47 protein-coding genes, 1 tRNA gene and 1 pseudogene (1 of these 49 running past the window's edge) are annotated in these 52,793 nt (G+C 42.3%); 36 read left to right on the top strand and 13 right to left on the bottom strand.

Features of this window, described 5'->3' with window-relative positions:
- Nucleotides 1-106 precede the first annotated feature (106 nt).
- The 9 genes from ACFQZX_RS15645 to ACFQZX_RS15605 form a co-directional block, all read right to left on the bottom strand.
- Nucleotides 107-535, bottom strand: coding sequence for a tail fiber domain-containing protein (locus tag ACFQZX_RS15645; protein WP_377117072.1), 429 nt, complete (start codon nucleotides 533-535; stop codon nucleotides 107-109).
- A gap of 432 nt (nucleotides 536-967) precedes the next feature.
- Nucleotides 968-1,381 (bottom strand): hypothetical protein, encoded by a 414-nt coding sequence (locus ACFQZX_RS15640; RefSeq protein WP_377117070.1) that lies wholly within the window; start codon nucleotides 1,379-1,381, stop codon nucleotides 968-970.
- A 6-nt stretch (nucleotides 1,382-1,387) separates the two neighbouring features.
- Complete coding sequence (locus ACFQZX_RS15635; protein WP_377117068.1) at nucleotides 1,388-1,801, bottom strand: VOC family protein; 414 nt, start codon at nucleotides 1,799-1,801, stop codon at nucleotides 1,388-1,390.
- A 66-nt stretch (nucleotides 1,802-1,867) separates the two neighbouring features.
- Nucleotides 1,868-3,724, bottom strand: coding sequence for a CocE/NonD family hydrolase (locus tag ACFQZX_RS15630; protein WP_377117066.1), 1,857 nt, complete (start codon nucleotides 3,722-3,724; stop codon nucleotides 1,868-1,870).
- Nucleotides 3,725-3,813: 89 nt separating this feature from the next.
- Complete coding sequence (locus ACFQZX_RS15625; RefSeq protein WP_377117064.1) at nucleotides 3,814-5,004, bottom strand: phosphoglycerate kinase; 1,191 nt, start codon at nucleotides 5,002-5,004, stop codon at nucleotides 3,814-3,816.
- 90 nt (nucleotides 5,005-5,094) lie between these two features.
- Complete coding sequence (locus ACFQZX_RS15620) at nucleotides 5,095-5,532, bottom strand: GNAT family N-acetyltransferase (RefSeq protein WP_377117062.1); 438 nt, start codon at nucleotides 5,530-5,532, stop codon at nucleotides 5,095-5,097.
- Complete coding sequence (gene gap, locus ACFQZX_RS15615; protein WP_377117060.1) at nucleotides 5,529-6,527, bottom strand: type I glyceraldehyde-3-phosphate dehydrogenase; 999 nt, start codon at nucleotides 6,525-6,527, stop codon at nucleotides 5,529-5,531. Before gap ends, ACFQZX_RS15620 begins: the two co-directional genes overlap by 4 nt.
- A gap of 53 nt (nucleotides 6,528-6,580) precedes the next feature.
- The gene (locus tag ACFQZX_RS15610) at nucleotides 6,581-7,684 is read right to left on the bottom strand and encodes an MraY family glycosyltransferase (protein ID WP_377117058.1); all 1,104 of its coding nucleotides are present in this window, start codon (nucleotides 7,682-7,684) and stop codon (nucleotides 6,581-6,583) included.
- A 57-nt stretch (nucleotides 7,685-7,741) separates the two neighbouring features.
- Nucleotides 7,742-8,488: a glycosyltransferase family 2 protein gene (locus ACFQZX_RS15605; RefSeq protein ID WP_377117056.1), complete on the bottom strand. Its 747-nt coding sequence runs from the start codon at nucleotides 8,486-8,488 to the stop codon at nucleotides 7,742-7,744.
- A gap of 88 nt (nucleotides 8,489-8,576) precedes the next feature.
- Between ACFQZX_RS15605 and ACFQZX_RS15600 the strand changes: the two genes are divergently transcribed.
- The 23 genes and pseudogenes from ACFQZX_RS15600 to ACFQZX_RS15485 all read left to right on the top strand — a co-directional run bounded on the left by ACFQZX_RS15600 (nucleotide 8,577) and on the right by ACFQZX_RS15485 (nucleotide 34,954).
- Nucleotides 8,577-9,359 (top strand): polysaccharide biosynthesis/export family protein, encoded by a 783-nt coding sequence (locus ACFQZX_RS15600; protein WP_377117054.1) that lies wholly within the window; start codon nucleotides 8,577-8,579, stop codon nucleotides 9,357-9,359.
- The gene (locus tag ACFQZX_RS15595; RefSeq protein WP_377117052.1) at nucleotides 9,359-11,782 is read left to right on the top strand and encodes a GumC family protein; all 2,424 of its coding nucleotides are present in this window, start codon (nucleotides 9,359-9,361) and stop codon (nucleotides 11,780-11,782) included. Before ACFQZX_RS15600 ends, ACFQZX_RS15595 begins: the two co-directional genes overlap by 1 nt.
- 9 nt (nucleotides 11,783-11,791) lie before the next feature.
- Nucleotides 11,792-12,307 carry a UpxY family transcription antiterminator gene (locus ACFQZX_RS15590; protein WP_377117050.1) on the top strand — a complete coding sequence of 172 codons (516 nt, stop codon included), beginning with the start codon at nucleotides 11,792-11,794 and terminating at the stop codon, nucleotides 12,305-12,307.
- Nucleotides 12,308-12,413: 106 nt separating this feature from the next.
- Nucleotides 12,414-14,192: an asparagine synthase (glutamine-hydrolyzing) gene (asnB, locus tag ACFQZX_RS15585; protein ID WP_377117048.1), complete on the top strand. Its 1,779-nt coding sequence runs from the start codon at nucleotides 12,414-12,416 to the stop codon at nucleotides 14,190-14,192.
- Nucleotides 14,193-14,247: 55 nt separating this feature from the next.
- The gene (locus ACFQZX_RS15580; protein ID WP_377117046.1) at nucleotides 14,248-15,312 is read left to right on the top strand and encodes a glycosyltransferase family 4 protein; all 1,065 of its coding nucleotides are present in this window, start codon (nucleotides 14,248-14,250) and stop codon (nucleotides 15,310-15,312) included.
- On the top strand, nucleotides 15,299-16,162 hold the full coding sequence (locus tag ACFQZX_RS15575; protein WP_377117044.1) for an ABC transporter permease: 864 nt from the start codon (nucleotides 15,299-15,301) through the stop codon (nucleotides 16,160-16,162). Before ACFQZX_RS15580 ends, ACFQZX_RS15575 begins: the two co-directional genes overlap by 14 nt.
- Nucleotides 16,162-17,406, top strand: a complete 1,245-nt coding sequence (locus ACFQZX_RS15570) for an ABC transporter ATP-binding protein (RefSeq protein ID WP_449288932.1) — start codon at nucleotides 16,162-16,164, stop codon at nucleotides 17,404-17,406. Before ACFQZX_RS15575 ends, ACFQZX_RS15570 begins: the two co-directional genes overlap by 1 nt.
- The gene (locus tag ACFQZX_RS15565) at nucleotides 17,399-18,376 is read left to right on the top strand and encodes a class I SAM-dependent methyltransferase (protein ID WP_377117042.1); all 978 of its coding nucleotides are present in this window, start codon (nucleotides 17,399-17,401) and stop codon (nucleotides 18,374-18,376) included. The genes ACFQZX_RS15570 and ACFQZX_RS15565 overlap by 8 nt, the downstream gene beginning before the upstream one ends.
- Before the next feature lie 223 nt (nucleotides 18,377-18,599).
- Complete coding sequence (locus ACFQZX_RS15560; protein ID WP_377117040.1) at nucleotides 18,600-19,928, top strand: glycosyltransferase family 4 protein; 1,329 nt, start codon at nucleotides 18,600-18,602, stop codon at nucleotides 19,926-19,928.
- A 5-nt stretch (nucleotides 19,929-19,933) separates the two neighbouring features.
- Complete coding sequence (locus tag ACFQZX_RS15555; protein ID WP_377117038.1) at nucleotides 19,934-20,623, top strand: glycosyltransferase family 25 protein; 690 nt, start codon at nucleotides 19,934-19,936, stop codon at nucleotides 20,621-20,623.
- Nucleotides 20,620-21,555: a glycosyltransferase family 2 protein gene (locus tag ACFQZX_RS15550; RefSeq protein WP_377117036.1), complete on the top strand. Its 936-nt coding sequence runs from the start codon at nucleotides 20,620-20,622 to the stop codon at nucleotides 21,553-21,555. The genes ACFQZX_RS15555 and ACFQZX_RS15550 overlap by 4 nt, the downstream gene beginning before the upstream one ends.
- Nucleotides 21,548-22,537: a glycosyltransferase family 2 protein gene (locus ACFQZX_RS15545; RefSeq protein ID WP_377117034.1), complete on the top strand. Its 990-nt coding sequence runs from the start codon at nucleotides 21,548-21,550 to the stop codon at nucleotides 22,535-22,537. Before ACFQZX_RS15550 ends, ACFQZX_RS15545 begins: the two co-directional genes overlap by 8 nt.
- Nucleotides 22,538-22,582: 45 nt before the next feature.
- Nucleotides 22,583-23,260, top strand: coding sequence for a hypothetical protein (locus ACFQZX_RS15540; RefSeq protein WP_377117032.1), 678 nt, complete (start codon nucleotides 22,583-22,585; stop codon nucleotides 23,258-23,260).
- Complete coding sequence (locus ACFQZX_RS15535; protein ID WP_377117030.1) at nucleotides 23,260-24,243, top strand: hypothetical protein; 984 nt, start codon at nucleotides 23,260-23,262, stop codon at nucleotides 24,241-24,243. The genes ACFQZX_RS15540 and ACFQZX_RS15535 overlap by 1 nt, the downstream gene beginning before the upstream one ends.
- Nucleotides 24,243-25,289, top strand: a complete 1,047-nt coding sequence (locus ACFQZX_RS15530) for a glycosyltransferase (RefSeq protein WP_377117028.1) — start codon at nucleotides 24,243-24,245, stop codon at nucleotides 25,287-25,289. Before ACFQZX_RS15535 ends, ACFQZX_RS15530 begins: the two co-directional genes overlap by 1 nt.
- A gap of 2 nt (nucleotides 25,290-25,291) precedes the next feature.
- A complete protein-coding gene (locus ACFQZX_RS15525) occupies nucleotides 25,292-26,398 on the top strand; it encodes a glycosyltransferase family 4 protein (RefSeq protein WP_377117026.1) in 1,107 nt (368 codons plus the stop codon).
- A 5-nt stretch (nucleotides 26,399-26,403) separates the two neighbouring features.
- On the top strand, nucleotides 26,404-27,687 hold the full coding sequence (locus ACFQZX_RS15520; RefSeq protein ID WP_377117024.1) for a glycosyltransferase: 1,284 nt from the start codon (nucleotides 26,404-26,406) through the stop codon (nucleotides 27,685-27,687).
- On the top strand, nucleotides 27,684-28,844 hold the full coding sequence (locus ACFQZX_RS15515) for a glycosyltransferase family 4 protein (protein WP_377117022.1): 1,161 nt from the start codon (nucleotides 27,684-27,686) through the stop codon (nucleotides 28,842-28,844). The genes ACFQZX_RS15520 and ACFQZX_RS15515 overlap by 4 nt, the downstream gene beginning before the upstream one ends.
- Before the next feature lie 29 nt (nucleotides 28,845-28,873).
- The gene (locus tag ACFQZX_RS15510) at nucleotides 28,874-30,277 is read left to right on the top strand and encodes an exosortase Y-associated Wzy-like protein (protein WP_377117020.1); all 1,404 of its coding nucleotides are present in this window, start codon (nucleotides 28,874-28,876) and stop codon (nucleotides 30,275-30,277) included.
- The gene (locus tag ACFQZX_RS15505) at nucleotides 30,274-31,416 is read left to right on the top strand and encodes an XrtY-associated glycosyltransferase XYAG1 (RefSeq protein WP_377117018.1); all 1,143 of its coding nucleotides are present in this window, start codon (nucleotides 30,274-30,276) and stop codon (nucleotides 31,414-31,416) included. The genes ACFQZX_RS15510 and ACFQZX_RS15505 overlap by 4 nt, the downstream gene beginning before the upstream one ends.
- A pseudogene (xrtY, locus tag ACFQZX_RS19515) lies at nucleotides 31,413-32,835 on the top strand (exosortase Y). Before ACFQZX_RS15505 ends, xrtY begins: the two are co-directional and overlap by 4 nt.
- Nucleotides 32,822-33,373 (top strand): WcaF family extracellular polysaccharide biosynthesis acetyltransferase, encoded by a 552-nt coding sequence (locus ACFQZX_RS15490; RefSeq protein ID WP_377117012.1) that lies wholly within the window; start codon nucleotides 32,822-32,824, stop codon nucleotides 33,371-33,373. Before xrtY ends, ACFQZX_RS15490 begins: the two are co-directional and overlap by 14 nt.
- Before the next feature lie 6 nt (nucleotides 33,374-33,379).
- Nucleotides 33,380-34,954: a hypothetical protein gene (locus ACFQZX_RS15485; protein ID WP_377117010.1), complete on the top strand. Its 1,575-nt coding sequence runs from the start codon at nucleotides 33,380-33,382 to the stop codon at nucleotides 34,952-34,954.
- A gap of 3 nt (nucleotides 34,955-34,957) precedes the next feature.
- Here the strand turns inward: ACFQZX_RS15485 and obgE are convergent, their stop codons facing one another.
- From obgE to ACFQZX_RS15465, 4 genes are all read right to left on the bottom strand, one after another.
- Nucleotides 34,958-35,956, bottom strand: coding sequence for a GTPase ObgE (gene obgE, locus ACFQZX_RS15480; protein ID WP_377117008.1), 999 nt, complete (start codon nucleotides 35,954-35,956; stop codon nucleotides 34,958-34,960).
- 112 nt (nucleotides 35,957-36,068) lie between these two features.
- The gene (locus tag ACFQZX_RS15475) at nucleotides 36,069-36,641 is read right to left on the bottom strand and encodes an adenylate kinase (RefSeq protein WP_377117006.1); all 573 of its coding nucleotides are present in this window, start codon (nucleotides 36,639-36,641) and stop codon (nucleotides 36,069-36,071) included.
- 64 nt (nucleotides 36,642-36,705) lie between these two features.
- Nucleotides 36,706-36,779 (bottom strand) — tRNA-Arg (locus ACFQZX_RS15470).
- A gap of 104 nt (nucleotides 36,780-36,883) precedes the next feature.
- A complete protein-coding gene (locus tag ACFQZX_RS15465) occupies nucleotides 36,884-37,345 on the bottom strand; it encodes a redoxin domain-containing protein (RefSeq protein WP_377117004.1) in 462 nt (153 codons plus the stop codon).
- Between the two features lie 179 nt (nucleotides 37,346-37,524).
- On the opposite strand from ACFQZX_RS15465, the gene ACFQZX_RS15460 reads away from it, so the two are divergent.
- The 13 genes from ACFQZX_RS15460 to leuB all read left to right on the top strand — a co-directional run.
- A complete protein-coding gene (locus tag ACFQZX_RS15460) occupies nucleotides 37,525-39,945 on the top strand; it encodes an ABC transporter permease (protein WP_377117002.1) in 2,421 nt (806 codons plus the stop codon).
- 51 nt (nucleotides 39,946-39,996) lie between these two features.
- Nucleotides 39,997-40,980 carry an NAD(P)H-quinone oxidoreductase gene (locus ACFQZX_RS15455; RefSeq protein WP_377117000.1) on the top strand — a complete coding sequence of 328 codons (984 nt, stop codon included), beginning with the start codon at nucleotides 39,997-39,999 and terminating at the stop codon, nucleotides 40,978-40,980.
- Nucleotides 40,981-41,149: 169 nt separating this feature from the next.
- Nucleotides 41,150-42,658 carry a F0F1 ATP synthase subunit beta gene (gene atpD / locus ACFQZX_RS15450; RefSeq protein ID WP_377116998.1) on the top strand — a complete coding sequence of 503 codons (1,509 nt, stop codon included), beginning with the start codon at nucleotides 41,150-41,152 and terminating at the stop codon, nucleotides 42,656-42,658.
- 128 nt (nucleotides 42,659-42,786) lie between these two features.
- Nucleotides 42,787-43,038 carry an ATP synthase F1 subunit epsilon gene (atpC, locus tag ACFQZX_RS15445; RefSeq protein WP_377116997.1) on the top strand — a complete coding sequence of 84 codons (252 nt, stop codon included), beginning with the start codon at nucleotides 42,787-42,789 and terminating at the stop codon, nucleotides 43,036-43,038.
- Nucleotides 43,039-43,504: 466 nt separating this feature from the next.
- Nucleotides 43,505-45,214, top strand: a complete 1,710-nt coding sequence (gene ilvD, locus ACFQZX_RS15440) for a dihydroxy-acid dehydratase (RefSeq protein WP_377116995.1) — start codon at nucleotides 43,505-43,507, stop codon at nucleotides 45,212-45,214.
- Between the two features lie 88 nt (nucleotides 45,215-45,302).
- Nucleotides 45,303-47,057 (top strand): biosynthetic-type acetolactate synthase large subunit, encoded by a 1,755-nt coding sequence (gene ilvB, locus ACFQZX_RS15435; RefSeq protein ID WP_377116993.1) that lies wholly within the window; start codon nucleotides 45,303-45,305, stop codon nucleotides 47,055-47,057.
- Nucleotides 47,058-47,081: 24 nt separating this feature from the next.
- Complete coding sequence (gene ilvN / locus ACFQZX_RS15430) at nucleotides 47,082-47,687, top strand: acetolactate synthase small subunit (RefSeq protein WP_377116991.1); 606 nt, start codon at nucleotides 47,082-47,084, stop codon at nucleotides 47,685-47,687.
- A gap of 237 nt (nucleotides 47,688-47,924) precedes the next feature.
- Entirely contained in the window at nucleotides 47,925-48,983 is a 1,059-nt protein-coding gene (ilvC, locus tag ACFQZX_RS15425) for a ketol-acid reductoisomerase (RefSeq protein ID WP_377116989.1), read from the top strand.
- Between the two features lie 142 nt (nucleotides 48,984-49,125).
- Nucleotides 49,126-50,541, top strand: coding sequence for a 3-isopropylmalate dehydratase large subunit (gene leuC, locus ACFQZX_RS15420; protein WP_377116987.1), 1,416 nt, complete (start codon nucleotides 49,126-49,128; stop codon nucleotides 50,539-50,541).
- Nucleotides 50,542-50,573: 32 nt separating this feature from the next.
- Nucleotides 50,574-50,975, top strand: coding sequence for a GxxExxY protein (locus ACFQZX_RS15415; RefSeq protein ID WP_377116985.1), 402 nt, complete (start codon nucleotides 50,574-50,576; stop codon nucleotides 50,973-50,975).
- A gap of 51 nt (nucleotides 50,976-51,026) precedes the next feature.
- Entirely contained in the window at nucleotides 51,027-51,617 is a 591-nt protein-coding gene (gene leuD, locus ACFQZX_RS15410) for a 3-isopropylmalate dehydratase small subunit (protein WP_377116983.1), read from the top strand.
- 56 nt (nucleotides 51,618-51,673) lie between these two features.
- The gene (locus ACFQZX_RS15405) at nucleotides 51,674-52,468 is read left to right on the top strand and encodes a methyltransferase domain-containing protein (RefSeq protein WP_377116981.1); all 795 of its coding nucleotides are present in this window, start codon (nucleotides 51,674-51,676) and stop codon (nucleotides 52,466-52,468) included.
- A gap of 70 nt (nucleotides 52,469-52,538) precedes the next feature.
- A protein-coding gene (gene leuB, locus ACFQZX_RS15400) for a 3-isopropylmalate dehydrogenase (protein WP_377117084.1) crosses the window boundary here: on the top strand, nucleotides 52,539-52,793 show its 5' portion. Its footprint extends 816 nt past the window's final position; the window shows 255 of its 1,071 coding nt (coding positions 1-255); its start codon is at nucleotides 52,539-52,541; its stop codon lies off the right edge, out of view.

Below are 52,793 nucleotides of genomic sequence, written 5' to 3'. Positions count from 1 at the left end.
CGAAAAGAATAAAGCAAGCTGACACGGTCCAGCCTTACTGTTAACTAACCCAATCCAAACAAAAAGAGGCCGCCTCATAATGACTTATGAGACGGCCTCTTTAAATTTACTTTGCTTTTAGCTGCTGTACTTCTGCCTTAAGCTGTTCTATTTGTGCCTGCTGCTCTTTAATAGCCCCTACCAGTAAGGGTACAAGCTTACCGGCATCAACCTCGGGCATGGCAACAGCCTTTTGGTTGCCTTTGCCTACTGTATACCAGCTGTTTTTTTCTGTAACAACTGATGGCAAAACCTGCTTCACTTTGGCGATATCAAACCCGAACTGTTTACCCGACTGCAGGTGCAGTTGTTTGAAATCGCTGCGGTTATACTCGTAACTAACCGGGGTAAGCTGCGAAATATAACTTAATGAATTGATTACCGGAGCAGTATTTATTTTAAGATCGTTATGAGTTAACGTTTGTGCAAATGCACCGAATGAAGTTGCAATAGCCGCTACAATTAACGGCACTATGATTTTAACACGAATGTTCATGGTGTGTAGAATAAATAGAATAATTAATACCTGTAATTAAAGCTTACGCTTGATATGAAGTGAAAAACAAGCGATTAGGTGGTGGTGTGGGCACCGGGGGGATCCACTGTAAGTGAAACTGATCTGCAACTGATAAATAAAGCTTATTATGATAAGCGATCTGTGGCAACAAATTGTGCGTTACCGGGATGAGAGCCCAAATTTCTTTTAAGCTGCTTTCCTCCTTCTCACGGTTTTTAGTAGTGTCGTCATCACTATCTGCTAACTTACAGTACTCTTTACAAGTAAACGACCCATTAATAAACCGGGTAAAAGATATCCCCGCGCTTTCTAACAGAGAAAACAGACAAATGAATACTACAAGTCGCTTAAACCAGGTTTTATACATAACCTATAATTACTATGCAAACATAGCAATTTTGAGAAATAATTTCAATTAACTATGATCTTTTCGGGGCCGGATAATTTGGTTACATGGCAATTACAGCCGCCTGATATCTTAAAAGTCCCTGTTACCTTTTGGCCATTGTAAACCGCGGTCACTATGATATCATCACCTTTTGTAGATAGCTCTTTCTTATTGCTATCATTAACTATGGTGTAGAATGGAGGCAAATTACCCGAAGGCAATTCGCCTTTCGGCTGTATGGTTCTATTTGTGCGCTGATTGGTTACTTTAAAATCGGTCACGGTAACAGCGTTGCCATTATTATCAACAAATTGTGTACCTACCGAGGCAAATATCTCGGTGCATATCTGGTTGACCGGGCAGCCGTTATTGAGCTTTCTTGAACATGAAGCAAACAGAACGATCAGGCAAACACCCGTCAGTAAAAATCTTTTCATACGTTGTTATAGTATCTGGTTAAATTCAAGGCGCTCACCATCAGGGCCTGTTATATTAAAATATTTACAGCCATTTTTCCAGAAATGCAGAAAAACCGGCTCAGGCTCTATCACGTTAAATCCTGCCTGCTTTGCCATGGTAAACGCTTCATCAATATCAGGCACGTTAAAGGCTACATGGTCAATATGCCCGTTTCCGCGTGAGCGTATCTCATCTAAAGCCGGTTCTGGTAACTGGTACAATTCCATGATCATATTACCGCGCTGCATCATAACACAAGCACCAGGCTTACCATTCTCTATAAAACCGCCAAGCATCACTTTTTCAAAGCCCAGGCGCTCATAAAACGTTTGCGAATCACCGATGTTTGTCACCGGTATGCCAATATGCTGTATAGCGGTAATGTTGATAGGTTGCATAATAATCTAATTTTTAAAATTGCTAATTGTTTGCACCCCGGGTTTGCCATAATGCAAGCTGAAGCTTTACATCACTCTTACCTTCAGATAACTTGGATTTGATTTTGAACTGTACACCCGGTGCGTTGCTTTTTTGAAGTCAGTGTCCTTAGCTTTCATAATATCCTGAAATTGCTGGGTATTCCTGTCAATAAGCGGGAACCAGGTGCTTTGTATCTGCACCATTATACGATGCCCTTTCTTAAAGGTATGCAGTATATCCTGTAACTCAAAATTAACAGGGGTAACCTTACCAGGTACAAAGGGCTCCGGTTTACTAAAGCTGTTGCGGTACTTGCCACGCATAGCCTCGCTGCGCACCATCTGTTCATATCCGGCCATGTTAATACCCTTGCCTGTAAACTGGTTGGCAGTAGCGGTATCAGGATAAACATCAAGTACCTTTACCACCCAATCGGCATCAGTACCTGTCGTACTTACTTTAAGGTTTGCCCAGATGTTACCTGCTATGGTAATATCCTTATCCAATACATCCGTTTGATAGGTTAATACATCCGGGCGCTTCTCGGCAAAGCGCTGGTCGGCGGTCATGTATTCGCGGGTCATGTCAAAGTCGGTACCTTCAATAAACGGTACAGGGTTCATTGGGTCTGATACAAATTCTTTGTAATCATTGTTAGTGCCGCCTGGCGCATTAAACGACAGCTTGCCACCAGGTAACAAGTACAGATTCTTTTCCTGTGCTTCTGCGGGCGGCCATTGCTTATAAGTTTTCCACTGGTTAATACCGGTTTCAAACGTATTTACTTTCGGCAGATCGAGCGGTGTACCCTTAAGGTAGTGGCTAAAGAAGGCAAACTCGATATTTTCCCGATACATAGGGCCGGTAGGGCCACCAAAGCCTACATCACCCAGATGGTCGCCTTTGCCGCGCGCCCAACCGCCATGCACCCAGGGCCCCATAGCGAAATACACAGGCGTATTAGGATTATTTTTAGCTAACACTTTATAAGTATTGATGGCGCCATACAGGTCCTCCGCATCATACCAGCCACCGGTTACCAGGGTTGGTGTTTTAATATCGTGCAGGTGGAGTAATACGTTACGGTCTTTCCAGTGCTGGTCGTAATCCGGGTGGTCCATCATTTCGTTCCACAGGCGGATGGTGTCTTTGTAGTACTTTACATTGGAGTTGCGCATGCTGCCCATATCCAGAAAGAATTTGTATCCGTCATTAGTTCCCGGATCAAAACCTTTAGCACGGCGCTGTGTGGGTTTATCATCCTGCCGGTTAGTAAAGCCGGGATAAAAACCAAAGTTAGCCACCAGCATGAAAGCGCCGTTATGAAAAGCGTCGTCGCGGTACAAATCGGCAATTGGCGCCTGCGGCGAAGCTGCTGCTAAAGCCGGGTGTCGGCTCAAGAGTGCAGTAGTAGTATAAAAACCGGGATAGGAGATGCCCCACACCCCTACCTTACCATTGTTATTGGCCAGGTTTTTTATCAGCCAGTCGATAGTATCATAAGTATCGGTACCCTCATCTACATCCTTATTGGTTTTATGCACTTCAAGCTCGGGCGCCATTTCCTCATATATACCTTCGCTCATCCACCGGCCTCGCACGTCCTGGTAAACAAATATAAAACCATCATGTACAAATTGAGACGATGGGCCAAGAGCCGCTTTGTATTTATCGGCACCATAAGGTGCAACACTGTATGGTGTGCGGTCCATCATTATAGGATACTTTTTCGATTGATCCTTAGGTACGTAAACGGATGTAAACAGTTTTTTGCCATCGCGCATAGGTATCTGATACTCGTATTTGGTATAATTTTCTTTTATATAGGCAGCATCGCTTTGCGCAAAAGAGGTTAAAGCGTAAAGCAGAAAGCTAAAAGCTATGAGGAAAGTTCTTTTCATGTTTGTGGATTGATGGCCTAAAATAAACATTAAAACAAAAAAAGGCCCCTGAAATTTCAGAGACCTTCTTATAATATTTATTTACAATATTATTCGTTGATGGCTTTAACGCCTGGCAGCTCTTTACCTTCCATATATTCAAGCAGAGCGCCGCCGCCGGTTGATACGTAGCTAACATCATTAACCATATCAAACTTGGCCACCGCAGCGGCAGAGTCGCCACCACCGATTAAAGAAAACGCGCCGTTATCGGTAGCTTTTGCAACAGCATCGGCAATCGCTTTTGTACCTACCATAAAGGTATCCATTTCAAATACGCCCATCGGTCCGTTCCAAAGTATGGTTTTTGATTCCTCAACAACCTTGCTGAACAGTTTCACAGTTTCAGGGCCGATATCCAGGCCCATCCAGTCGTCTTTTATCTCGCCGGTTTTAGCTACATCGGTTTGCGCGTCATTAGCAAACTTGTCAGCAACAACATTATCTACCGGCAATAATAAGTTAACGCCTTTTTCTTTTGCTTTTTGTACCAAACTGCGGGCAAGGTCAAGTTTATCAGCTTCTAAAAGCGAAGTACCTATGTTGCCGCCATCAGCTTTGGCAAATGTGTAGGCCATACCACCACCGATGATCAGGTTATCTACTTTATCCAACAGGCGCTCAATCAGCTGAATTTTATCTGATACTTTAGAGCCGCCCATAATAGCGGTAAACGGCTTGGCAGCACCGTTTAATATCTTTTCGGCGTTATTAAGCTCCGCAGCCATCAGGTAACCAAAAAACTTGCTCTCAGGAAAAAACTGAGCTATAACGGCAGTTGAGGCATGCGCGCGGTGAGCGGTACCAAAAGCATCGTTCACATAAATATCGCCCAGCTTTGATAGCTTTTCGGCAAACGCTACATCCCCTTTTTCTTCTTCTTTATAAAAACGAAGGTTCTCTAATAACAAAACTTCGCCGTTTTCAAGCTCTTTTGCTTTTTGAGCTGCGTCTTCGCCGATACAGTCGTCAGCAAATTCTACTTGCTGGCCCAGCAGGTCTGATAAATGGGGGACAAGATGTTTAAGGCTATATTTTTCAGTAGGGCCATCTTTTGGCCTCCCAAGGTGAGACATTAATATTACAGCACCGCCATCTTTCAATATTTTTTTGATGGTTGGCAAAGCTGCCGTCATGCGATTATCGTCGGTAATGTTATAGTTCTCGTCCAGTGGCACGTTAAAATCCACACGAATAAGAGCACGCTTACCTTTAAAACTAATTTGATCTATAGTTTTCATACTTGGTAAAATAGTTAATTGCGGCAAAATGGTTATTTTTCTTCTAATAGCCAACGCAAAGTTAAAAACCTTGTCATTTTCATTTAAATTTCATGTAATCTTAACATACATTACATGATGGGGGCCTATCCCAGATATGTTAAATTCCGGGGAAATAACCTCAAAGCCAACGCTTAAATAAAATGGCACGGCTTTTTTTCTTGCATTACACCACATGTAATTTACCTGCTGACCCCTAAGGTATGTTATAGCAAAATTGACCAGCATATTACCGTAGCCCTTGCCCCTGTAATTTTCGAGCGTAGCCATACCGCGCAATTGATAGGCCCTGCCTTTAAAGTCTTTATACCCCTGCGGATGAAATGAGGCCACTGACACCAGCTCTTCATCCACAAAAAAGCCTAAATGGAAGGCGCCTTCCTGGTCGTCGTTTTGAAAGCGGCACTCGTCAAGCGTCAGCTCACCTTCGCGTAAAACTTCGTTACGAATAGGTAGTACATCATCAGCGCTTATAAACTTTATCATCATGATGGCAGTTGGTTTATTCTTTCAACCACATCAGCCAGGCGACTGGAGTACCCCATCTCATTATCATACCACCCTACAACTTTCACCAATCCTCCTACTATCGAGGTTAACTGGGCATCAAAAATACAGCTGTGCGGGTTATCCAGAATATCGGTAGATACAATCGGGTCTTCGGTGTACTCTAATACATTTTTCATTGGGCCTTCGGCTGCAGTTTTAAAAGCCTTGTTTATTTGCTCCACAGTTGGCAGTTTGTTAAGGCTGCAGGTAAAATCGGTAAGTGAGCCGTTAAGCACAGGTACACGTATACCGGCGCCGCCAAGGCGGCCCTGTAAATGCGGAAAAATACTGGTTATAGCTTTTGCAGCACCTGTTGTGGTAGGTATAATAGAAGCCGAAGCCGCCCTTGCCCTTCTAAGATCCTTGTGCGGGGCATCGTGCAGGTTTTGATCGCCCGTCATGGAGTGCACCGTGGTGATATACCCATCATGTATGCCCCAGTTATCATCCAATATCTTCACCATGGCTGCTACATTATTGGTGGTGCAGGATGCATTAGATAATATGGGCGAATGCAGATCTATTGTGTCATCATTAACACCTAAAACAACGGTAGGTACACCTTTATCACCTGCCGGGGCCGAAATGATTACTTGTTTTGCACCGGCATCCAAATGTTTCTGCGCCCCTTGGCGCGAGGCAAATTTCCCTGTTGATTCAATTACGAGGTCGATATCAAGCTTCTCCCATGGCAACAATGCTGGGTCTGACTGTCGTAAAACTTTTATTTGTTTGTTGTTAACATACAGGTTATCCGCATCTGCAAAAACGTTTCCTTTAAAGCCCCGGTGAACAGAATCATACTTAAATAAGTGTGCGAGAGTGGCGGTATCTGCAAGATCATTTATGGCCACTACTTCGATACCTGGTTTAGCCTGAATGGTTCTTAAAAAAATACGCCCTATGCGCCCGAAGCCGTTAATTGCAATCCTCATCCCAACAATATTTAAGGCTGCAAAACTAATAAATATACTATGCTTATCCGAGGCTAAACAAACAGGTTGCGTAACGACAGGCTTTCTCGCTCTTTAGCACGCAAAAAGAAGGTAATGCCCCAGTTAAATAGTATAGATATAGCAAAGATGATAAGCATAAGCGCAAAATTGCCCAGTTCTGAAAAAACCAGTACCAGAACAATCGTCAGGATATTTAACCCGGCAAGGATACATGTAGTTTGCAGATGGGTATAACCAAGGCGTAAAATACGATGGTGTATGTGATTCCGGTCTGCCTCGAAAGGTGATTTGCCACTAAAGATTCGTAATGTAAATACCCTTAATGTATCAAATATCGGCCCGATAAGAATGGCGAATGCCAAGGCTGGCGCCGAAATGATCTCAACCGATTTGCCTTCACTGATCTTATTCAGTTCGATTAGGTTGATCGCCATAATGGCCGATATAAGGCCAATGAGCAGTGAGCAGGCATCGCCCATAAATATTTTTGCCGGAGTAATGTTATATCGCAAAAAGCCTAATACCGCACCCGAAATAGTGAGCGATATTGCAGCAAGCTCATAATGCCTGATGTAAATAAATAACACCGAAAAGGTGCCGTTAACAATAATGCATGTGGTAGCTGCCAGGCCGTCTATGCCATCCACCAGGTTAAACGCATTGATGATAAGTATAATAAACAGGATAGAAAGTACTACGCTTACAACGTACGGAATATCGTAAAAGCCCAGTATACCATACATACTGGTAAAACGGATATTGCCCGCTAATACTAAAATTGACGCTACAACAATTTGGATCAGGAGCTTTGTACTGGGATTAACGCCTGAAAGATCGTCCTTAATACCCATTATGAATAAAACTATACTTGCAGCAAGCATATAGCTTACAGGTGTGGTTTTATCAACAATACTGAATAAAAGTATAGTGATTGTGAAACTTACAAATATGGCCACGCCCCCTAAACGCGGTATACCATGATCATGCTGCTTTCGAAAATGGCCAACATCATCATACAAATGCCGTGTGCGGGCAACATGTAAAATAGAAGGGATGGCAAGTACTGTTATCGAAATAGATAACACTACCATTAATACATAATAAATAGAGTAATAAATACCTAAATACTCCGGCATCAGATAAATTAAATTAGGGGCAATTATCTGTGACGAAGATACCGTATTGTAACCGTATTAAAAAAATTGTTTTATCTTTCTTAAAGGTTTGAATAATAAGGCTATGGGAGGTAAAAAAACACCATTTTTATACATAGCTTTCAGATCGTTTTTCAACGCTTTTAACCGGTTGCTTATACTTTGATTACTTACACCGCCGGCAGCCATTTTTACCATCACCATAGGTATGTAGGCAGCCGGCAACTTATGCAGATGCATAAATCTTAACATCAGTTCGTAATCGGCAGCGGTACCATACACCAGTTGATAATTGCCCAGTTTTTCAAATAACTCAGTTTTACAGTAAAACGTTGGATGGGGCGGCATCCAGCCATAATTAAACATGCCATGTTTATATTGCCCGCTGCGCCATTTACGTATTACCCTACCGGCGCCATCAATATAATCAAGGTCGCCGTACACAATGTACGGTTCATCCTTTTTAAAGGTTTCGTGCACAACAGTTAAAATATTTTCGCCTGTTAGAAAATCATCAGCATTAAGCATCCCCGTTATTTCTCCAGACGAAAATGCAATGCCCTTATTCATTGCGTCATATATACCGTTATCCGGCTCGCTGATAAAAATGTTAATGCGATTTTTATATTTAGATATGATAGGTACAGTACCATCGGTTGAACCGCCGTCAACTATTACGTATTCTAAATTGGGGTAGTCCTGGCTTAAAACCGACTTTATACAACGTTCAATGGTTCCTTCGGCGTTAAAGCAAACAGTAACAACGGTTATTTTTGGAAAATGCAACTTTACGAATAGTGGTTTTAGTGGCAAAATATGTATTTTTGAATTTGCTGCATAATTTATATGTAATATTAGCAGTATTAACCCTGATATGCGTTTTTTACTATTAGTTTTAGTTTGCTTTACAGGTATAATGATACTTGGCAGCTCTTGCTCTTATAAACAAAACCAGCTGCTTTTTCAAAAAAGAACAGCCACGGGCACTACTACCGAACCCGCACCTGCTATAATTTACAGGATACAACCACAGGATGTATTACAAATAAGAAACCTTCAAAACATAAGATACATAGTTGACGAGGTACCGCAAACATCAATTGCGCAAAGCCAGTCTGGTAACAATATATCACAGGGCCAAACCTACCAGGTAGAAGAGGATGGTACCGTAGCTTTACCTGTTATTGGGCATATACAGGTAGCAGGCTTAACCCGCACCGAGGCAGCAAAACTTATTGAAGACCTTTACCGTAAAAAACTTTTAAAAGACCCGATAATTGAGCTTAAGGTTGTTAATTTAAAAGTGACATTACTGGGGGAAGTAAAGGCGCCGGGCAACTTTCCGCTACTAAAGGATAATACTACATTGGTTGAAGTAATTGGACAGGCCGGTGGCTTAACCCCACAGGCAAACGAAAAAAACATTCAGATTATCAGAGGTAAAGATAAATCGCAACAAGTTACAGAAATAGACCTGGGCGATTTAAGCTCAATATCAGACCCACGCACCGTTCTACAAAACGGAGATGTTATTTACATCGCCCAAAATAAACGTGCTATCCGATCGGAAAACCTTCAAAGCTTTAATACCTGGGCACAACCGGCATTACTACTTTTAAATACCGCGCTTATCATTTTTACCCTTAGCAGGCAATAATGGAAGAAACAGAAAAGTTTGTAAAAAAATTACCCAACCAGGAAATTGATTATTTTAAAATTGGCAAGATACTGGTAAGCCGCTGGTACTGGATTGCCGGCTCGTTGCTGTTGTTTGTATTAGGCTCATATATCTATCTTTGGTATACCCCAAAAATTTACGCAACATCCGGCACCATGAAGCTGGAGGAAAAAAAAACTGAAATATCAGACCTGGTCAATATCATGAGCCCGTCTGAAAGAGGGCCGTCAAAAATACAAAGTGAAACATCTGTTATACAAAGCCCTACGGTTATTTTAAGCGCTGTCAAAGACCTTAACTACCCTATAAGTTTTTATATTGAAGGTCGTGTCCGCACAAGTGAAATTTACCCGCAAAAGCCACTGGATATCCAAAAACTACAGTTCGATAGCCTTAACTTTTATAGTGATATAATAACTTTCAAAGCCAAAAGCAACAACAGTTTTACGCTTTCATACAAGGCTGGCAATAAAGAAGCTGCTAATGTGTATAATTACGATACACCAATAACTGTTGGGCCTACCACGTTTACTATTAAAAAACCGGTTTCTATAAGCAATAACACGGTATATCTGTTTAAATTTAACAGCCCTGATGAGCTGCTTAACCGGGTAAAACAAGGATTACGTACAAGCGAGGTTGTTAAAAACTCAAATGTGTTGCTATTGCAGCAAACCGATGCTAACCCCCAGTTTGCCGCTGATGCGCTGAACGCCATAATGAAAGAATATTTGGCGTATGACCGGGAGCGCAAAACACAATCGGCCACGCAGATGATCAATTTTATTGATGATCAGCTGAAGTTTTTATCGAGCGAAGTCAGCGGTTCTGAGAAATCTATTTCTGATTTTAAAAAGAAAAACAAACTGATGGAGGTCAGCGAATCGGCAGAAATGGCTTTAACAAAAGCTAAGGAACTTGAATCGCAGCAGGCATTATTGAAGTTGCAGTTACTGGCAATCGATCAGCTTAAAGATCAGATATCTAAAGAAAAAAATAATGTTACCCTTAATTTTAATATAGGCGGCGACCAGATAGACCCTGCTTTAACGGCAATAATTACCCGCTTGGATAACCTGATTAACCAGCGTTTGGAGCTATTAAAAACATATAACGCAACGTCGCAACCTATACAAGACATTAACCGCTCTATATTACAAGCAAAAAACGCGGCGCTTAATTCAGTAAATGCCACGTACACAAACGTAAAGAGAAGTTTCGATTATCTTTCTGCCCAACTGGCAGCGGTCAATAAACAAATATCCGTTTTTCCGGTAGCTGAGCGCGAACAAATATCATTAAGGCGCGATTACGAAATAAACGAAAAAGTTTACTCTTACTTATCAGAGAAAAAACTTTCGGCCCAGATAAGTCGCGCTGGCATATTACCCGGCGCTACCATTATTGAAAATGCACAGCCAAATTTCTCGCCGGTATCGCCTGATGAGCATGGCATCCGTCGTTCGGCTGTTATTTTAGGTTTGGTAGCGGGCCTTGGCCTCATCATATTAATACGTGTATTGAACCCATACATATATGATAAAGAAACCGTAGAAAGCCTCACCACCATTCCTATAATTGGAGTGATCAGGAAATTTCCGGAGCGTGTAAACGAGGATAATTCGCAGGTTTTAGCCATAAGCATGCCAAAATCAATATTTGCAGAGTCGGTAAGGTCAGTTCGTACCAATCTTAACTTCCTGGCTTCAGAAAAAGCCAGTAAAGTAATCTGCATCACTTCAGAGGTTGCCGGCGAGGGTAAATCATTTGTTGCCGTTAACCTTTCAAGCACGCTTTCGCTTATTGATAAAAGGGTTGTTTTGATCGGCGCAGATCTAAGACGCTCAAAGTTGCACCAAACATTTGATGTACCTAACGATGCGGGGTTGAGTACTTATTTGTCGCGCCAATCTGAAGTGGATGACATTATACTGAAATCTGATCAGCCAAACCTTGATTTTATTATTTCGGGGCCGGTGCCTCCAAACCCTTCAGAGCTTTTGCATAGCGAGAGGATGAAGGTTTTAATAACAGAACTAAAAGAAAGATACGACGTGATCATGATAGACACCGCACCTATCGGGCTGGTGTCAGATTCCATTCCGCTGATACGCGCCAGTGATATCAATATTTTTGTGATACGTTCGGGCAAATCAAAGTATTATGCGGCTACTATTCCACAGCGTATAGCACAGGAATATCATCTGGATAATACAGTTATAGTGCTGAATGCTTTTGAGGAGGACCTTTTGCACTCCAGGTATTATACAACCCGGCTTACCGGCGATAATTATGGCAAATATTATTACTACTCGGATTACAGTGGTTATGAAAGCTCCGGCTACTATATAGATACAGAAAAAAAGAAATGGTGGAACCTTAAGAGATGGTTTAAATCGTAAAATATATTTATGGCTTCAGCTGCGGTTAATGCAAACGTAAAGTGGTATCCTGTATACACCCATCCGAGGGCAGAAAAAAAAGCGCTTGAAGCACTGACCGCTAAAGGAATTGAAACCTACCTGCCGCTACAGCGTCGCCTTAAACAATGGAGCGACCGTAAAAAGTGGGTAGAAGAACCGCTTATTAAGTCGTATTTATTTGTACATATAACAGAGAACAACCTTGCCGAGGTATTAATGACAAAGGGGATAGCGCGATTTATTTACTTCTCTGGTAAAATTACACCTATGCCTGAGCGGCAGATAAATGAGCTTAAGCTATTAACAGCCAGCCCTTATGAACTTGAAGTTACCGAAGAAAACCTGCAACCGGGCGAAAAAATTAAAGTGAAAGCAGGCCCGCTTAAAGGTATAACAGGCGAAGTTGTTGCATACCGTTCTCAGAAACAGTTATTATTACGGTTAGAAAAGCTGGGATGTTCAATAATAGTGAATATTGCGGCACAATACATAAACAGGCTTTAACTATAAGCCGAACTAACAAATCATAGCAAAACAAAATTGCTACAAATCAATAAGTTACAAATCAAAAATGTGACTTACGGGGCGAAGCTGTGTTTATACGGGTAACATGTGCAGAATAGCGGGATTGGTATCAAACCGGTTGGATATTAATAAAACCGGGATTGTACAGATAATGTGCGATACTTTGCAGCATGGCGGGCCCGATGATGAGGGTATCTACACAGCGGCAGATAAGGTTGTTTTAGGCCACCGCAGGCTTTCGGTGATTGATCTTGAGCGCAGGGGCCGCCAGCCTATGGCAGATATTGCTCAAAGGGCGCATATTACATTTAACGGCGAGATTTACAATTACCCTGAGCTAAAAGCTGAATTATTAAAGCTTGGAGCAGTATTTATCACACAAACAGATACAGAGGTAATTATACAGGCTTACTTACACTGGGGCATAAATGCATTCGGCAGATTAAGAGGTATGTTTGCTTTTGCGTTGTATGATAATATAAATAAAAAGGTTTACCTGGTACGCGATAGCGCAGGAATTAAACCATTGTACTATAACGTAAAGGAACAGCAATTGGCATTTGCTTCTGAAGTAAAGGCTTTACAAATTGCAGGTATAGCAACTACTAAAAACCCGGATTGGCCTGTGTATTTATTGGCATTTGGCCATATACCAGAACCCTACACTACATTAAAAGATGTATACAGCCTGCCTAAAGGTCATTTTTTTTGCTGGGAACAGGATGGGAGTTATACTATAAAAGCATACCAGGTTGTTTTTGAACCCATTAACTATACAAACGATATACAAGGCGCCCGGCTTGCTTTATATGATACGTTAAAAAAGGCTGTTGGCCGTCAACTAATTGCTGATGCGCCTATCGGGGTATTTTTAAGCGGGGGGGTTGATTCCAGCCTGCTTACATTACTTGCAAACCAGGAAGAAAAACAACTGAAAACGATTTCTATATTCTTTAACGAACAGGAATATGATGAGCGTAAATATCAAAAGGCTGTATTGAACCGTGTGAATGGTGAAAGCTTTACTCATTTAGTAACACAAGCAGCTTTTGATAGCAATTTTCAGCAAATAATAGCGGCCCTGGATATGCCAACAACAGATGGCATCAACTCATGGTTCATCAGTAAATATGCAAGGGAAAGTGGCTTGAAAGCGGTAATATCCGGAATAGGTGCCGATGAAATTTTTGGAGGCTATCCCTCATTCAGGCGCATTAAATACCTTAAAACGCTGAGGTCTGTACCTGCAGCATTGTTACGGGCAGCAAACCATTGGCCGGGTGGCCGCTTCAAGCGGTTTGCATACCTTGCAAATGATCATCCTATTGCAGATTATTTATTTTTACGCGGTTTGTTTATCCCCTCAGAAATTAAGGAATTAACAGGTGCCGATAGTAAAGAAATAGACAGGATACTGTTTGATGATAAAATAGGCAATAATACCCTTAACAATGATAAACTAAAAGCATCATGGTTTGAAACCAATTTGTATATGCAAAACCAGCTGCTGCATGATACAGATGTGATGAGCATGTGCCACGGCCTTGAAGTGAGGGTACCATATTTAGACGAAGATCTGTTGCATCAGGCATCAATGATTCATCCGGACATCAGGTTTGGAGGTAAGCAAGGCAAGCAAATACTTATTGATACCTTTAAAGATATACTACCCGAGGTAGTTTGGAACAGGCCAAAAATGGGCTTTACCTTTCCATTACAGCAATGGATGAAGGAAAGTAAGCAAATCACTAATCTGGATTTATATAACAGTAAAGCTGCTAAAAGCACCATTAATAAGTTTACCGGTGGAAGACTTCATTGGTCAAGGGCCTTTGCGTTGTACCATATACAGGGACATGTATAAAAAAATATCCCTTCTTTCTTTACAAACATTCAGTTCAACGGGTGGCATTCAAAAAATGACACGCACCTTAGCCCATTCCCTGAGTACGATTTGTGCAGCAAACAACTGGGATTTTAAGTTATCATCACTGTATGATAATTCATCTCATTTGATGCCTCAATATGTCCGGGCACAAAATTTTGAAGGATACAACAAGCACAAGGTTAGGTTTCTATTAAAAAATATTTTTGCCGCTTCACATCCCAACGTCGTTATACTCACCCATATAAACCTCGCTATTATAGGTTTATGTATTAAATTACTTAAGCCAAAAACACAGGTATGGTTAATTGCACATGGCATTGAAGTATGGAGGCCACTTCGCTTTCATAAACGAAAGCTGCTGCATATGAGCACCAGGATAATATGCGTTAGCGATCATACAAAACGCATGATGCATCAATGGCACCATGCTAACCCAGCCAAATGCGTAACTTTAAACAACGCGCTCGACCCTTTTATGAAATTACCTGTCAGTTTTAATAAAACCGACAGATTAATGAAGAAGTATGATCTGACAGCAAGTAACAAGGTGTTATTCAGTTTAACAAGACTTGCATCAACAGAAGTTTACAAAGGGCATGATAAGGTGATAAAAGCAGTTGGCAGGCTTAAATTCAAATTTCCGGATATCAGATACATACTGGCCGGCCAGTACGATGATGTTGAGTATAAAAGGGTACTTAAACTGATTAATGATGCCGGGGTTAAAGATCATGTGATTTTAACCGGATTTATTGCTGAAGATGAGTTGCCTGACTACTTTTCAACTGCAGACTTATTTATACTGCCAAGTAAAAAAGAAGGCTTTGGCATTGTGTTTATAGAGGCTTTAAGCTGTGGACTGCCAGTAATATGTGGTAATGCGGATGGAAGTGTTGACGCTATACGCCATGGAGAGTTAGGAACAGCAATTGACCCTGAAGACGATATAGCTATTGAGAAAGCTATAGAACAGCAGTTACTTAATAATACTACGCCCCAATACCGCAAACGTATACAACAAAAGTGCCTGGAATATTTTGGCGAACAAACCTATATCAGCAAACTTCAAAAAATGCTTTTAAATGAACCAGCCTGATACAGAAGACTGGGACCTGGAAATAAAACCACAAGCTGGTTTATTAGATTTTAAGTTGAACGATCTTTGGCATTATCGCGACCTGCTTATTTTGCTGGTACGGCGAGATTTTGTTTCTTTTTATAAGCAAACCATACTTGGGCCTATCTGGTTCTTTGTGCAGCCGGTCATTACTATTATATTTTACACTTTTGTTTTTGGCAACCTTGCAGGCATACCTACCGATGGTATACCAAAGCCGCTCTTTTATTTAGGCGGCACAATTTTATGGAATTATTTTGCCGACTGCCTTACCAAAACATCAACCGTTTTTAAAGACAATTCCGCTTTGATGAGCAAAGTTTACTTTCCACGGTTGATTATGCCTTTAAGCGTGGTGGTATCCAACCTGGTGAGGTTTACTGTACAATTGGTATTGTTCATCGCAATCGCTGTGTTTTATTATGCAAAAGGCAGCCCTGTAACTATTAATGCCGTAGCATTGCTCTTCCCTTTTTTGTTATTACTTATTGCCGCACAGGGCCTGGGCCTGGGCATGATCATATCTGCAATAACTACCAAATATCGCGACCTGGCTTTTGTAGTGACTTTTGGCGTACCGCTTTTGATGTATGCTACAACCGTGATCTACCCTTTATCAGAAGCAGAGGCAAAATTTGGTAAATACAGCTGGCTGATAAAATTTAACCCCATGACAGGTATTATTGAAACCTTTAGGTATGGTTTTTTAGGCAGGGGAAGCTTTAGTTTTGAGTTGCTTGGCTATTGTACCACTGCAACAGCCATACTATTGCTGCTGGGCGTGGTGATATTTAATAAGGCAGAAAAAACATTTGTTGATACCGTTTAATGGCTAAGGCAATAAAAGCAGAAAACCTGTCAAAAGCCTATCAGTTAGGTGATTTTGGAACAGGCACCATCTCGCGGGATATTGAGCGCTATTGGGCAAGGTTAAGGGGGAAGGAAGACCCTTTTTTAAAGATTGGAGAAACCAACGACCGTGTAATAAAAGGGAAAAGCGATGTAGTTTGGAGCCTCAGAGATCTGGATTTTGAAATTGGACAGGGCGACGCCGTTGGTATTATTGGCCGTAACGGAGCAGGCAAAAGCACGTTGTTAAAAATCTTAAGCAGGGTAACCTCTCCTACCACGGGTTCGGTAAAAGTCAAAGGACGCATAGCCAGTTTGCTGGAGGTAGGTACAGGCTTTCATCCGGAGCTTACCGGCCGCGAGAATATATTTTTAAATGGCGCCATACTGGGCATGCGCAAGGCCGAAATAAAACGCAAGTTTGACGAAATAGTGGCGTTTGCAGGGGTTGACCGGTATGTTGATACGCCGGTAAAACGTTATTCGTCTGGAATGTATGTGAGGTTGGCGTTTGCAGTGGCGGCACACCTGGAGTCGGAGATATTGATAGTAGATGAAGTGCTGGCCGTTGGCGATGCCGAGTTTCAAAAAAAATGCCTCGGCAAAATGAGCGCTGTTAGTAAGGGCGAGGGCCGCACGGTGTTATTTGTGAGCCATAATATGGCAAGTATAAAAAACTTATGCAATACTGGCATGGTGCTTAATAATGGTTTACTACATATCATAAACCCGGTTGACAATGCCATAAAAGAGTACAACGGACTTTTAAAGAGCAGCGATATCACCCGTGTCTTTAGTGGCAATTTAAAGGACAAACTGCTCTTCAAAAAGATCAATGTAAATGGTTCATTTGATGACAACTCGATACATAACATGTCTGATGCTATCAAAATCACTATAAGTGGCGAAGCAACAGCTCAGCTTACAAAAGCTACTTTTATTATTTCAATATACAATGCTGGTGTCCGTCTTTTTACCTTAAGAGAAACTAAAGATGGGCGAACAGTGGAAAAAGGCAGCTTTACTGCGCACTTTGGAATAAAAGCTGGAGTATTAAGACCTGGTGAATATACCATTGCCATAGGAGCATGGGGCAACACCAATGATGAATGGGTTTGGGGATTGGAAGCCGGTGTATTTACGATAGCTGGCGTTTGGACAAGTAGCATCCGTCAAGCGGATGAAGGTATCATTAACTCAGAATTTATACGCTTGAATGAATAATCATTTCAAAACTCTTGAACCTCTTATAAAGCTTAAATCAAACATAGCTGATGCAGAGGAGTTTCATGCAATTGTTAACGTTGTTTTTCATGATGTAGAGGCTAAATACTATGATAAATTACATCAGGATATGTGGAAAAGCCTGCCCTCTCAATACCGGCTATTAGTTGATAACATCAGGCCCTACTTAACAAACCTTAGGAAGATTAAATTACTTGATATAGGTTGCGGTACCGGGCTTGCTACCCAAATGCTTTTAGAGGCCGGAACAAAGGAATTGATTGGAAAAATAACTTTGCTCGACACCTCACCCGTTATGCTGAATGAAGCACAAAAAAGATCAAGAAAATGGGGCAAAGAAACAGAGATTGTTAACGGTGAAATCAATGCTTTAAGCGGCGAATTTGATATGATCATTATTTCGTCTGTGCTACATCATATACCCGATCTGGATAGCTTCTTAAAAAAAATAAGTGACCTGCAAGCCAAAGGTGGGATTTTGATTACTATTCACGATCCATCATCAGAAGCTATGCATAGCGATATTTACTTAGACCGTTGTAGAGAATTTACTGAGTACCAGAAACAAACCAAACCAGCTTTGACATTGGCAGACCGCATAATTAATAAGTTAAGAAGAACGTTTTGGCCACAGAATTACCTTGATAAGGTAAATACAATTTTAATTAATAAAAAAGTAATCAATGAACCGCTTACAGGCGAAGAAATATGGAGTGTAACCGATATACATGTAGAAGGATTACCCTATTCAAAAAATGATGGAGTGTCTAAACAAATGCTGACGGACGCCCTATCGGCTTATCAGCTTATCAATTATAGCACCTATGATTTTTTTGGTACGCCAATTAGTAACTTGACTTCTCTATATCTAAAAAAAGAACAAGAATTAAGTTTAAAAGGGGATTTAAATGGGCGTAATTTTAGTAGTACATGGATCAAAACCAAATAATTTAAGCTTTACTGACTGAACTGCAGTGATAGATATCCTAAAGGAAAAAACTATTGATAAAGGGCAAAGGATTATTTCAGTTATTAATACAAGCAAACAAAAAAAATTACATTTCTAAATTAATGCAAGATCAGGTAGAAACAATAAAGCCCAATAGTGTTTAAAATGGCGTTGCCTCCGCATCCTATTTTCATCACATTGACACCCACCTTTAAACTATCATTTGAAAATTTTATTTATACTTCCTGAATATTACCCACATTCGGGCGGTGGCATATCAGCGTATTACATCAACTACTTAAATGCTTTAAGGCCGCATTGCCAACGCATCAAAGTAATTGTAGGCAGTGGTTACACGCAAGCATCAAACAAATTTATACACAACGATATCGAGGTTGAGTATCTTGAACCGGCCTTGTATAAAAAACACCTCACCAAATTTGCAAAGCTTGAACTTTTACCCGGCTACCGCAATGACCTGGCAGCCGCATGGGCTATGTGGGAACAGGCAGCAAAAGGAGAAGATTTTGATGTAGTTGAATGTACGGATTTCGGCCTGGGTTTTGTGCCCTGGGTAATGGAACATAATAAACCGGTGGTAACCCGTTTGCATGGCAGTACCGGCCAAATAGCCTTATATGAAAACAGTTATCAGGACTTAGCTACCGACTCGATAATGCAGACCGAATTATCATTGTTGCCGTTATGTGATTGTTTGATAACACACAGCTCAGCCAATTATAAATTTTGGCAAAACCAGTTACAGTATGAAAATATCCATTACCTGCTTCCTATATATTCCAAACAGCTAACTCAGCCTTTAAACGTTAATGAACGTAATAGAAATGGCCTGATTACAGCCAGGTTGCAAAAATGGAAGGGGCCGGTAGAGTTATCAGAGGCGATACGGAAAATAGAAGCCGCCCCTAAAGTTAAATGGGTTGGCCGAGACATGCCTTTTTTTAATGGGCAAACCACAAGCCAATACCTCAATAAAAACTATCCGGATGTGTGGAATAAAAAACTGTTGCACCAAACGGCGATGCCACATACAGAAATTGAACTATTACAACGCCAGGCATTTTTTGGCATAGTGCCCTCTGTGTGGGATATGTTTAATTTTACTGCTTTAGAGTTTTTAGCAGCAGGTACTCCTTTAATTTGCTCGGACGGTGCGGGGGTAGCAGATATCATTGTAAACGGTGAAAATGGCTTTAAATATCCGGCAAATGATACAGATGCTTTAGCACAATGTATAAAGCAGGTTTTAGCGTTAAACCCGGCAGATTACAACCGAATAACCCGGGCCGGGCTTAACACCTTAAGCCAATCACTTTCAGCCGAAGCATTGCTGCCTTCTAACCTAAACCAGTATAAAGATGTAGTTAACAACTTCAGTACAAAAGCTGTAAACAGCTTTTTACATAAGTTATATATGCCATCGAACGAAAAAGTTACACTTGCGGCAGCTTTAGATAAGCAACCATTAAAAAAGCTTATCAAATATGTTTATAAACGGAGTTTGGCTAAACTAACAGGAAAAAAAATTTAATGGAAATGAGCCATAACGATTTTGAAGTTGCCTATTATATTAATTTACCACACCGGGTAGACAGAAAATTAAGGTTTGAACGCATGGCTCAGTTTTTACCCGTTAAAAAGGTGATCAGGTTCGAAGCGGTTGACGGAACGGGAATGGACTCGGCATGGCCGGGCACACCCGGGGCCTGGGGCTGTCGGGAAAGCCATATCCGGTTATTAGAAATAGCTAAAAAAGAGGGGTATCAAAAATTTATGATTATTGAGGATGATGCGATAATAAATAAATCGTTTCCAAAAAAATTCGATAAGTTTTTAAAACTTGTTGGTGATGATTGGGACATGTTATATCTGCATACCCAAGCTCACTGGTTAAAACCAATTAAAATAAATAAAAATGTTATACAGTTGCAAAGTACTTTAGGTACTGTTGGTATTGCCTATAATGCCAGAAACTTAGATATTATACTGAATAAACTAAAAAATGACTACCGTTGGGTTGATTCGTGCATGGGCGATCTACATACTGTACTTAAAGTATATGCACCGACTAAATACTTAGTAAAACACGCCAATGGATTTAGTGATAATACCCTAACAATAAACAGAACAGACAGGCACCAGGTTGAAATTTTATATTATAAACTTAAAAGTACACTTAAAGGCGTAGCTAAAAAGATTTTAAAAAAACTACACCTGCTACGATGAATTCTCTTGCACTTTGTATTCCCGCCTATAATGCTGCAATCTATCTGCCCAGGCTATTACAATCTGCCCAAAAACAGGTTATCCCTTTCAACGAAATTCTGGTTTATAATGATTGCAGTACTGACGATACCGCAGCAGTTGCTGAAAGTTACGGTGCAACCGTTATAACCGGTAATATGAACATGGGATGCTCCTACGGTAAAAATAAACTTGCGGAAGTTACAACTTCCGACTGGATCCATTTTCATGATGCTGATGACGAACTGCTGCCCAATTTTACCACGCTTGCGCACAATTGGCTTAAAACTCCGGATTGCCCGGATGTGGTACTATTTGATTACGAATGGCGCGATAATAATACGGGCCAATTGCTGGCGGTCGTACATTTTGATAAAAACGAACTTGAGAAAGACGCCACCGCTTACGCCATCCAAAATCAGATCAATCCGTTTTGCGGCTTATACAAAAAACCACGCTATCTTGAAGTGGGAGGTTACGACATCGACCCGCTGATCCTGTACAATGAGGACAAGGCTTTTCATATTAAACTGGCTAAAAACGGCTTAACTTTCTCTGCCGAAAGTGAAGTAAGCATCATTAATTACCGTATTGAAAATTCTATGTCGGCGGCTAATATTAAAAAATGTGTGATTGCTCAATACCATGTTTTAGAACAAACTGTTGCTACGCATGGCCAAAAGTATACCGCTGAGCTTGCTGAAGAGTTATTTAAAAATGCTGCTGTTTTGGCAAAAGAGGATGCCTGGGATTATGTAAATAAAGCTCTTCGCCTCGCGCGTAACTTAGGTCATAAAGTGCCTTCAAACGCGGGGAAGGCATTCAGGCTTTTAATTTCAATTAATCCCTTTATGGCTATGTGGCTGCGCGAAAAACTGATCAGGCTATTTAAACCACATCTTCGTAATGCCTGATCAGTTGGTTTCCATAATTATACCTGCATACAATTGGGAAAAGTATATCGCTGCCAGTATAAATTCGGCATTGGCGCAAACCTGGCCTCAAATTGAAATAATTGTTGTTGATGATGGCTCTACAGATAACACCCTTAACGTAGCAAGGTCTTTTGAAGCTAAAGGAGTGAAAGTTATTCACCAGGTAAACCAAGGGGCTTCAGCCGCCCGTAACCGCGGTTTAAAGGAGGCCAAAGGACAGTATATACAATTTTTAGACGCTGATGATTTGCTTGCGCCTGATAAGATACAGGCTCAAATGCAGTATTTGCAGCAGCGGCAGGATGCTGTATGTATTTGTCCGGTAGTGTATTTCAATGATCATGATCAAGACTTAAATCTACTTACTCAAGATGAATATAGCTTAGCGTTTTACAGGCAAGCCAGCCAACCATTTGAATTTTTACTTAAACTCTATGGGGCACACAATAATCGTGGCGCTATGGTACTTCCGCATAGTTGGTTAACGCCTAAAACCATAATTGATAGAGCGGGCTTTTGGGACGAAACACTTACTGTAAATGATGACGGCGAATTTTTCTGCCGCGTAGCGTTACAGGCCGAAAAGATATTTTTAGCAGAAAGCACAGTTTGTTATTACCGTAAACATAAAGACAATGCTTCATTATCTGCACGTAAAGATGTCGAGTCAAACAAAAGTCTTTATAGATCAATATTGCTTATAAGAGATCATCTGCAAAACTTTAAACAGGATGATCGCATTAAGCTTGTCACTAACCGAAGTTTAATGGGGCTTTTGGTATTCACATACCCTCAGCAAAAAGGATTATCCCGGGAGATTGCCAATATAATAAATCAATCAGGGGTACCTGCAATAGCACCGCCAATTGGAGGTAGAATTTTGGAATTGATTAAAAAAATATTCGGTTGGAAAACTGCCCGCTTATTACAGTACTATAAACAGAGAATCTTAGGCAAATAATAAGTTTTACCCCCTGATATTTTGATTGCACTTATAACATCTACTTTGAAGCCGTCCAAAATATACTCTGCCTTTTCTGACGATGAAAGGTATGAGCAAACTATACACACTATAAAAGCCCTGTTCAACAAAGGATTTACGGAAGTTATATTGATAGACAATTCGACCACCTCAATTGATTTGGAAAAATTGAAGCGAGACAGCGATCAACAATTAAAGGCTTATCACACGCCACAATACTCGTTTAACAATAAGGGTTTGAATGAAGCCCTGCTTATTCTTAACCATATTGACAAGTTGCCTGAGTCATCCCCTGTTTTTAAAATAAGCGGCCGATATTATCCCAATGAACTTTTTAATTTAAAAGATCTGCCTCTTATGAATAACTTCGACTTTATAGGTGTCGGCGAGGGTTTTAATCAAAGGGTATCATATTTCAGTACAAGGGCTTACTTTGTAAGAAACAAGCAGGTGCTCGAGCAAACATTGGTATTAGCTATTGAAGAGATGTTGTCCTACCATAAAGGTGTATACGGGCCGGTAAGTTTGTTTAAACTGGCTAAGTCGTTATTTAAAAAATCGCTTGGAGCAAGTTATCAGTTATCACTGGAGCAGGCAATTGCATTTATTCTAAAAGAAAAAAAGAACTTCAAGCTACTCCATAAAATTAACATCGACGGCGCTGTTGCCGGATTCAACCAACAAGCACATATATCTGAATAGTGGAACCCCTGAACCTTTTTTACGAAGAGCCCGAACCTGACCGCTGGTTTAGGTATGACCGCTATCCGCGCCGGTTGATTCGCAGGATAGTACGTGGCAAGCCGAAGCCTGGGGGGCAGCAAATGGTAGCCATTAACCTGATGAAAGGTTTAGACAAGTTGGGTTTCCCCTACCGTTTTAACAACTACAGTTATATTAAGAAACATCAGAATGAGATTGCTTGTATAATAGGCAAACCCCATGTGTTGTTAGAGCGCCGGTGGATTAATCCTGTTATTTTAGGTGCGAGCGTTTATGCCCATGCATCTGAAGAACCCGACCTTTTTACGAAACATCCCAATGTAAAACGCATACTGGTACCAGGCGAATGGATGCGGATGATGTTTGAACCCTTTTATGGCGACAAGGTTGTTGCCTGGCCGGTCGGGATAGATACAAATGAATGGCAACCACACAATGGAAGCAAAACCCATGATTTTTTGATCTACGATAAGATAAGATGGAATTATGACGCTCAAAAAGCAACTTTGATCGACCCGATTTTAAACGCTATACAAAAACGGGGACTTTCATATCAAACCATCAGATACGGGCATTACAAACCGGCCGATCTCGCGCAAAAGCTTTCTATATCCAAAGCGGCTATCTTTTTATGCGAACATGAAACCCAGGGGCTTGCCTACCAGCAGATTCTGGCCACCGGAACACCGATTTTAGCCTGGGATAACGGCGGCTACTGGCTGGATCCTGTTTATTACCCTGAGATCAAATTCGGCCCGGTAAGCTCTGTACCTTACTGGGACGAACGCTGCGGATCAAAGTTTCAGGATATTAACCATTTTGATACGGCCTTAACCGGTTTTCTTGCAAAGCTGGAAACTTTTACCCCCCGGCAGTATATTATGGAAAACCTTACGCTGGAGCAATGCGCAAAGCATTATATTTCTATTTATCAGCAGGTAAAAAAAGAGCTCAATAACTAATGAAAATTTTGCTGATAATGGATCCAGGTATACCGGTGCCGCCCGTTTTATACGGCGGCCACGAACGGCTTGTATACCTGTTTGCAGAAAAATACCAGAAGCTTGGCCATCAGGTAACCTTACTGGCCGGACCCGATTCTTATTGCAGCGGCACAACAATTACTTTTGGCACCAACGATCTTGACAGAAGCAACCAGGCTAAAAACAAAGAAATTGCGTTTGTTTGGAAATACCTGTACCATAACTGGCATCAGTTTGACCTTGTGCACAATTTTGGAAGGCTTATCTACCTTTTACCTATCCTTAACAAAAAGGTTAATAAAATAATGACCTACGGCAGGCCGGTGTCCCGGCGTGGAATAAAAATATTTACATCTTTGCCTAACACTAACCTTTATTTTACTGCGTGCAGTAATTATTGCGTATCAACAGGCAATGTGGCCGGAAAGTGGCAAACAGTTTATAACGCTATAGATTTTTCAGCATATACTTTAAATCCAAATGTTTCCAATAATGCCCCTTTGATGTTTTTGGGGCGTCTGGATAAAATTAAAGGCGCGCACACTGCCATACAGGTAGCAAAGGCCACCAATAATAACCTCATACTTGCCGGAAATATACCTACAACGCCAGACAATCTGCACTATTATAAAACAGAGATAGAACCTCAGATAGACGGCAAACAGATCAGCTACGTTGGCGCACTTAACGACAGCGAAAAAAACCAATACCTGCAAAAAGCAAAAGCCTTGCTTTTCCCTATTGAATGGGATGAACCTTTTGGTATCGTAATGATAGAAGCTATGGCCTGCGGCACACCTGTTATTGCCTTTGAACGGGGCTCGGTGCCTGAGGTGGTAACCGATGGAGTAACCGGTTTCATAACGAATACATTTGATCAAATGGTTAATGCCGTTGGCCGGATATATGAAATTGACAGGGCCGCTTGCCGGGCTTTGGCAGAAAAGCAATTTGATGCCGGAAAAATCGCAGCCGATTATTTGAATCTGGCATATCAGGATTCAGTATTAACTCAACACAGCTGATAATGACTGATCGCTTGCTGTTTATCTCCGATAAAAAATTTTTAAACTCCGAAACAAGCGGCGGGGTGCAACTTTGTACCCGCGAGTACCTTACTTACCTTACCCGGGCCGGGTTTGAAATAACCCGGTTCCCCGTTGAGCCGGATAAAAGCTTTATAACCCGGCTGAAAATAAAAGCAGGCCTTGAAGTTTATGAGCGCTACCGCTTAGATACTTACCTGCATGAACTGGTTAATAAAATCAAATCCACAGGGATCAAGCTTGTACTGTTCAATCAAATCAATCTTACCGGCTGGATAGCCAACCTGAAGCCCCTGCTACCGGCCGACGTAAAATTTGTGGCCTTATCCCACGGTAACGAAAGCGGCGATTTTTTACATGAAGTTGCGAAAGCCGGACATCAAAGCTTTTTAAGCACCCTGCGTTTAGGAAAAATACTGGTAAAAGAAAGCCAAATCTATTCGCAGCTGCTTGATGGAGTAATTGTACTGAGCGAGAATGAAGTATATATCAATCAGTGGCTTGGCGCCAACAGTATCCTTTATTTACCCCGCCTGCTTTATCCTGCATTTCTTGACTGGCAGCCACAACCAAACCGGATAGGTTTTGTAGGCACTTTAGATCATTTGCCTAATGTTCAGGGACTAATCGGCCTGTTTGACGCATTAAAATCAACCTCAATTAACATTAAGCTACGATTGGTAGGCGGGCCGGTATCTGCCGGAAACAACTTTGCTTTAAAATATCCGTTTGTAGAATATATAGGCCAATTAACAGATGATCAGTTAATACAGGAAGTAACAACCTGGTCAATATTTTTAAACCCGGTATTTTGGTATGCGCGCGGGGCTTCAACAAAATTGGCTCAAGCCATAAACTGGGGTATACCCTGCATAACCACCCCGGCCGGAAGAAGGGGTTACAACCTTTACAGCAATAACATCTCCACATTTGATAATTCACCGAAAAGTTTCGTTACCAAACTTGCTGAAGCATTATCAGATGAGCGGCATTTAAATTCGCTAAAAAAAGCCACAGAAGAAAACGCGACGCACTTTGATGCTCAGCAGTGGATTGATCAGCTTAAAAACTTTTTAATAACAATATAAACCGTTTGAAGAAACTGCTTATCATATCCCCATACTTTCCACCTGTAAACGCTGCAGATATGCAAAGGGTGCGCATGAGTCTGCCTTATTTTAAAGAATTTGGATGGCAGGCAGAAGTTGTGAGGGTTGATGAGGAATACACCGACATGCCAACCGATATACTTTTAAACGAAAGTATCCCGGCCGATATAAAAATACATTGTGTAAAAGCTTTTGACAAAGCGCGGACTTCCAGGCTGGGCTTGGGCAGCATTGCCTTAAGATCTTTATGGTTTTATCTGAAAAGGGTGAATCAGTTACTAAAAACAGAAAAGTTTGACCTCATATACTTTTCAACTACTCAGTTTCCGGTTTGTGTTCTGGGCGCTTACTGGAAAAAGCGTTTTGATGTGCCCTATGTTATCGATATGCAGGATCCCTGGCATTCTGAATATTATCGCGATAAACCAAAAGAGCAGCAACCGCCCAAATACTGGTTTTCCTACCGGCTTAATAAGTATACGGAACCAATAGCAATGAAACATGTTGGCGGCTTGATAAGTGTTTCTGAAGCTTATATAAATGACCTTAAAGAACGGTATCCCCAAATAAAAAACATACCTGCTGATACCATTACTTTCGGATCATTTTTACCTGATATGCAAATCGCAGATCGGCATAAAAATCAATTTACAAACCTGTTATCTGCCGGATTTAAAAATATTGTTTACATAGGTAGGGGTGGTAAGGATATGCACAGCGCTATTTGCCCGCTCTTTGAAGCATTTAAAAGCTTACTTAACCAGGAGCCATCATTTTACAACAAATTCAGGTTTTACTTTATCGGTACAAGCTATGCCCCTAAGGGTAAGGGACAACCAACTATTCTTCCCTTAGCCGAAAAATATGGATTAGCCGGTTATGTTACTGAAAATACTGACAGGATCAGTCATTTCCATACGCTGGTAACCTTACAACAGGCAGATGCTTTATTTATTCCCGGGTCTGACGATCCAAAGTATACGGCATCAAAGATTTACCCTTACTTATTGACAAAAAAACCACTTCTTGCCATTTTTAACGCTAATAGTCCGGCTATTAAAACACTTATAGATATAGGCGTCAAACATGCTTACACCTATAATGGCACCATGAATCTAAAAAATAGCATAACCGGATTTTTTAAAGATGTTTTAACTGGCAACAGCAATATTGCTTATAATGATCAAGAACTAAAGAAATACAGTGCCTATTCACTTACTCAAGAACAGTGCGAGCTGTTCAACCAGGTTTTAACGGATAGAAATTGAAGAAACTTGCCATAATTACTACCCACCCTATTCAGTATTACGCGCCGGTGTTTAAGCTGCTACAGCAGTACCAGCGCATCCAGATAAGGGTGTTTTATACCTGGGGAGAGGCATCTGTCAATAAGCACGACCCAGGTTTTAACAGAACTGTTAACTGGGATATCGACCTTTTAAGCGGTTATGATTATGAATGGGTAACTAATACAGCCACAGATGCCGGCTCGCATCACTTTAATGGCATTATAAACCCAACGCTGATAGAACAACTGTATAAATTTAAACCCGATGCGCTACTTTTATTTGGCTGGGCTTACCATAGCCATTTAAAAGTGCTGCGCCATTTCAAAAACAAATTGCCTATACTTTTCAGGGGCGATTCTACCCTGCTTGATGAAAAACCGGGCATTAAAAGCATCCTCAGAAAGATTTATTTAAGATTTGTATATAAACATATTGACTATGCCCTGTACACCGGCACCAATAACAAGCATTATTTTAAAAAATATGGGTTAACAAACGCCCAACTGGTTTTTGCCCCTCACGCAGTAGACAATAACAGGTTCGCCATACAACGCCACAATGAAGCGAGTGACTTCAGAATAAAATTGGGCATAAATACAGACGATATCCTTGTATTATACGCCGGTAAATTTGAAGGGAAAAAAGATCCTTTATTATTATTGAAAGCTTTTTTACGCTTGAACAAGCCAAACGTACATTTACTTTTTACAGGTAACGGACCTTTAGAAATTCTATTGAAACAACATGCTGACGGGCACGCCAACGTACACTTTATGGGTTTTCAGAATCAAAGTTGCATGCCGGTAGTATACCAGGCATGCAACGTATTTTGCCTGCCCTCAAAAGGCCCGGCAGAAACCTGGGGCTTAGCCGTAAATGAAGCTATGGCCTGTGGTAAAGCTGTTTTGGTATCAGATAAAGTTGGCTGCGCTATAGATCTGGTTAAAGGCGGTTACAACGGCGCAGTATTTAATAGCGGGGATGAGAATGATCTGTTCAACCAGTTATCAAGCCTTACAATTTCTGCAGGGTATCTTGACCAGTTGGGCAGCAATTCGGCTACTTTGATCAAAGATTGGAGTTTTACAAAATTAACCCGGAGCATCGAAAATTTGCTTATTGATGAAAAGCACTGATCACATATCCATTTTTGTTTTCAAAATAAATGGGTAACAGACCTATCGAACGGTATTTAGCCCTTTATTTGCCATGGCTTTTTGCTATCCTTTTTAAATGGGACCCTCTTATATCTTACTTTATTGCCTGGCTGGGCAGTTTTTTAATTTTCTATCTTACCTTATCGGGCTGGGTTAAACCCATACCTGCCGACCGGCCTTTAGGAGAGCAGTTGATGCGCCCATTGTTTCTAATGCAGATAATTTTTGCAGGCTTTATGTGCTGCACTACCATATTTTACCTGTTAAATACACTTGGTTACAATAATTTTTTAAAGATTGATAATTATTACTGGATAATTGATAACGACCGGTTAAAGCTTACAGCACAATGCCAGCGTTATTACTGCCTTGGCCATGCCGCCTTTGTTACAGGCATATTGGTGAGTATGAATTACTCGAAAGAGAGACGCTTTTATGCTCAAAAAAACAATCTTGCGGACCTGTTGCTAAAAGTTGCCATAGCATGTGTCCCGGTGTCTGTACTGTTTACTAAAATATCCGGCCTTGCCCAATTCTCCTATCAGTTCAGTTCGCTTAGCTTTATAGCCGGCACATTGGCGCTGGCGTATGCCATCCCTGCCAAAAAAATATTCAATACGCTGATAAGCCTTGGTCTGTACGCCTTAAATTTTTACCAGGCCCTTACTTCAGGCTTTAAAGAGCCTATCATTATCAGTATAATGGTACTGGGCATCTTTTTGTATCCCAATTATAAAAAATTGGTGGTTTCAATCTTTGTCCCGTTACTATTATTATCTTTTTTTATTCTTCCCACGTACGTGGGTAATTTCAGGCAGCAAGCCTGGTCTGATGATGCAAGTGCAGACGCAGCATCTAAAACAGCCATTGAATCTACACTTAATGAAGAGGTATCTGATGATACTAACTGGAATTTCCTGGTGTATCGCTTAAGCGAGGTTGATATGTTTGAAACCTTTGTTGAATCTACACCTGCTAACATTGATTTTTATGGGTTTACCTTGCTTAAACAATCTTTCATAGCGCTGGTGCCGCGTGTATTTTGGCCAGGCAAGCCAATTACCGAAGATATGGTTATGGAGCGCGTATATGACGCCGGTGTGGTTTATCGAGCTTCTGCTGTTTCTGCAAAACCAGCATTTATTGTCGACGGTTATCTGTCGGGCGGGGTTAAAGGGATATTTATCTCCCTTTTTTTATATGGCGCAATTGCTCAGTTGATATCCAATCAGGCAGAACATCTGTTTGGTGGTTACATATTAGGCTCAGCCTTGATGTTTAGCGGCTTATTCCAAATACTATGGCGCGGACTGAGCTTTGAATTTTTGATCAATACCGTTTTTTGGGCATACATCACAATGCTGCTACTGCACTGGGTATTTGTGCGGTTAAAAATATTATACAGAGTTTGAAAGTACTCCATATAAATGCTTCTTACAAACCCGCCTATGTTTATGGTGGGCCAACAGTATCGGTCAGCATGCTGTGCGAGCAATTGCATGGGGCTGGTATTGACGTAGAGGTTTATACAACTACAGCCAACGGAGTTGCAGAGTTACCTGTTAAGCCAAATGAAACCAAATATGTAGATAATGTTGCCGTAACTTACTTTAAGCGGGTCACTAAAGATCATACCCATTTTTCGCCTGCGTTGCTTGGCGCTTTAAATAAAAAAATAAAACAGTTTGACATAGTACATATACACGCCTGGTGGAACCTGGTATCAGTACTATCATGTTATGTTGCCATAAAAAACAAAGTGCCTGTAGTGCTATCGCCGCGTGGTACCTTAAGCGCGTATTCGTTCTCTAATAAAAATACAGGTTTTAAAAGCTATATACACAGGTTTTTAGGGAAACGGCTTTTACAAAAGTGCCTTATCCATGCAACCTCTGTTTATGAGGCCAGCGCCATTAATAGGCTGATGGCTAACCAAAGCACAACGGTTATTCCTAATTTGATTAGACTGAGCGATGAAAAGGATCAATCTCCTGAAAGATTTGTGAATAACAAACTCAGGTTACTTTTCCTTTCACGCATAGAGGAAAAAAAGGGACTTGATATATTGCTTAGATCACTTGAACATATTACCGTTCCATTCAGCCTGACGATTGCCGGTAGCGGCGACCCGGAATACATTGAAAAGCTTAAACTGCTGATACCGGAAAGCCAGAAAGATAATATAGAGTGGGCTGGATTTTACGGGGATGGTAAGTTTAAGCAATTGGCAGCTCATGACCTTTTAGTACTGCCATCGCACGATGAAAACTTCGGAAATGTGGTGATTGAAAGCCTGAGCGCAGGTACCCCGGTATTGATAAGTAATAAGGTAGGCCTGGCCAGCTATGTAGAAACTAATAACCTGGGATGGATATGTGAACCAGATATATATTCGATAAGTAATACAATAATACGCATATATATTAATGAGCAGAAAAAGTTGACAGAGATAAGAGGCAAAGCTCCTGGTGTCATACATCATGAATTTTCCGGTGAGCGTTTAGTTAAACGGTATATTGATCTTTATCAAAGCATTAAGCGCACAACTTGAACCCGCATTATTCATTTATTATACTTACTTACAACGAAGAGATGCATTTCCCCCGGTTGCTGGCATCCATTGCAAATCTAAATGCAGAGATATTTATAGTAGACTCAGGTAGTACAGACAGTACCCTCCAAATTGCACAAAACTACAACATTACAACTGTTTATAACCGATTTGAAAACCATCCCCTTCAATGGGATTTTGCTTTAAAAAACACTCCTGTTAAAACGCCCTGGGTTATTTGCCTTGATGCCGACCAAATTGTAACGCCAGAACTTTTTGATAAACTTAAAGCTTTTACAAATGAAGATTACAAGGATGTAAACGGCATTTACTTTAACCGTAAAAACTTTTTTAAAGGGCATTGGATAAAATATGGAGGTTATTATCCGTTTTACCTGCTTAAAATGATACGTTTCGGCGTTGGCTTTTCTGATATTAATGAGAATATGGACCACAGGTTTGTGGTTACGGGGAATACCATCATCTGGAAAAACGGGCATATACTGGAAGAAAACCTGAAGGAAAACAACATCAGCTTTTGGATAGATAAACATAACCGCTATAGCTCGCTGCTTGCCACAGAAGAAGTAGAACGTATGGAAAACCTGAGGCAGCAAACTATTAAGCCAAAATTTTGGGGCTCACCGGATGAGCGGACGGCCTGGCTTAAATACCGCTGGTGGAAATTACCACGTTACGTACGCCCGTGGTTATACTTTATATACAGAATCATTTTTAAATTAGGTATTTTAGATGGCCGTACAGGATTGATATTTCATTTTATGCAGGGTTTTTGGTTCCGGCTGGTGGTTGATGTTAAAATAGATGAATTGTTAAAGCAAAAGAAACATGAAGGCCGCTAAACGCAAGTTAAATCCGGCAGCTCTGTTTATCATCAAATTTTTAGGGTTATTTGCTATATTTTACGGCTTTTACATTATTTACCTCAGCTTAGTATCGCCAGGGGGATTATACAGTGCTTTTTTAAACCGTAATTTAAACTTTGTAGCCTGGCTTCGGTATGTATTGATTGAATCGAGCTCAGGCATCTTACAATTGTTGGGTTATCAAACCAAAACCAATACAGACCAAATGCTGGTAGTGAACCATAACATTATCCATGTAGGGTATGATTGTTTGGGTTTTGGCGTGATGAGCTTCTTCGCGGCTTTTGTTATTTCATACCCGGCAAGGTTCAAGTCAAAAGTATATTTCCTTATTTGCGGTTTGGCAGGTATCCAGGCTATTAACATCATACGCTTTGTTACACTATCGTTATACTGGAAACATACTAACGTATATTTAACAGACCATCATACCGTATTTAATATCGTGGTTTATATATTGATCGCTATAAGCGTTTATTTCTATACCAATCATCAGGACAAAGCTACTACACACCTTAATGCAGCAGACTGATCTTTCCAAATACAACAACTCCGGTTACAATCCGGGTGGCAATGCTTTAAAGAGGATTTTATGGTACTACGTCAACAGCTTGTTCTTTATATCCGGGCTGATACCGTCAAGTACTTTAAAAGTATTGCTGTTAAGGCTTTTTGGCGCCACGGTTGCCGGGGGCGTAGTGATTAAGCCCCGCGTAAATATCAAGTATCCCTGGAACCTTCAAATTGGCAACAACTGCTGGATAGGCGAAGGCGTATGGATAGATAATACAACCTTAATAATTATAGGCAATAATGTTTGCCTTTCGCAAGGCGCTGTTTTGCAAACCGGCAGCCATAATTATAAAAAGACTACTTTTGATTTAATTACCGGATCAATTATAATTGAAGACGGTGTTTGGATAGGCTGCGGCGCCATCATCAACCAGGGGATTACTTTGGGCAGCCATACCGTACTAACAAGCGGCTCGGTAGCTACTAAAAGCACCGAACCTTATAATATATACCAGGGCAACCCGGCAATAAAAATAAGGGCCCGCATTATTCAATGATTTACAATGCCAAAGCACCCTGAACATAGAATTATCTTAACAGCCGTCTTTCTGATAGTAACAGTTTGCAGTATTTTACTATTGGTCAATCCGGCTGCTATATTCCCAGACTCTGCCTGGGGCTACCAGGTTCTTCGCTCGGTGCAAAACGGGAGCGGCTTTAACATGCTTACCTTGGTAAGCCAGGAGAATATAACGCAGAATACCTCTGAGTTCAAATCATGGTGGTCGCCGGGGCAGTATTTATTCCCGGCTGCATTTGTGAAACTATTTAACCTTAATTTGGGCTACGCCTCAGCTTTAACGGTAATTATATGCCAGTTTACGGGTCTTGCAGGCCTTTACGTCTTTTTCAAAAAAGCGGGATTTAGTAAAAATATCAGTGCTTTAAGCCTGGTTGTCATAATGGTGCAGCAGGCATTTTTTACCCCTTATATTTTTTACAACGGAGGTGAAATATTGCTTTTCGGCTTTATCGGATGGTTTTTGTATGGCTGCCTGCAGTTCAACAGGCCAGGCATAGCGCTGGCTGTATTTATCCTGCTATGCGGTTGGATAGGCTTTTTCGCCAAATCATCATTTATATGGATGTATGGCGCCGGGCTGATCTTTATCTGGATACAATTATCAAAGCATACTACCCATATTAAACACTGGCTGATAAACGGTTTCTGGATAGGTATTCCCGCTTTGATCTCTGTAGCGATAATTTATATAACGTATCTTTCAAAAGGTGTAAACCCTTCATCACAATCCGGCGGGATTGATCTTAGCTGGAAAGTGCTGGCTTTCCCATTAGCGTCGCCATTGCTTGCAGGGTTTTCTGCTGATGACCTGGCGAACGGCTTTATCACACATAACGATACGGTATTATTTACAGCTACCCAGGCTATCGCCATAATTACTGTACTGGCATTACTGAGCGTATGGCTGGTATACGCCATAAGTAAGCGCATGCCTGATAACCGGTACAATGTGCTATTAGTAATATTTTATATTGTAGCTGTGCTGTTCTTCGGGGCCTCATACCTGCAGCGTAAGGATATCTCTTACGAGTCGCGGCACTTCCGGGTAATCGGCTTGCTTATTATACCGGGTACTGTATACCTGTTTAGCCGGTTCAAAAGGGTTTATCAATATGCCTTTGGGGTATTAATACTTTTCATTTCCTTTTTTACCCTGCGTTTTTACATCTTATCCTACATAGCGCTTAAAACCGACACCGCCCGTGGCACATCAGGCATAGCACAGCAATTTATTGATCAGGCAAGCCTTGATTATATAACGATGCTTGATAAGCGTAGTCAGGATGCATTGTTTGTATTTTTCAGCCCGGATCTTGGGCTGGAGATAAAGCAAAACCGGATTATTACGCTGGAGCCGTTAAATGGCGATATCAGCATAGATATGGAAGATTATCTCCATAAAGGCCACGCCGGGCCAATCTATATCCTGATGCCGCATGAATATATCGGTATACGTGCAAGCGTTATCCTTAAAGCTTTTCCGGGATATAAGGGCTTTTCGCTTAAAGAGCTAAGCGACGACTACGTACTTTACTTTGCAACCCAGGCCAGGTAATTATTACCTGTTGATCTCTTTCCACAGCAAATCCTTAAGCTCTGTAAGGCCTTTTTGCGCTACCGATGATATAAATACATAAGGTACATCCACGGGCACTTCCTTTTCCATTTCCTGTTGCAATTCCTCATCAAGCATATCGCCCTTGGTAATAGCTAAAACTCGGGGTTTATGCATTAACTCAGGGTTATATTCATTAAGTTCATGAAGCAATATATTGTATTCTTCCTTAATGCTACGGCCAGTATCTGCGGGTACCATAAATAATAATACAGAGTTACGCTCAATATGGCGAAGGAACCTGATGCCCAACCCCCTGCCCTGTGATGCGCCTTCTATAATTCCTGGTATATCAGCCATTACAAAAGATCGGTTATCGCGGTAGCTTACTATGCCCAGGTTGGGTACAAGGGTAGTAAAGGCATAATCGGCAATCTCTGGTTTAGCAGCTGATAATACTGACAGCAGCGTTGACTTACCCGCATTAGGAAAACCAACTAAACCTACATCAGCCAATAATTTTAACTCAAGGATATTCCAATCTTCGCGGCCGTCCTCGCCTGGCTGCGCAAAACGAGGGGTTTGTTGTGTGGGTGATTTAAAATGCCAGTTGCCCAAGCCGCCGCGGCCACCAGGCGTTAATACCTTGGTTTCCCCGTCGGTATTGATCTCAAAAAGCACCTCACCTGTTTCGGCATTGCGTGCAATAGTACCCAATGGCACTTCCAGTATCTCATCCCTACCGGTTTTACCGCTACGCAACGAACTGCCTCCCGATTCGCCATTTCCGGCTATAACATGTTTGCGGTATTTTAAATGCAGCAATGTCCATAGCTGGGCATTCCCTTTAATAATTACATGGCCCCCACGGCCACCATCGCCGCCATCAGGGCCGCCTTTTGCTGTAAAAACATCCCGGTGCAAATGCGCAGAGCCAGCACCGCCATGGCCCGAACGGCAGCAAATTTTAACGTAATCAACAAAGTTAGATCCCTGGGACATAATAATATATTTAGTCGTTAGTCAGAAGTCAGAAAAGTCCGGAAGACCGTAAGCATATTGCTTTACTGACTTCCGGACTTTACCTTATTGCCGACTTTCGGACTTGATTAAATTAATAAACTTCGATAACGCCGTTGATAGATTCAAATATCTCGTCTATCGACCCTATACCATTAATGCTTGTAAATTTATTTTGGTTTTTATAAAAACCTGCAACTGGTGCGGTTTTGTCGTTATATTCTTTTATACGTTTGCGTATTATTTCGGGGTTAGCATCATCCGGCCTGCCAGAGCTTTCACCACGTTTCAAAAGGCGCTGCTCTAATTCGGCATCTGTAACTTCTAAAGCTATCATGCCGGATATAGCTGAATTTTTAGAAGCAAGTAACGCATCCAAAGCTTCGGCCTGTGCCACCGTGCGCGGGAAACCGTCAAAAATAAAGCCTTTAGCATCTTTATTAGCATCAAGCTTATTGCTGATCATTCCTATCACTACCGAGTCGGGCACTAAAACACCTTCATCCATCAGTTTTTTCGCTTCAAGGCCAAGTTCGGTGCCTTGTGCAATTTCACCACGCAGCAAATCGCCGGTTGATAGGTGGATAAGGCCAAATTTTTCGATAAGTTTTTGTGATTGAGTACCCTTCCCTGCTCCGGGCGGACCAAACAGTACTAAGTTAAGCATCCCTTTGTGATTAAAGTTAAAAGCCCTTCGGGGGTAATATCGAAAGGCTTTAATTTAAAATGTGTGCACTTGTAGGGACTCGAACCCCAAACCTTCTCATCCGTAGTGAGATGCTCTATCCAATTGAGCTACAAGTGCATGTTACAATATTTATTCTTTTTGCCCCTTGCAGACAAAAGCACCATTTTTTAATGGACTGCAAAAATAGAATTTTTTGTATTGAGTGCAAACTTTTTTATCAATTACTTTACTTTTTCGGCAATTGCCGCAAAGTCTGGCAGGTCGCCGGCATTCTCAAGCACCTCAGCATAAATAACTTGCTGATCCTCGTCTATAACAAAAGCCGCACGTTTAGAAACGCCTTTTAATCCAAAAACAAACTGCTCGTAGATGGCACCATAGGCAGATGATACCTCTTTATTAAAATCAGACAGCAGCGGAAACTGGTAATTGTTTTCCTCTTTGAACTTAGCCAGCGTAAAAGGCGAATCTACAGAGATGCCTAAAATCTGGGCGTTCAGGCCATCGTAATAGCCAAAGTTATCGCGCATAGTGCATAGCTGTGTAGTGCAAACGCCTGTAAAAGCCATCGGGAAAAAATGTATAACTACCTTTTTGCCTTTAAAATCTGCCAATGATACTTCTTTAAGCTCTGATGATACCAATTTAAACTGAGGGGCTGCCTCTCCTGTTTGTATAGCCATGTTGTTGTTTTTATGCAAAAGAAAGCATTAACCGCATATGTCGGCAACATTTTTAAAATAAAGTTGTGTGAAATGTTTCAAATAACTAAAAATTTAGTTTAACTTTATTTAACATATTAGTATGTGTGCCAACACTACTTTTATAAACGTAAGATAATCACCTAATATCATCACCCATCATGCTCAAAAATCTTGTAAAAATTGCATTTAAGAATCTGCTTAAAAATAAAGGCGTAACGCTCGTTAACATATTTGGGCTGGCCCTGGGGTTGGCGAGCTGCCTGCTCATTGTATTTTATGTGGTTGATGAATTGAGCTTTGATAAATTTAATACTAATGCCAACCGCATTTACCGCGTTAATACCGATATCAGTTACGGTGGCAACGCAAGCTCTTACGCTATTGGCCCTCCGCCCCTGGCCGCGGAAGCAGTAAATAAACTGCCGCAGGTAGAAAAGGCAGTACGCATAACCGCTGCTACTGAAGTGCGCTTTAAAAAAGGAACGGAAAATATCAGCGAACCAAAAGTAGCCAATGTCGATTCCACCTTTTTTGATGTGTTCACCTTCCCTATGCTTCACGGCGATCCGCATACGGCACTTGCAGAACCGCATTCCATTATATTGACTGAGAGGGCCGCTTTAAAATACTTTAATACTATTGATGCTGTTGGCCGGGTGCTGACCATGGCTAACAATAACGAGAACTTTAAAGTAACAGGCGTAATAGCCAATATGCCCGAGCAGTCGCATTTTAATTACGACTTCCTTATATCAATGAGCACCAATGAGGACAGCAAAGCAAACGTTTGGAATAGTTTTATCTACAGCACCTATCTTCTTGCCCGTCCAGAAGCTGACGCAGCCACATTAAGCAAAAGTTTGGATGCACTTTTTCAATCTCACTTTGAAAAACAACCGGGGTTTAACAAAGCGGCCTTCGCCAAAAATGGCAATTATGTGCGCGTAAACCTCACTCCGCTTACTGATGTTCACCTACACTCTAACAGGCAGTATGAGCTGGGCAGCAACAGTGATATTACCTATGTGTACATCTTTTCGGCTATTGCATTATTTATATTGCTGCTGGCTTGTATCAACTTCATGAATATTTCCACTGCCCGCTCGGCTAACCGCGCACGTGAAGTAGGTGTGCGTAAAGTATTGGGCTCGCCACGCAAAATGCTGATCTTTCAATTTCTTACAGAATCTACTTTAGTAACATTGGTTGCCGCGCTAATTGCTGTGCTGGCGGGCTGGGCATTGCTGCCTGCGTTTAACAACATAGCGGGCAAGGCATTGAGTATAAATCTGCAAATCATTAAATGGCTGCTACCTGCTATTTTTTCGATAGTGTTAACTGTGGGTGTACTGGCTGGCGCTTATCCTGCCTTCTATTTATCGGCTTTTCAACCTATCGCGGTTTTAAAGGGCAAGTTATCAACTGGCTTTAAGGGAAGCGTCTTGCGTAACAGCCTGGTGGTGCTGCAATTTTCGGTATCTATCTTTTTAATCATTGGCACCATTGTTATTTACAATCAATTAAATTATATCCAGCGAAAAGACCTTGGGTATGATCGCAGCCATGTACTCGTGATAAAAAACACTTTAGGGATAGATAACGCCCGCGCACTTAAAAACGATTTAAAGAAAATTGCAGGAATAAGCGATGCCTCACTGAGTGGCTTTTTACCAACAGGAACTTTAAGGCAGCCCAATTCAGTATTTAAAAGCCGTACGCTTGTACCCAAAAATGCCGTATTTACTGAGATATGGCCAGTTGATGAAGATTACCTTCCTACCATGAGCATGAAGTTATCGCAGGGCCGCAACTTTGAAGAGGGCAACATATCAGATTCATCCAAAGTGATCATTAATGAAACCACGGCCCGTGCATTGGGCTATGCAGCTAATCCCATAGGTAAAAGCCTTTACTACGAGCCGGAACGCAACGAACGCGATACCTCGATAAAAGAATTAAAAGTGATAGGTGTAATAAAAGATTTCAACTTTAAATCCCTGCGCGACAACATTACCCCTGTGGTGATGATGCTGCAAAGCAACAACAATGCACTTAGCGTTAAACTACAAGGAGCTAACGTAAAACATTTTCTACCACTTATTGAGGCAAAATGGAACCAGGCATCTCCTAATCAACGGTTTGAATATTCATTTATGGGTGAGGATTTTAATGCGGCCTACCGCACAGAACAACGCACTGGTCAGCTGTTCCTGATATTTGCTACACTGGCAATGGTTATTGCAGGTTTGGGATTGTTTAGCCTGGCTGCTTACGCTGCCGAACAGCGCAACAAAGAGATAGGCATCCGTAAGGTTTTAGGGGCCAGTGTATCGGCCATTGTAGGCATGCTTTCCAAAGATTTTATCAAACTGGTGCTGATCGCTTTTGTGATAGCCACTCCCCTTGCCTGGCTGGCCATGCACAAATGGTTACAAGGTTTTGCTTACCGGCAGAACATACAATGGTGGGTGGTAGCCATTGCCGGCATCGGCGCAATGCTCATTGCTTTTGCCACCATCAGTACACAATCTTTTAGGGCCGCAACCGCCAACCCAGCCAATAGTTTGAAAAGTGAGTAACATACCCAGCATTGCAAAAACATAACGTTGCATTAAATGGTTAGCCAGATAATGAAAGCCATTATTATTACCCATCCCGGCGGGCCAGAGGTACTTCAACTACAGGAGCGGGCAGTGCCTGCTTATGCCGACAACGAAGTGCTTGTAAAAGTTATTGCCACAGGCGTTAACCGACCGGACGTGGCACAGCGCAAAGGTAACTATCCGCCACCGGCTGGTGCGCCTCAGGATATACCGGGCTTGGAAATTGCCGGCGAAATTACCGCCGTTGGGAGTAGTGTTAAACGTTGGAAAATTGGCGACAACGTCTGTGCCCTGGTAATTGGCGGTGGCTACGCCGAATATTGCAATGTGCCGGAGGGGCAATGCCTCCCTGTGCCCGATGGTTTATCGTATAAAGAGGCCGCCTCGCTGCCTGAAACATTTTTTACGGTCTGGAGCAATGTTTTTGACAGGGCCAACCTGCAACCCGGCGAAAGCCTGCTGGTACATGGTGGCAGCAGCGGCATTGGCGTTGCTGCCATACAAATGGCAAAAGCGCTTGGCAGCACCGTGTATGTTACCGCAGGCAGCGCGGAAAAATGCCGTTTCTGCGAATCGCTGGGGGCGGATAAGGCAATAAATTACAATGATGAAGACTTTGCAGATGCCATACAGCATTTGACAGGCGGCAAAGGCGTAAACGTTATCTTAGACATGATAGGCGGCGATTATACCCCGCTTAATCTGGCTTGCCTTGCAGAAGATGGCCGGCTGGTGATGATTAACACAATGAATGGAAAGCAAGCCGATGTTGACCTTTCGATGCTGATGCGCAAACGGCTTACCCTTACCGGATCCACCTTGCGCGCCCGCGATACGGCCTTTAAGGCTACTATCGCGCAAAAACTGGAACAAAATATATGGCCCTTTTTGGGATCTGGTGTAATAAAACCGGTTATTTATAAAACTTTTGAGGCTAAAGAAGCCGCTCAGGCCCATCAGCTGATGGAAAGCAGCGCTCACATGGGTAAAATAGTGTTGCGTTTTGGTTGAGCATCAGTTTCATAGCAACAGAGGGCGGCCATCAAAATCTTTCTGATAAAAGTTGATATTGTTATTTAAATATTTGGTTATAAAGCTTAACTTTGCGCCTCTGAAATAGGAGCGCTTTGCTTAAGCAGTATCTGTTTCATTTTAAATTCTTTAAAATACCAGGTTATATATGCCAAACATTGGAAAAATATCAAGGATCATTGGTCCGGTAGTTGACGTTAGCTTTGCTGATGACGCACATCTTCCTAAAATTTACGATGCGCTTGAGATCACTAAAGAAAACGGACAGAAAGTTGTTTTAGAAGTTCAGCAACATTTAGGTGAAGACCGTGTGCGTGCTATCGCAATGGACTCTACCGATGGCTTGTTACGCGGCATGCCGGTTTTAGATACCGAAGCTGCTATAAAAATGCCTGTTGGCGAGAACATCAAAGGCCGTGTATTTAACGTAGTAGGCGACGCTATCGACGGTATCCCTAACCTTGAGAAAACCAATGGACGTGCTATCCACGCCACCCCTCCGCGTTTTGAAGATCTTTCTACAGAAACCGAAGTATTATTTACCGGTATAAAAGTTATCGACCTTTTAGAGCCTTATGCAAAAGGTGGTAAAATTGGTTTGTTTGGTGGTGCGGGTGTAGGTAAAACCGTATTGATCCAGGAATTGATCAACAATATTGCTAAAGCTTATGCAGGTTTATCAGTATTTGCCGGTGTAGGCGAGCGTACCCGTGAAGGTAACGACTTACTGCGCGAGATGCTTGAATCGGGTATTATCAAATACGGCGATGCCTTTATGCATTCCATGGAAGAAGGCGGCTGGGATTTAAGTAAAATTGATACCGAAGCTTTAAAAGACTCTAAAGCGACCTTCGTTTTTGGCCAGATGAACGAGCCGCCGGGTGCACGTGCACGCGTGGCGCTATCTGGTTTAACTATTGCAGAGTACTTCCGCGATGGTGATGAAGAAGGTGGCAAAGGCCGTGATATATTATTCTTTATTGATAACATCTTCCGCTTTACACAGGCAGGTTCTGAGGTATCGGCGCTATTAGGCCGTATGCCATCAGCGGTAGGTTATCAGCCAACGCTCGCTACCGAGATGGGTACCATGCAGGAGCGTATCACGTCGACAAAACGTGGTTCAATTACATCTGTACAGGCCGTTTACGTACCTGCGGATGACTTGACCGACCCTGCGCCGGCTACTACTTTCGCCCACCTGGATGCTACAACCGTACTTTCACGTAAAATTGCCGAGTTAGGTATCTACCCTGCGGTTGACCCTCTGGATTCAACCTCACGTATCCTTAGCCCTGCAGTATTAGGCGACGAGCATTACAATACTGCACAACGCGTTAAAGAGATCCTTCAGCGTTATAAAGAGCTTCAGGATATCATCGCCATCTTGGGTATGGATGAGCTTTCTGAAGAAGATAAATTAACCGTATCACGCGCACGCCGTGTTCAGCGTTTCCTTTCTCAGCCGTTCCACGTTGCAGAGCAGTTCACCGGTTTAAAAGGTGTATTGGTTGATATTAAAGATACCATCAAAGGCTTCAACATGATTATGGATGGCGAAGTTGATGAGTACCCTGAAGCAGCTTTCAACCTGGTAGGCAGCATTGAAGATGCTATTGAAAAAGGTAAAAAACTGTTAGCAGAAGCTAATAATTAGATATGAGAATTGAGATATGAGATTTTAGAAAATAAATCTCGTATCTCATTCAAAAACAAGAGATTTTGGTATAAGATCGGGTTCGAATGTCTCACATCTCATATCTCATATCTCACATCTAAAAACAAATGACATTAGAAATTCTTACACCGGATAAAAAAGTTTACGAAGGCGAGGCAAACTCAATTACTTTGCCCGGCACTTTAGGCTTTTTCGAGATCCTTAATAATCACGCGCCTATCATTTCTACTTTAAATGATGGTAAGCTTACCGTAAGGGGTGGCGGCGCTAAAGAGGAAGTATTTTTTATACAAGGCGGTGTGGTTGAAGCTTTAAACAACAAGGTGACCGTATTAGCCGAAGGTATCACGCACAAATAAGACAGATACATCTTACAAAATATTGAAGGCCCGGGCAAAATTGTCCGGGCTTTTTTATTGGCAACCCGACTAACAATTTTCAGGAATGCCAAAGCTTTATAATACGCATTTATAATGCTATCGATAATTCGCCCACACGGGCATTCAGTCACCCATGCTTCGCCAGCTTTGAAGTAATTCTTCTTCGCATCTCTTACATTTTACGCCGAATTTTCACAACTTACTATGCTTGCATAAATTTCATACCGAATACCGTTTTAAACTTTGGTATAGTATGTTAAAAATTATATTCCTATTTTTGAAATAAAATCAGAATAAATATAAAAATATAAATTATATACAAAATATTATTCTTATTTTAAAAATATTCTCTCAGGTATTGCATGCACATGGTAGGATATCTAACTTACAAAAACCAAAAGGAACCTTAGTTAACCATACAGTTTTAAACGCTACTATATAAAAAATGAGCTCGTCATCAGATACTTTAAACGCTGTTGAGATAAATAAATACAGCAAAACTTTTACACAAGACCCAACCCAGCCAGCCGCACAGGCCATGTTGTATGGTATTGGCCTTACCGATGACGATATGCAAAAAGCACAGGTAGGCATTGCCAGTATGGGTTATGATGGCAACACCTGTAACATGCACCTTAATGATCTGGCACAACTGGTGAAACAAGGTGTTTGGGACGATGATATGGTGGGCCTGATATTCAATACCATTGGTGTAAGCGATGGTATGGGTAACGGTACCCCCGGCATGCGCTATTCATTAATCAGTCGTGATGTTATTGCCGACTCGATTGAGGCCGTAACAGCCGCGCAATATTACGATGGATTGATCACCCTGCCCGGCTGCGATAAAAACATGCCGGGATCTATCATTGCCATGGGCCGTTTAAACCGTCCGGCTATTATGGTATACGGTGGCACTATCCACCCGGGGCATTGGAAGGGTGAAGATTTGAACATCGTATCGGCATTTGAAGCTTTAGGTAAAAAAATAGCCGGCACTATAAGTCCGGAGGATTTTAAAGGCATCATCAAAAATGCCTGTCCAAGCGCCGGTGCCTGCGGTGGTGTTTATACCGCTAATACCATGGCGGCAGCTATTGAGGCTTTGGGCATGAGCCTTCCCTACTCATCATCAAACCCGGCACTAAGCGACGAAAAGAAGGCCGAATGCCTTGCAGTTGGTAAAGCTATACGCGTATTATTGGAAAAAGATATCAAACCAAGCGATATCATGACGCGCAAGGCATTTGAAAATGCCATAGTGGTGATCATGGTATTAGGCGGATCTACCAACGCGGTATTGCACATGATAGCCATGGCAAAAAGCGTTGATGTGAAGCTTACTCAGGACGATTTCCAGGAGATAAGCAACCGTATCCCCGTATTGGCAGACATGAAGCCGAGCGGTAAATACATGATGACCGATCTGCATAATGTAGGTGGCGTACCTGCGGTAATGAAATACCTGTACCAGCAAGGCTGGCTGCATGGCGACTGCTTAACCGTTACAGGTAAAACCCTGGCCGAGAACCTGGCAGATGTACCTGAACTGGACTTTAGCAAGCAGGACATCATCTGGCCGGTTGAAAAGCCGGTTAAAGCTACAGGCCACCTGCAGATTTTATACGGAAACCTTGCCGAAGGTGGCAGCGTAGCCAAGATCAGCGGTAAAGAAGGCGAGCGCTTTTCTGGCCCTGCCCGCACGTTCGATGGCGAGTTTGAGCTGATTGATGGTATACAAAGTGGCCGTGTTAAGGCAGGCGATGTGGTGGTTATACGTAACGTAGGTCCTAAAGGAGCACCAGGTATGCCCGAAATGCTTAAACCAACATCAGCCATTTTTGGGGCAGGTTTGGGTGCATCTGTTGCGCTGATAACCGACGGACGTTTCAGCGGTGGTACGCATGGCTTTGTAGTAGGGCACATTACCCCCGAAGCTTTTGATGGTGGCGTGATAGCCTTGGTAAAGGATGATGACCTGATAGAAATTGACGCCATTAGCCGTACCATCAATCTGATGATAAGCGATGAGGAACTGGCTGCGCGTAAAGCCGCATGGCAACAACCCGCTTTAAAGGCGACTAAAGGATTACTTTACAGATATGCGAAGACAGTAAGCAACGCTGCAGAGGGTTGCGTAACCGATGAAATATAGTGTCTGAACCAGAAGTTTCAGAATTAATAAATAACAGAATCAAATAAACCGGTGTAATTACCATCCATCGGTATAATCAAGGTAAAAAATGGAAACACAAACAATCACACAGGAGATCAGCGAAATAGCGGCGGAGCCAGCTAAAACGCAAGCGGTAGAATTGTCAGGATCGGAAGCTTTACTGGAAGCCCTGATTGTGGAAGGCGTGGACACTATATTTGGTTATCCCGGTGGCGCTATCATGCCTATTTATGACGCGCTTTACGATTACAGCGAAAAACTGAACCACATACTTGTGCGCCATGAGCAAGGCGGCATACATGCCGGTCAGGGTTATGCGCGTACCTCGGGTAAAGTGGGCGTTGTATTTGCAACCAGCGGCCCCGGCGCTACTAACCTGGTTACAGGTTTGGCCGATGCACAGATTGACAGCACGCCCTTGGTTTGCATCACGGGGCAGGTATTCGCCCACCTTTTGGGTACCGACGCCTTCCAGGAAACAGATGTGATAAACATTACCACTCCTGTTACCAAATGGAACTACCAGGTTACCGATGCTAACGAGATACCCGAGGTAATAGCCAAAGCATTTTATATAGCGCGCAGCGGCCGCCCCGGCCCAGTGCTGATCGACATCACCAAGAATGCACAGATACAAAAATTTAATTATGAAGGCTACAAGCCTTGTAATCATATCCGCAGTTACAGGCCTAAGCCAATTGTTCGCCAGCAATATATTCAGGAAGCTGCCGACCTGATCAATGCGGCCCAAAAGCCATTCATTATTTGGGGGCAGGGCGTTATATTAGGCAGTGCCGAACAGGAGTTTAAAGAACTGGTTGAAAAAAGCGGTATACCTGCAGCATGGACAATACTTGGTGCGGGCGCCATCCCATCAGATCATCCGCAAAACGTAGGTATGCTGGGGATGCATGGCAATTACGGGCCAAACGTTTTAACTAACGAATGCGATGTGTTGATTGCAATAGGCATGCGTTTCGACGACCGCGTAACCGGCCGCCTGGACAAATATGCTAAGCAGGCCAAAGTTATCCATTTAGATATCGACCCGGCCGAGATCGATAAGAATGTAAAAACTACCGTACCAGTATGGGGCGACTGTAAAGAGACCCTTCCCCTGCTGACTCAAGCTATAGAAAAACGTGAGCACACCGATTGGCTGAACACTTTTAATGATTATACCCGCCAGGAAGTTGAACAGGTGATCCATAACGAGCTTAACCCAACTACTGCCGAAATGACTATGGGCGAAGTGGTAAAGCATCTGAATGAACTGACCAACGGCGATGCGGTAATTGTTAGCGATGTGGGCCAGCACCAGATGGTAGCCTGCCGTTACGCAAAATTCAACAAAACGCGCAGCAACGTTACCAGCGGAGGTTTGGGTACCATGGGCTTTGCGTTACCAGCTGCAATAGGCGCCAAATTCGGGGCGCAGGAACGGGAGGTAGTTGCTATTATAGGCGATGGCGGTTTCCAGATGACCTTGCAGGAATTGGGTACCGTTATGCAAAGCGGCATCAATATAAAAATTGTTATACTAAATAACCGCTTCCTGGGTATGGTACGCCAGTGGCAGGAATTGTTTAATCAGCGCCGCTACTCGTTTGTAGATATCCAGAGCCCGGATTTTGTGACTGTAGCAAAGGGTTATGGCATTGCAGGCAAATCTATATCAGACCGTGCAGATTTAGAAAGTGCACTGAAAGAGATGCTTGCTCACGAAGGCTCATTTCTGCTTGAAGTTATGGTTACCAAGGAAAATAACGTTTTCCCGATGGTTCCGCAGGGATGCAGCGTAGCAGAGATCAGGTTAAAATAATCCATCTATCTAAAAAATAAAAAAATGGAAGCTCAGGAAACTGCCAAACAGGAATTTAACATAACGGTTTATACCGAAAACCAGATAGGTTTATTAAACCGCATCGCTATTATATTTACCCGTCGGAAGATCAATATCGACAGCCTTAATACCTCTCCATCGGAGATTGAAAGTATTCACCGCTTCAACATCGTGATCACTGAATCTGAAGAAGTAGTGCGCAAGCTAACCCGCCAGATAGAAAAACAGGTGGAAGTATTAAAAGTATACTATCACACCAACGCAGATGTGGTATGGCAGGAACTGGCGTTATATAAAATGTCGACCGATGTAATTGCCGAAAAGCTGAGCGTTGAACGTTTGTTGCGCGAAAATGGCGCACGTGCGGTAGTTATCCGTAAAGATTACACCGTGTTTGAAACTACCGGCCATCGTGAAGAAACCGACAACCTGATAAAAATATTACAGCCTTACGGCCTGATAGAATTTGTACGCAGCGCAAGGGTAGCTATCATTAAAGACAGCGAAGGTTTTAACCGTAAACTGCGCGAGTTTGAACGCCTTGAACCCGGTGAAGACGTAATAGAGAACGAATACCTTAACCAGGGCCAACGGGTATTTACAATGTAATTGTCGGAACTCGAATTAGAAGAATTAAGGAATTAACAGAAATACTAAAATGACAATTCCTAAATTAATAGTCATGAGTAAATTAAACAAGCCAACTTTAATTCGATAAATTCTTTAATTCAATAAATTCGAGTTCAGACACCATAAAAAAATAAACGACTAACCAACTAATAAAACTAACATCGGTGTAAGCAAAAAAACCAATCGGTGTAATTAGCAAAGTAAAAACAAAAAACAATGGCAAAACTAAATTTCGGCGGTGTAGAAGAAAACGTAGTAACCCGCGAAGAGTTTCCTTTAGCAAAAGCTCAGGAAGTATTAAAAAATGAAACCGTAGCTGTTATAGGTTATGGTGTACAAGGCCCGGGCCAGGCACTTAATCAAAAAGACAATGGCATTAACGTAATTGTTGGCCAGCGTAAAAACTCAAAAACGTGGGATAAGGCTGTAAGTGATGGCTTTGTTCCCGGCGAAACTCTTTTTGAGATTGAAGAAGCCCTTGAGCGCGGTACCATCATTTGCTACCTGCTTAGCGATGCTGCCCAGATTGAACTTTGGCCGACTGTTAAAAAACACTTAAGCCCGGGTAAGGCCTTGTACTTTTCTCACGGTTTTGGTATCACTTTTAACGAGCAAACCGGCATCATCCCTCCGGCTGATGTTGATGTATTTTTGGTTGCTCCTAAAGGTTCCGGCACCTCATTGCGCCGTATGTTTTTACAGGGCCGTGGCTTAAATTCAAGCTATGCTATCTTCCAGGATGCTACCGGTAAAGCACAGGAGAGAGTTATTGCTTTAGGTATTGCTGTAGGTAGCGGCTACCTGTTTGAGACCGACTTCAAAAAAGAGGTTTACAGTGACCTTACCGGCGAGCGTGGTACTTTAATGGGTTGTATACAGGGTATATTTGCTGCACAATACGAAGTTTTACGGAGCAAAGGCCACACTCCTTCTGAAGCATTTAACGAAACTGTTGAAGAGCTTACCCAATCTTTAATGCCATTAGTTGCAGAAAACGGCATGGACTGGATGTATGCCAACTGCTCTACAACTGCTCAACGCGGCGCGTTAGATTGGTGGAAGAAATTCCGTGATGCCACTAAACCGGTATTTGAAGAATTGTACGAAAGCGTGGCAACAGGCAAAGAGTCGCAAAAATCTATCGACTCAAACAGCAAACCTGATTATCGCGAAAAACTAAACGAAGAATTACGCGAACTTCGCGAAAGCGAAATGTGGCAGGCGGGTAAAACCGTTCGCAGCTTAAGGCCGGAAAACCAGGCTGTAGAAGCGTAAGCCTTTTAAGTAGCAAGTAGTTAGTATCAAGTATCAAGACTTTGATATAAGTTATATTAACTGCTTGCTGCTTTACAAAAGAACAATATTGTATCAGTTGAGAACTTTACTTTATACTTGATACTAACTACTTGATACTAACATGGGACAAACATTATTCGACAAAATTTGGGACGCGCACGTCGTCAGCAGCAGCGAAGGCTTCCCGGATATTTTGTACATCGACACGCATTTTATTCATGAGGTAACCAGTCCGCAGGCATTTGATGGCTTGCGTCAGAGAGGGTTACCGGTTTTCAGGCCACAACAAACCGTTGCCACGGCCGATCACAACGTCCCCACCTGGGACCAGCACCTCCCCATTAAAGAAGAACTTTCCCGATACCAGGTTGATATGCTTACCAAAAACTGCAAAGAGTTCGGCATCGAGCTTTACGGTTTGGGGCATCCGTTCCAGGGTATCGTCCACGTTATAGGCCCTGAACTGGGCATAACCCGCCCCGGCGGCACCTATGTTTGCGGCGACAGCCACACCTCTACACATGGCGCTTTCGGTGCTATCGCCTTTGGTATAGGTACCTCGCAGGTAGAGCAGGTACTGGCTACACAGTGTTTACTGCAATCGCGCCCTAAACGTATGAAGATTGAAGTGAACGGCCAGCTGCAAAAAGGCGTTGGCGCTAAAGACATAATACTTTACATCATTTCGCAGATCTCAGCCGCTGGCGGCACCGGATATGCGGTTGAATATGCCGGTGACACCATCCGCTCGTTAAGTATGGAGGGCCGCATGACCATCTGTAACATGAGCATCGAAATGGGTGCCCGTTGCGGACTGATCGCTCCGGATGAAACCACCATCAACTATGTAAAAGGCCGCCAGTTCGCTCCCAAAGGTGAGGACTGGGATAAAGCAGTTGCTTATTGGCAAACTTTATATTCAGATGAGGATGCCGAGTTCGACAGCGTTTTAAGTTTCCGCGCAGAGGATATCGAACCTATGATTACCTATGGTACCAACCCGGGCATGGGCATTGGTGTAACACAGCATGTACCACAGGCTGCTTCTTTAGATGTTAAAGAGCAGGTATCTTACAAAAAAGCCCTTGATTACATGGGCTTGCATGATGATGAGCAGTTGTTAGGGAAACCTATCGATTATGTATTCATCGGCAGTTGCACCAACTCCCGTATTGAGGACTTACGCGAGGTGGCCAATTTTGTTAAAGGCAAACACAAGGCCGATAACGTTACGGTTTGGGTAGTACCCGGATCAAAGCAAGTTCAGGAACAAGCCATCCGCGAAGGTTTGGACAAGATATTTAACGAAGCAGGCTTTCCACTACGTGAGCCGGGCTGCAGCGCATGTTTAGGTATGAATGAGGATAAGATACCGGCAGGCAAATACTGCGTATCTACCTCAAACAGAAACTTTGAAGGGCGTCAGGGCCCTAACAGCCGCACCTTCCTTGCCAGCCCGCTAACCGCAGCAGCATCAGCAATTACAGGTAAGGTTACGGATATAAGGGAGTTTTTGTCTGAATCAGAACTCGTCTGAACTCGAATTCAAAGAATTGATGAATTAACAGAATGAATATAAAAAGAACACCTCAACAGTTTAACGACTGCACAAGCAGAATTATTGGTTGTGCGATGCGTGTTCACGCTACCTTGGGTAACGGTTTTCAGGAAGTGATCTATCAAAGAGCTTTAGAAATAGAGTTAGCAGACGAAGGTTTGAGATTTATACGCGAAATGGAAATGCCAATTTTTTACAGAGGTGAACAAATAGGCAGCCGTCGTGTAGACTTTTTTGTTGAAGGCGAAATAATGGTTGAGCTTAAAGCCATCATTACATTAGATAATTTGCACCTTGCTCAAGCCATAAATTATCTTGAGGCATACAATGTTAAAACAGGCTTGTTGATAAACTTTGGTAGTCAAAGTCTTCAATTTAAACGGTTATTAAATAATAAATACACTAAAATTTAATCAGAACAGTAATTCAATAAATTCTTTGAATTCCAAAAAATTCGAGTTCAGATGGCGACTAAAATATTCAAACACATACAAACCAGCGTAGTGCCTTTGGCTATCGAGAACATCGATACCGACCAGATCATCCCTGCGCGGTTTTTAAAGGCCACAACCCGGGAGGGCTTTGGCAATAATTTGTTTCGCGACTGGCGTTTTGATAACGACGGCAACCCGAAACCCGATTTTGTTTTAAACAACCCTACCTACAGTGGCAAGGTACTGGTAGCAGGAAAAAACTTTGGCTGCGGAAGCAGTCGCGAACACGCCGCCTGGGCAATTGCCGATTATGGCTTTGACGCGGTTGTTAGCAGCTTTTTTGCTGACATTTTTAAAGGCAATGCGCTTAATAATGGTTTACTGCCCGTACAGGTAAGTGATGATTTTCTCCAAAAGATATTTGATGCGGTAGCTGCAGATGCTAATGCAGAGGTAGAGATAGATCTGGAAAATCAGTTTATTAAAATTTCAGCTACCGGCGAGCAGGAAAATTTCGAGGTTAATCCCTACAAAAAAGCCTGCATGATCAATGGCTATGATGATATCGACTACATACTAAGCCAAAAGAATAAGATAGAAGAATTTGAGGCTGCGCAGTAAGTGGTAAATAGAAAATAGCGAGTGGTTTTACCAATAAACTATTGACCAGTGAACTAATGAACCAACAAAAGGAAATAAAACGCGAAGGCAAAGGCACTGCAAAACTGTTCGACGAGCGCAGTTTAGCGGCCGATTATGCCACGCTGCCTCCCTTGCTAAAGCAGGGCTGGCGTGTGCTGGATGTGGGCTGTGGCACAGGAGCTATTTCCAAAGACATTGCAAAGCTGGTTGGGCCAACAGGTAAGGTTATTGGTATTGATAACACCGAATACTTTATTGAAAGCGGCAAGGAAACTTATGCTGAAATAGAGAATCTCGAATTGCTTTATGCAGATTTGTACACTTACAAGCCGGAAGAAAAATTCGACCTGATAGTAAGCGCAAGAACGCTGCAATGGCTTAGCGATCCGCTTAAGGCCATTACCCAACTTAAAAGCTGGTTAAAGCCTTGTGGCATATTGTCTATCCTCGACTATAACCATGAGGCATTGGAGTGGCAACCCGAACCGCCCGCAAGCATGAGGCAGTTTTATGCTACTTTTTTACGCTGGCGTGCCGAAGCAGGGATGGATAACCTGATGGCCGATAGCTTGCCCGGATTATTCAGTGAAGCTGGCCTGACAGATATCCAGGTGCTTGATGCAAATGAAACTTACAAAGCTGGCGAGCCGAACTTTAAGCACAAAGCAGGGATATGGAGCAAGGTAGCGCAATCAACCCAAATGGTTGAGGAAGGTTACATCAGTGATGAAGACCGCCTGCAGGCAATTGAAGAGTATAATAAATGGATTGAAACTGACGCGCAACTGATGGTAATGAAACTAAAAGAAATACGCGGGACAAATAAATAACAAGCAAACGTTTTTGCGGGGGCCGAAGCTATTTTCCGGGTCTTCGCGATGGCTGAAAAAAATTATGGGCATCAAAAGAAATATATTAGTAATACCGGGCGATGGCATCGGCCCTGAGGTAACCACCTGGGGAAAAGCTGTATTAGAGCAGATAGGAAAAGATTTTGGTCACGAGTTTACTTTTGACCAGGCGCTGATGGGCCACGTAGCTATAGAGGCTACAGGCAGCCCGCTGCCGGATGAAACGCTGGAAAAAGCAAAGGCCAGCGATGCCATCCTTTTCGGTGCGGTAGGCCATGCCAAATACGACAATGACCCATCGGCC

This window comes from Mucilaginibacter litoreus (assembly GCF_042676805.1).
Lineage (GTDB): Bacteria > Bacteroidota > Bacteroidia > Sphingobacteriales > Sphingobacteriaceae > Mucilaginibacter > Mucilaginibacter litoreus.
Note: the sequence above shows the minus strand (reverse complement) of the source record. Positions and strands in the feature narration are given on the sequence as shown.

Bases quoted from the DNA above. Each gene is read 5' to 3' on its own strand.
- ACFQZX_RS15645 (WP_377117072.1), bottom strand. From the start codon at position 535: ATGAACATTCGTGTTAAAATCATAGTGCCGTTAATTGTAGCGGCTATT.
- ACFQZX_RS15640 (WP_377117070.1), bottom strand. From the start codon at position 1,381: ATGAAAAGATTTTTACTGACGGGTGTTTGCCTGATCGTTCTGTTTGCT.
- ACFQZX_RS15635 (WP_377117068.1), bottom strand. From the start codon at position 1,801: ATGCAACCTATCAACATTACCGCTATACAGCATATTGGCATACCGGTG.
- ACFQZX_RS15630 (WP_377117066.1), bottom strand. From the start codon at position 3,724: ATGAAAAGAACTTTCCTCATAGCTTTTAGCTTTCTGCTTTACGCTTTA.
- ACFQZX_RS15625 (WP_377117064.1), bottom strand. From the start codon at position 5,004: ATGAAAACTATAGATCAAATTAGTTTTAAAGGTAAGCGTGCTCTTATT.
- ACFQZX_RS15620 (WP_377117062.1), bottom strand. From the start codon at position 5,532: ATGATGATAAAGTTTATAAGCGCTGATGATGTACTACCTATTCGTAAC.
- gap (WP_377117060.1), bottom strand. From the start codon at position 6,527: ATGAGGATTGCAATTAACGGCTTCGGGCGCATAGGGCGTATTTTTTTA.
- ACFQZX_RS15610 (WP_377117058.1), bottom strand. From the start codon at position 7,684: ATGCCGGAGTATTTAGGTATTTATTACTCTATTTATTATGTATTAATG.
- ACFQZX_RS15600 (WP_377117054.1), top strand. From the start codon at position 8,577: ATGCGTTTTTTACTATTAGTTTTAGTTTGCTTTACAGGTATAATGATA.
- ACFQZX_RS15595 (WP_377117052.1), top strand. From the start codon at position 9,359: ATGGAAGAAACAGAAAAGTTTGTAAAAAAATTACCCAACCAGGAAATT.
- ACFQZX_RS15590 (WP_377117050.1), top strand. From the start codon at position 11,792: ATGGCTTCAGCTGCGGTTAATGCAAACGTAAAGTGGTATCCTGTATAC.
- asnB (WP_377117048.1), top strand. From the start codon at position 12,414: ATGTGCAGAATAGCGGGATTGGTATCAAACCGGTTGGATATTAATAAA.
- ACFQZX_RS15580 (WP_377117046.1), top strand. From the start codon at position 14,248: ATGACACGCACCTTAGCCCATTCCCTGAGTACGATTTGTGCAGCAAAC.
- ACFQZX_RS15575 (WP_377117044.1), top strand. From the start codon at position 15,299: ATGAACCAGCCTGATACAGAAGACTGGGACCTGGAAATAAAACCACAA.
- ACFQZX_RS15570 (WP_449288932.1), top strand. From the start codon at position 16,162: ATGGCTAAGGCAATAAAAGCAGAAAACCTGTCAAAAGCCTATCAGTTA.
- ACFQZX_RS15565 (WP_377117042.1), top strand. From the start codon at position 17,399: ATGAATAATCATTTCAAAACTCTTGAACCTCTTATAAAGCTTAAATCA.
- ACFQZX_RS15555 (WP_377117038.1), top strand. From the start codon at position 19,934: ATGAGCCATAACGATTTTGAAGTTGCCTATTATATTAATTTACCACAC.
- ACFQZX_RS15550 (WP_377117036.1), top strand. From the start codon at position 20,620: ATGAATTCTCTTGCACTTTGTATTCCCGCCTATAATGCTGCAATCTAT.
- ACFQZX_RS15545 (WP_377117034.1), top strand. From the start codon at position 21,548: ATGCCTGATCAGTTGGTTTCCATAATTATACCTGCATACAATTGGGAA.
- ACFQZX_RS15530 (WP_377117028.1), top strand. From the start codon at position 24,243: ATGAAAATTTTGCTGATAATGGATCCAGGTATACCGGTGCCGCCCGTT.
- ACFQZX_RS15525 (WP_377117026.1), top strand. From the start codon at position 25,292: ATGACTGATCGCTTGCTGTTTATCTCCGATAAAAAATTTTTAAACTCC.
- ACFQZX_RS15510 (WP_377117020.1), top strand. From the start codon at position 28,874: ATGGGTAACAGACCTATCGAACGGTATTTAGCCCTTTATTTGCCATGG.
- ACFQZX_RS15490 (WP_377117012.1), top strand. From the start codon at position 32,822: ATGCAGCAGACTGATCTTTCCAAATACAACAACTCCGGTTACAATCCG.
- ACFQZX_RS15485 (WP_377117010.1), top strand. From the start codon at position 33,380: ATGCCAAAGCACCCTGAACATAGAATTATCTTAACAGCCGTCTTTCTG.
- obgE (WP_377117008.1), bottom strand. From the start codon at position 35,956: ATGTCCCAGGGATCTAACTTTGTTGATTACGTTAAAATTTGCTGCCGT.
- ACFQZX_RS15475 (WP_377117006.1), bottom strand. From the start codon at position 36,641: ATGCTTAACTTAGTACTGTTTGGTCCGCCCGGAGCAGGGAAGGGTACT.
- ACFQZX_RS15465 (WP_377117004.1), bottom strand. From the start codon at position 37,345: ATGGCTATACAAACAGGAGAGGCAGCCCCTCAGTTTAAATTGGTATCA.
- ACFQZX_RS15460 (WP_377117002.1), top strand. From the start codon at position 37,525: ATGCTCAAAAATCTTGTAAAAATTGCATTTAAGAATCTGCTTAAAAAT.
- ACFQZX_RS15455 (WP_377117000.1), top strand. From the start codon at position 39,997: ATGAAAGCCATTATTATTACCCATCCCGGCGGGCCAGAGGTACTTCAA.
- atpD (WP_377116998.1), top strand. From the start codon at position 41,150: ATGCCAAACATTGGAAAAATATCAAGGATCATTGGTCCGGTAGTTGAC.
- atpC (WP_377116997.1), top strand. From the start codon at position 42,787: ATGACATTAGAAATTCTTACACCGGATAAAAAAGTTTACGAAGGCGAG.
- ilvD (WP_377116995.1), top strand. From the start codon at position 43,505: ATGAGCTCGTCATCAGATACTTTAAACGCTGTTGAGATAAATAAATAC.
- ilvB (WP_377116993.1), top strand. From the start codon at position 45,303: ATGGAAACACAAACAATCACACAGGAGATCAGCGAAATAGCGGCGGAG.
- ilvN (WP_377116991.1), top strand. From the start codon at position 47,082: ATGGAAGCTCAGGAAACTGCCAAACAGGAATTTAACATAACGGTTTAT.
- ilvC (WP_377116989.1), top strand. From the start codon at position 47,925: ATGGCAAAACTAAATTTCGGCGGTGTAGAAGAAAACGTAGTAACCCGC.
- leuC (WP_377116987.1), top strand. From the start codon at position 49,126: ATGGGACAAACATTATTCGACAAAATTTGGGACGCGCACGTCGTCAGC.
- ACFQZX_RS15415 (WP_377116985.1), top strand. From the start codon at position 50,574: ATGAATATAAAAAGAACACCTCAACAGTTTAACGACTGCACAAGCAGA.
- leuD (WP_377116983.1), top strand. From the start codon at position 51,027: ATGGCGACTAAAATATTCAAACACATACAAACCAGCGTAGTGCCTTTG.
- ACFQZX_RS15405 (WP_377116981.1), top strand. From the start codon at position 51,674: ATGAACCAACAAAAGGAAATAAAACGCGAAGGCAAAGGCACTGCAAAA.